45 protein-coding genes and 2 pseudogenes are annotated in these 48,444 nt (G+C 63.2%); 21 read left to right on the top strand and 26 right to left on the bottom strand.

Annotation, left to right across the window (positions count from 1 at the left end; genetic code table 11):
* Positions 1 to 11: 11 nt before the first annotated feature.
* Genes EU811_RS01190 through EU811_RS01180 form a run of 3 tightly spaced genes read right to left on the bottom strand, consistent with a single transcriptional unit; the run spans position 12 to position 2,013 of the window.
* Positions 12 to 458 carry a hypothetical protein gene (locus tag EU811_RS01190; RefSeq protein ID WP_142936695.1) on the bottom strand — a complete coding sequence of 149 codons (447 nt, stop codon included), beginning with the start codon at positions 456 to 458 and terminating at the stop codon, positions 12 to 14.
* On the bottom strand, positions 455 to 1,354 hold the full coding sequence (locus EU811_RS01185) for a TIGR01777 family oxidoreductase (RefSeq protein WP_142936694.1): 900 nt from the start codon (positions 1,352 to 1,354) through the stop codon (positions 455 to 457). Before EU811_RS01185 ends, EU811_RS01190 begins: the two co-directional genes overlap by 4 nt.
* Entirely contained in the window at positions 1,351 to 2,013 is a 663-nt protein-coding gene (locus EU811_RS01180; RefSeq protein ID WP_142936693.1) for a TetR/AcrR family transcriptional regulator, read from the bottom strand. Before EU811_RS01180 ends, EU811_RS01185 begins: the two co-directional genes overlap by 4 nt.
* 270 nt (positions 2,014 to 2,283) lie before the next feature.
* Here EU811_RS01180 and EU811_RS01175 point away from each other — a divergent pair, with 270 nt between their 5' ends.
* The gene (locus tag EU811_RS01175; protein ID WP_142936692.1) at positions 2,284 to 2,994 is read left to right on the top strand and encodes a queuosine precursor transporter; all 711 of its coding nucleotides are present in this window, start codon (positions 2,284 to 2,286) and stop codon (positions 2,992 to 2,994) included.
* 69 nt (positions 2,995 to 3,063) lie between these two features.
* Here the strand turns inward: EU811_RS01175 and EU811_RS01170 are convergent, their stop codons facing one another.
* The 9 genes from EU811_RS01170 to EU811_RS01130 all read right to left on the bottom strand — a co-directional run bounded on the left by EU811_RS01170 (position 3,064) and on the right by EU811_RS01130 (position 11,827).
* Positions 3,064 to 3,993: a type IV toxin-antitoxin system AbiEi family antitoxin domain-containing protein gene (locus tag EU811_RS01170; protein ID WP_142936691.1), complete on the bottom strand. Its 930-nt coding sequence runs from the start codon at positions 3,991 to 3,993 to the stop codon at positions 3,064 to 3,066.
* A gap of 83 nt (positions 3,994 to 4,076) precedes the next feature.
* Positions 4,077 to 5,387: a tRNA guanosine(34) transglycosylase Tgt gene (gene tgt, locus EU811_RS01165; protein ID WP_142936690.1), complete on the bottom strand. Its 1,311-nt coding sequence runs from the start codon at positions 5,385 to 5,387 to the stop codon at positions 4,077 to 4,079.
* A 47-nt stretch (positions 5,388 to 5,434) separates the two neighbouring features.
* Positions 5,435 to 6,145, bottom strand: coding sequence for an SRPBCC domain-containing protein (locus tag EU811_RS01160; protein ID WP_142936689.1), 711 nt, complete (start codon positions 6,143 to 6,145; stop codon positions 5,435 to 5,437).
* 60 nt (positions 6,146 to 6,205) lie between these two features.
* The gene (locus EU811_RS01155; RefSeq protein WP_142936688.1) at positions 6,206 to 7,243 is read right to left on the bottom strand and encodes a DUF6707 family protein; all 1,038 of its coding nucleotides are present in this window, start codon (positions 7,241 to 7,243) and stop codon (positions 6,206 to 6,208) included.
* Between the two features lie 73 nt (positions 7,244 to 7,316).
* Positions 7,317 to 7,856, bottom strand: coding sequence for an NUDIX hydrolase family protein (locus EU811_RS01150; RefSeq protein WP_105692788.1), 540 nt, complete (start codon positions 7,854 to 7,856; stop codon positions 7,317 to 7,319).
* Between the two features lie 77 nt (positions 7,857 to 7,933).
* Complete coding sequence (locus tag EU811_RS01145) at positions 7,934 to 8,542, bottom strand: RraA family protein (protein WP_142936687.1); 609 nt, start codon at positions 8,540 to 8,542, stop codon at positions 7,934 to 7,936.
* Positions 8,539 to 8,946 (bottom strand): RidA family protein, encoded by a 408-nt coding sequence (locus EU811_RS01140; protein WP_142936686.1) that lies wholly within the window; start codon positions 8,944 to 8,946, stop codon positions 8,539 to 8,541. The genes EU811_RS01145 and EU811_RS01140 overlap by 4 nt, the downstream gene beginning before the upstream one ends.
* The gene (locus tag EU811_RS01135) at positions 8,943 to 10,310 is read right to left on the bottom strand and encodes an MFS transporter (RefSeq protein ID WP_162520262.1); all 1,368 of its coding nucleotides are present in this window, start codon (positions 10,308 to 10,310) and stop codon (positions 8,943 to 8,945) included. Before EU811_RS01135 ends, EU811_RS01140 begins: the two co-directional genes overlap by 4 nt.
* A 305-nt stretch (positions 10,311 to 10,615) precedes the next feature.
* Positions 10,616 to 11,827, bottom strand: a complete 1,212-nt coding sequence (locus tag EU811_RS01130) for a PucR family transcriptional regulator (RefSeq protein WP_142936685.1) — start codon at positions 11,825 to 11,827, stop codon at positions 10,616 to 10,618.
* A gap of 136 nt (positions 11,828 to 11,963) precedes the next feature.
* On the opposite strand from EU811_RS01130, the gene EU811_RS01125 reads away from it, so the two are divergent.
* The 5 genes from EU811_RS01125 to EU811_RS01105 are packed head-to-tail and all read left to right on the top strand — an operon-like array spanning position 11,964 to position 19,303.
* Positions 11,964 to 13,295 (top strand): MFS transporter, encoded by a 1,332-nt coding sequence (locus EU811_RS01125; RefSeq protein WP_142936684.1) that lies wholly within the window; start codon positions 11,964 to 11,966, stop codon positions 13,293 to 13,295.
* A complete protein-coding gene (locus tag EU811_RS01120; RefSeq protein ID WP_142936683.1) occupies positions 13,292 to 14,914 on the top strand; it encodes a thiamine pyrophosphate-dependent enzyme in 1,623 nt (540 codons plus the stop codon). The genes EU811_RS01125 and EU811_RS01120 overlap by 4 nt, the downstream gene beginning before the upstream one ends.
* A 14-nt stretch (positions 14,915 to 14,928) precedes the next feature.
* On the top strand, positions 14,929 to 16,326 hold the full coding sequence (locus tag EU811_RS01115; protein WP_142936682.1) for a gamma-aminobutyraldehyde dehydrogenase: 1,398 nt from the start codon (positions 14,929 to 14,931) through the stop codon (positions 16,324 to 16,326).
* An 8-nt stretch (positions 16,327 to 16,334) separates the two neighbouring features.
* The gene (locus EU811_RS01110; RefSeq protein WP_142936681.1) at positions 16,335 to 18,038 is read left to right on the top strand and encodes an amidohydrolase; all 1,704 of its coding nucleotides are present in this window, start codon (positions 16,335 to 16,337) and stop codon (positions 18,036 to 18,038) included.
* Positions 18,039 to 18,046: 8 nt separating this feature from the next.
* Positions 18,047 to 19,303 (top strand): M20 family metallo-hydrolase, encoded by a 1,257-nt coding sequence (locus EU811_RS01105; RefSeq protein WP_142936680.1) that lies wholly within the window; start codon positions 18,047 to 18,049, stop codon positions 19,301 to 19,303.
* Here EU811_RS01105 and EU811_RS01100 read toward each other — a convergent pair.
* Positions 19,300 to 19,998: a hypothetical protein gene (locus EU811_RS01100; protein ID WP_142936679.1), complete on the bottom strand. Its 699-nt coding sequence runs from the start codon at positions 19,996 to 19,998 to the stop codon at positions 19,300 to 19,302. The two genes, EU811_RS01105 and EU811_RS01100, sit on opposite strands and share 4 nt — an antisense overlap.
* A 43-nt stretch (positions 19,999 to 20,041) precedes the next feature.
* Between EU811_RS01100 and EU811_RS01095 the strand changes: the two genes are divergently transcribed.
* Positions 20,042 to 20,635 (top strand): YdeI/OmpD-associated family protein, encoded by a 594-nt coding sequence (locus tag EU811_RS01095; RefSeq protein ID WP_142936678.1) that lies wholly within the window; start codon positions 20,042 to 20,044, stop codon positions 20,633 to 20,635.
* A 13-nt stretch (positions 20,636 to 20,648) separates the two neighbouring features.
* Here EU811_RS01095 and EU811_RS01090 read toward each other — a convergent pair whose 3' ends face one another.
* The 4 genes from EU811_RS01090 to EU811_RS01075 form a co-directional block, all read right to left on the bottom strand.
* Positions 20,649 to 21,815, bottom strand: a complete 1,167-nt coding sequence (locus tag EU811_RS01090; protein ID WP_187697056.1) for an ABC transporter ATP-binding protein — start codon at positions 21,813 to 21,815, stop codon at positions 20,649 to 20,651.
* Entirely contained in the window at positions 21,812 to 23,413 is a 1,602-nt protein-coding gene (locus EU811_RS01085; RefSeq protein WP_187697055.1) for an ABC transporter permease, read from the bottom strand. The genes EU811_RS01090 and EU811_RS01085 overlap by 4 nt, the downstream gene beginning before the upstream one ends.
* Positions 23,414 to 23,417: 4 nt before the next feature.
* Positions 23,418 to 24,467 carry an iron ABC transporter substrate-binding protein gene (locus EU811_RS01080; RefSeq protein WP_142936677.1) on the bottom strand — a complete coding sequence of 350 codons (1,050 nt, stop codon included), beginning with the start codon at positions 24,465 to 24,467 and terminating at the stop codon, positions 23,418 to 23,420.
* A 175-nt stretch (positions 24,468 to 24,642) separates the two neighbouring features.
* Positions 24,643 to 25,827: a glycoside hydrolase family 76 protein gene (locus tag EU811_RS01075; RefSeq protein WP_142936676.1), complete on the bottom strand. Its 1,185-nt coding sequence runs from the start codon at positions 25,825 to 25,827 to the stop codon at positions 24,643 to 24,645.
* A gap of 90 nt (positions 25,828 to 25,917) precedes the next feature.
* On the opposite strand from EU811_RS01075, the gene EU811_RS01070 reads away from it, so the two are divergent.
* Both EU811_RS01070 and EU811_RS01065 read left to right on the top strand, forming a co-directional pair.
* Positions 25,918 to 26,715, top strand: a complete 798-nt coding sequence (locus tag EU811_RS01070) for an SDR family NAD(P)-dependent oxidoreductase (protein ID WP_142936675.1) — start codon at positions 25,918 to 25,920, stop codon at positions 26,713 to 26,715.
* Complete coding sequence (locus EU811_RS01065) at positions 26,712 to 27,977, top strand: acyl-CoA dehydrogenase family protein (RefSeq protein WP_446698030.1); 1,266 nt, start codon at positions 26,712 to 26,714, stop codon at positions 27,975 to 27,977. Before EU811_RS01070 ends, EU811_RS01065 begins: the two co-directional genes overlap by 4 nt.
* An 11-nt stretch (positions 27,978 to 27,988) precedes the next feature.
* On the opposite strand, the gene EU811_RS01060 is transcribed toward EU811_RS01065, so the two are convergent.
* The 3 genes from EU811_RS01060 to EU811_RS01050 form a co-directional block, all read right to left on the bottom strand.
* The gene (locus EU811_RS01060; protein ID WP_142936674.1) at positions 27,989 to 28,816 is read right to left on the bottom strand and encodes a DUF1684 domain-containing protein; all 828 of its coding nucleotides are present in this window, start codon (positions 28,814 to 28,816) and stop codon (positions 27,989 to 27,991) included.
* 242 nt (positions 28,817 to 29,058) lie between these two features.
* Positions 29,059 to 30,357 (bottom strand): Ig-like domain-containing protein, encoded by a 1,299-nt coding sequence (locus tag EU811_RS23465; protein WP_160147612.1) that lies wholly within the window; start codon positions 30,355 to 30,357, stop codon positions 29,059 to 29,061.
* Between the two features lie 106 nt (positions 30,358 to 30,463).
* On the bottom strand, positions 30,464 to 31,102 hold the full coding sequence (locus EU811_RS01050; protein WP_238703250.1) for a hypothetical protein: 639 nt from the start codon (positions 31,100 to 31,102) through the stop codon (positions 30,464 to 30,466).
* A gap of 269 nt (positions 31,103 to 31,371) precedes the next feature.
* Here EU811_RS01050 and EU811_RS01045 point away from each other — a divergent pair, with 269 nt between their 5' ends.
* The 5 genes from EU811_RS01045 (at position 31,372) to EU811_RS24020 (ending at position 37,804) form a co-directional block, all read left to right on the top strand.
* Complete coding sequence (locus EU811_RS01045) at positions 31,372 to 32,997, top strand: sigma-70 family RNA polymerase sigma factor (RefSeq protein ID WP_238703249.1); 1,626 nt, start codon at positions 31,372 to 31,374, stop codon at positions 32,995 to 32,997.
* Positions 32,998 to 33,170: 173 nt separating this feature from the next.
* Entirely contained in the window at positions 33,171 to 34,100 is a 930-nt protein-coding gene (locus tag EU811_RS01040; RefSeq protein WP_142936671.1) for an ATP-grasp domain-containing protein, read from the top strand.
* Positions 34,101 to 34,160: 60 nt separating this feature from the next.
* A complete protein-coding gene (locus EU811_RS01035) occupies positions 34,161 to 34,481 on the top strand; it encodes a hypothetical protein (RefSeq protein WP_142936670.1) in 321 nt (106 codons plus the stop codon).
* A gap of 114 nt (positions 34,482 to 34,595) precedes the next feature.
* Positions 34,596 to 37,394, top strand: a complete 2,799-nt coding sequence (ppc, locus tag EU811_RS01030) for a phosphoenolpyruvate carboxylase (protein ID WP_142936669.1) — start codon at positions 34,596 to 34,598, stop codon at positions 37,392 to 37,394.
* A 104-nt stretch (positions 37,395 to 37,498) separates the two neighbouring features.
* Positions 37,499 to 37,804, top strand: coding sequence for a hypothetical protein (locus EU811_RS24020; RefSeq protein ID WP_142936668.1), 306 nt, complete (start codon positions 37,499 to 37,501; stop codon positions 37,802 to 37,804).
* 241 nt (positions 37,805 to 38,045) lie between these two features.
* On the opposite strand, the pseudogene EU811_RS24015 reads toward EU811_RS24020, so the two are convergent.
* A pseudogene (locus EU811_RS24015) lies at positions 38,046 to 38,354 on the bottom strand (DedA family protein); the annotation flags it as partial.
* 153 nt (positions 38,355 to 38,507) lie between these two features.
* On the opposite strand from EU811_RS24015, the gene EU811_RS01015 reads away from it, so the two are divergent.
* A complete protein-coding gene (locus tag EU811_RS01015) occupies positions 38,508 to 39,062 on the top strand; it encodes an O-acetyl-ADP-ribose deacetylase (protein WP_202979298.1) in 555 nt (184 codons plus the stop codon).
* An 83-nt stretch (positions 39,063 to 39,145) separates the two neighbouring features.
* On the opposite strand, the pseudogene EU811_RS01010 reads toward EU811_RS01015, so the two are convergent.
* Positions 39,146 to 40,366: pseudogene (locus tag EU811_RS01010) on the bottom strand (amino acid permease); the annotation flags it as partial.
* 173 nt (positions 40,367 to 40,539) lie between these two features.
* On the opposite strand from EU811_RS01010, the gene EU811_RS01005 reads away from it, so the two are divergent.
* A complete protein-coding gene (locus EU811_RS01005) occupies positions 40,540 to 41,034 on the top strand; it encodes an Lrp/AsnC family transcriptional regulator (protein ID WP_238703248.1) in 495 nt (164 codons plus the stop codon).
* Positions 41,035 to 41,046: 12 nt separating this feature from the next.
* Here EU811_RS01005 and EU811_RS01000 read toward each other — a convergent pair whose 3' ends face one another.
* On the bottom strand, positions 41,047 to 41,976 hold the full coding sequence (locus EU811_RS01000) for an RluA family pseudouridine synthase (protein WP_142936697.1): 930 nt from the start codon (positions 41,974 to 41,976) through the stop codon (positions 41,047 to 41,049).
* 145 nt (positions 41,977 to 42,121) lie between these two features.
* On the opposite strand from EU811_RS01000, the gene EU811_RS00995 reads away from it, so the two are divergent.
* Positions 42,122 to 42,763 carry a winged helix-turn-helix domain-containing protein gene (locus EU811_RS00995; protein ID WP_142936666.1) on the top strand — a complete coding sequence of 214 codons (642 nt, stop codon included), beginning with the start codon at positions 42,122 to 42,124 and terminating at the stop codon, positions 42,761 to 42,763.
* Entirely contained in the window at positions 42,756 to 43,448 is a 693-nt protein-coding gene (locus EU811_RS00990) for an SRPBCC family protein (RefSeq protein WP_142936665.1), read from the top strand. Before EU811_RS00995 ends, EU811_RS00990 begins: the two co-directional genes overlap by 8 nt.
* Here EU811_RS00990 and EU811_RS00985 read toward each other — a convergent pair.
* Entirely contained in the window at positions 43,445 to 44,032 is a 588-nt protein-coding gene (locus tag EU811_RS00985; RefSeq protein ID WP_238703247.1) for a TetR-like C-terminal domain-containing protein, read from the bottom strand. The genes EU811_RS00990 and EU811_RS00985 overlap by 4 nt on opposite strands.
* 86 nt (positions 44,033 to 44,118) lie before the next feature.
* On the opposite strand from EU811_RS00985, the gene EU811_RS00980 reads away from it, so the two are divergent.
* Positions 44,119 to 44,622, top strand: a complete 504-nt coding sequence (locus EU811_RS00980) for a DUF4188 domain-containing protein (RefSeq protein WP_142936664.1) — start codon at positions 44,119 to 44,121, stop codon at positions 44,620 to 44,622.
* Here the strand turns inward: EU811_RS00980 and yczR are convergent.
* Complete coding sequence (yczR, locus tag EU811_RS00975; RefSeq protein WP_142936663.1) at positions 44,619 to 46,082, bottom strand: MocR-like transcription factor YczR; 1,464 nt, start codon at positions 46,080 to 46,082, stop codon at positions 44,619 to 44,621. The two genes, EU811_RS00980 and yczR, sit on opposite strands and share 4 nt — an antisense overlap.
* A 61-nt stretch (positions 46,083 to 46,143) precedes the next feature.
* Between yczR and yczE the strand changes: the two genes are divergently transcribed.
* A complete protein-coding gene (yczE, locus tag EU811_RS00970; RefSeq protein WP_142936662.1) occupies positions 46,144 to 46,773 on the top strand; it encodes a membrane protein YczE in 630 nt (209 codons plus the stop codon).
* A 17-nt stretch (positions 46,774 to 46,790) separates the two neighbouring features.
* Here the strand turns inward: yczE and EU811_RS00965 are convergent, their stop codons facing one another.
* Positions 46,791 to 48,023, bottom strand: a complete 1,233-nt coding sequence (locus tag EU811_RS00965; protein ID WP_142936661.1) for a glycoside hydrolase family 26 protein — start codon at positions 48,021 to 48,023, stop codon at positions 46,791 to 46,793.
* Positions 48,024 to 48,157: 134 nt separating this feature from the next.
* Here EU811_RS00965 and EU811_RS00955 point away from each other — a divergent pair.
* On the top strand, positions 48,158 to 48,444 hold a 287-nt coding region (locus EU811_RS00955), incomplete at its 3' end, for an STAS domain-containing protein (protein ID WP_238703251.1).

Genomic DNA, 48,444 nt, shown 5'->3' with positions numbered 1-48,444 from the left:
GGAGCAGTTCATTATGTGAGCGAGCGTTGGTGGTTGGTGCGGACGAGTTTCCACACGGATAGTCGGGCGATTCCTGAAGCGAAGGCAATGCTCAGCGGAAAGGCCCATGCTGTGGCGCTCCAGAAACCACCGAACGGGACGCAAATAATTGCCCCGGCTGCGAAGAATGCTGCGACGTGGAGCCATTGGTTGCGGACAGGCCGGAGGGCCAGACCCAAAGGCCACGCCACGGCTACGCCAACTGCACCGATGGGGATAAACCCGATGATCATTGCGGCGAGCGTAATGGACAGCGTGTAGCTGGCGTGACTTGGGGTTGAACTCAAGGACGGGATCGCCCAGAAAAGAAAGAATGCAACGTCGGCCACGAGAATGCCAACTAAAAGTCCCTTCCACCCCAGGACCACGCGGTCCTTGGCATCGTAGGGCCATAATGCCGGAGAGTTAGTCGCGCTCATCTGGACGCCTTGGCGATCTGATTCAGCGCACCAGCCAGGGCGGGGTACTGGAAAGAGAATCCTGCGTCGAGCAACTTGCGGGGCTCCACCCATCTGCTCTTCAGCACCAGCTCCGTTTGCGTGCGGATCAGAACGGCTCCGGCCTCGAGCAGCCACGCTGGAGTGGGAATGCCAAAGGGGACACCCATACTTTGCCGAACAAGTGACATCAGCCCCCGGTTGTCCACGGGGTAGGGCGTTGCCGCGTTCACCGGACCCGTCACTCCGGCATCCGCGTGGATAAATACCACCACACCGAACAAATCCTCCACATGGATCCAGCTGAACTTCTGCGTGCCCGGGCCCATGTGCCCACCAAGGCCAAGCCGGGCCAGGTTCCGGAGGGGGCTCATGACCCCGCCAGCCCCCAACACGATCGCAATGCGTAGCGGAACCTTCCGCGTAGCCGGCACAACGGCAGCCGCTAACTCGTTCTCCCAAGCGCGGGCCACATCCACGGAGAACCCGCTGCCCACTTCGCCCGAAACCTCTGATTGTGGGTGATCTTCCGCATGCCTATAGATGGTTCCCGTACTTGAGTTGATCCACGTCCGGGGCGGTTCGGCGCAAGCAGCCACAGCCCGGCCCAACGCACGAGTGGTCAGAACCCGGGAGTCCAGAATCTCCCGCCGGTGCTTCTCGTCGTAACGGCAATTCACAGACCGTCCAGCGAGGTTCACCAGCAGTTCGGCGCCGTCCAGCGCTTTGGTGATGGCGCCGTCGTCGTCCCATTGTGCGTCAGCCGAAGCGTCACGCCCCACCGTCCTGACCTGCCAGCCTTCTTCAAGAAACCGACGCCTGAAGTAACTGCCAATGAAGCCGGAAGCACCTGCGATCACCACCGTCCGCGGCATCATGAGTCTTCCTTGACGCTGCGTACGAGCCCCAAAACGTCGTCGAACACTTTGCTCACGCCGGGAATCTTCGCCAGCGACAGGCCGCGAGCCACCAGCGGGGCAGCGCCGTCGATCAGTTTGCGTGTGCGGCGTTGGCCTTCGGACCGGTCATAAACCCAGAACAGCGCCACGCCCATGTACGCCAACCACAGCAGTTCGGGCAGATCGCCGCGCAGTTTCTTGGCGACGGCGGGGGAGGAACCGTCGACGGCGGAACGGAAGATTGCGAGTGAGGCCTCGCGGGCGGCGGTGGACGCCTCGCCAAACGGGTTGACGGGCGACGACGGCCGGATCGCCGTCGCGATGAAGTCGGAACCGAACTGGTGGTACGGAGACATGACGTCGACGCCGGTGTGCAGCACGGCTTTCAAGCGCCCTGAGAGATCCTGGACGCCCTCAAGCGCCTGCGCCGCAACGACGGCGTGCTCATCCTGGACTTGGATGTACAGCTCCTGGACCAGCTCGTCCTTGGAAGCGAAGTAGTAGTAGGCGTTGCCCACCGAGACTCCGGCCTTCTGTGCAATGGCGCGCATTGTGGTCTTCTCGAAGCCGATCTCACGGAACATCTTCAGCGCCACATCGGCCACCAGTTGCCGGGTCTGTTCACTCTTTGCTGCCATCAGCTGCTCCTTGCATGAAGTTTTGAACGTGTTCAAGAATAAGTATGTCACGAGTTCTGAACGTGTTCAAAAGTTTATGTGATCGAGCGTTTGGTTTAGGCCCGCGGGATGTGAGAGAAGGTGGCCCGAAAGGGGGTGGGATGTGAGAGAAGGTGCGTGGTGGGAGAATGGAACCGGTGCCGGGCCGAATGCCCCACCAACCACAGTGCTAATACAGCGGGGCACCCTCAATAAGGGGGCCTGCGCGAACCACTACGAAATGGATGACCCATGCCCTCGCCCTCAGGCTCCAGTACCTTGAGCAAGCCCGCGCCGCACTTTGCGTCGATCGGCTCCCCGTATTTCGGCATCATGCTGGCCATCATGGCCGTGGTGCTGATCCTGTCCAACATCGGCGCCTCCAAGGGCGTTGTGCTCGGGCCGATCATCACCGACGGCGGGTTCTTCCTCTTCCCCCTCGCCTACATCCTGGGTGACGTGATGAGCGAGGTCTACGGCTTCAAAGTTGCCCGCAAGGCGATCATTACCTCCTTTGCGTTGTCGGTCTTCGCCTCGCTCTGCTACTGGATCATCATCGTGCTGCCCGGCTTCAACGACGAGTACGGAACCGCCAAGCAGGCTGCCATTGAGGGCGCCCTTGGTCCCGTGCCGCAGATCGTGCTCGCTTCCCTGCTCGCATTCCTGGCAGGACAGACCATCAACTCGTGGATCCTGGTGAAGATGAAGGCCCGCACCGGCGAAAAGAGCCTCTGGGCGCGCTTGATGGGCTCGTCCGTGGTGGGCGAATTCGTGGACACCCTGATTTTCTGCAGCATCGCAGCGTCCGTCATTGGCATCACTGACGCGGGTTCGTTCCTGAACTACGTCCTGGTTGGCTTCGTGTACAAGACCGCCGTGGAGTTCCTGTTCGTCCCGGTCACTGTGCTGGTGGTTGGTTGGATCAAGAAGCGCGAACCGAGCTACGGGGCAGCCGCAGCCTAGGCTTGTGCTGAGTTCGCCGGAAACGTGTGAGTTCGCTGCTCCGGCGTTCTCGCGCTGCTCTGGCCACCCTCATCTCCTGAGCGCTTTCAGAACACGCGCTTTGAACTCCTGCTCCTGAAACAGGTCCTTCCATTCCACCCGGATGAAGAACCAGCCGTCCTCTACCAAAGCCTTCTCCCGGCGTCGTTCCTCAAAGATCACCCGGTCAGTGCGGGCGTACTTGAAGTACTTGACCTCCCCGTCGAATTCAAGGGCCACCTTCTCTTTCTTCCATGCGAAGTCCATCCGGTGCCGACCAACCCGACTTTGCACTTCCACTTGCGCCGTGGGCATGGGCAATTTGAGGCGGGCGAGTAGTTCCCGGCACAGAGTTTCGCCAGGAGATTCGGAACTGGGGTCAGCATTGGCCAGGCATCTCTGCAAGGTACGGCAGCCTCGTCGTCCGGAGAAAGTACTTGAGTGGGCTTGCATGAGCTGCTTGTCCGCTCCGAGCCGCAGCCCGTGATCCATGATGATCAACGCTTGCCGGTAATTCAGAGTCTTGGCACAGTCCAGAACAGTCCGCTCAAGGTCGGTGACCCGGAGGAACTCCACAGTGGTGATCTGGGAAGGCGGCAACCGTAGTTTGTGCCCGCGAACATCTTTGCCGAGGCGCTCACTGGATGGGTTGGTGGGAAGTGTGACGTGGATGGTTTGATCCACGTTCCACAGAAAAAGTCCGTGCAGCCTCGCCGCCGACGTGTGGCTATAAACATAGCCGTCGGTGGACGTGGTGAGGGTTCCGTGTGCATGTGCGTGGATCAGTAGCTTGCCGCGGACGTCATCCGGCTGATTTGCCCATGCCGCGCGGCGTATATAACAGCCGTGGCGCACTCGGATGAGGTCACCCTGGCGGACCAGCGTGCCGATTGCCCGTGAACTGAGTCCCAGTTCATTGAGCTGCCTGGTGCGCCAAAGGGCTCCAAGTTGGGGGAGGGTAGCAGTCGGTTTCTGACTCATCACCCCAGCCTTAGGCAGGCTGGACGCCGAAAGTAGCCCCCGCAGTCGTTATGTGGACAACGGCTCCGGCGATCTCGGCGCGACTAGGAGTAGTACCGGCCCAGGGTCTCCGCCTTGAACTCGAAGAACTCCCCGGATTCGATGGCCAGGCGGGCGTCGTCCACCATCTTCACCACGAAGCGCTCGTTGTGAATGGAGATCAGCGTTGCCGAGAGCATTTCCTTGGCCTTGAACAGGTGATGGATGTAGGCGCGCGAGTAGTTCACGCACGTGTAGCAGTCGCAGCCATCCTGCAGTGGTCCGAAATCGGCCTTGTACTTAGCCCCGGACAGGTTGAACCGGCCAAAGGGCGTGTAGAACGCGGAGTTCCTGGCCACACGGGTGGGGGAGACACAGTCAAAAGTGTCGGCGCCGTTCTCGATTGCCGTGAAGATATCGTCCGGCTCGGAGATGCCCAGCAGGTGCCGTGGCTTGTTCTCCGGCAATTCCTCATTGCACCAGCGCACAATAGTGCCCAGGTTCTCCTTCTCCAGCGCACCGCCGATCCCGTACCCGTCAAAGGGCATGGCGCCGAGGTCCTGGCATGCCTTGCGGCGCAGGTCCTCATACTGGGCTCCCTGGATCACCCCGAACAGGGCCTGGTACGGCTTGCCCTCGCGGGAGGCGGTTAGGGAAGCATGCTCCTCCAGGCACCGCAGCGCCCACAACCGGGTCCGTTCCAGCGACTCCTCTTGGTAGGCCCGCGAATTCTGCAGCGTGGTCAGCTCGTCGAAGGCGAACATGATGTCCGCGCCGATCTGGTGCTGTACCTGCATGGAAATCTCAGGGGAGAAGCGGTGCCGGTCCCCGTTGAGGTGCGACTTGAACCAGACGCCGTCGTCGTCAATGTGTGCCAGCCGTTCCTTGCCCGGAGCCACAGCGTCATCAGGCCCGGAGCTGTCCACATTCTTCATATCGATGACCTTCTTGAACCCCGAGCCCAGGCTCATCACCTGGAATCCGCCGGAGTCGGTGAAGGTCGGCCCGGACCAGTTCATGAAGGCACCCAGTCCGCCCGCGGCGTCCAGGATTTCCGCTCCCGGCTGCAGGTACAGGTGGTACGCGTTGGCCAGCACGGCCTGCGCGCCAAGGTCCGCAACGGACTCGGGCAGTACGGCTTTGACCGTGGCTTTGGTTCCGACGGCGATGAACGCGGGCGTCTGAATGGTTCCGTGCGGCGTGGTGATGGTTCCGGTGCGGCCCAGGAAAGAACCGCCGTTGGCGGCTATCTGGGCGTCCGACGGCGAGCACGTCTCGGTCAGGCGCTGGCCCACCGAAAAGGAGAACTCGGATTGCCTGTGGGACAAACCGGGCAGCGTAGGGGAAGATGCAGGGGCAGATGAGGAAGCTGGCACGCTTCCAAGTGTGCCAGCTTTACCGTGAGTAACCCGCCGGACAAACCCTAGGACCCGTACTTCTCAGCTTTCCAGTTGTCCCACGAGGACCGGATGTCCGCCAAAGTGTGGGCCCCCAAATCGTAAGTGGAGGCAATCACCATGGAGCCGCCGTCGGGCCTTTTCTCCGGAATGGGCAGTTGCTCGGCCACGATCAGCAGCCCGTCCCCGTGCTCGGCGTAGCTGTGAACGGTGAGGCCCACTTGGTGCCGGCTCTTGAACCACACCTTGCCGGAGATCTTCTCCCCGGTGGCAAGCGTGAGCGAGTATTCCTCCCCAACGGGTGGAAGATCACCGAGCCCCAATTTTTCGATCGCAGGCCCGCCTTTGCCGGGCAGGGACAGGAAGTGCGTCCTGCGGTGCCCGTGGGGGTGCCGTTCCAAGGCGAAACGCAGCTGGTGCAGGAATGTGAGCCAGCCCTGGGTGATGTCCTCGTCCCAGTCCGCCCATTCCGAATTGTGGTCCAAGGCGGCCCGGGTGACCTTCACTTCGGTGCCTCCGGAGACCGGGTGGAGCTCAAAAATGTCACCGCCGTTGACGGTCAGGCTTGTGTGATCGGGCCCCTCCACCACATCGGTGTTGAAGTAAATTTGTTTGATTTCGTCGGTGAGATCGTCAGCTTCCCAGCCGTGCCATTGAGCCACCAGCGACGGTTCGCGCAGCATTGTCCAAACCTGCTGCGCGTCGGCATTAACCACAACGCTCAGATTGTTCGTCATGGACCCGAATCTACCGTCGTTGGCGCCTACATAACAGGTCTTGACAGCCCCCAATGACGGTTAGGCGCGGACCGATTCCAGTTCGTTGCCGATCCGCCGGGCCAGCTCTTCCTCGCCGATGGTCATGGAGCCCCCGTGGGCGCGCAGGAACATCAGCGCTTCAAGCCGGAGGAACCGCCATTCGCGCTCGGCCTCACGATTCCCATTGTCGACCGCACGGAAGATTTCCTTGTCATACAGGTTGGGTTCGTTGAGTGAGCGCTGGCGCACGCGGGCGTTGATCCGGGCCTTGAAGGGGTCTTCTTCCTGGGACTCAGGCGCACGCAGCAGTTTCTCGTACACAGCGGCGCGCTCGGATTGGCCGGCTTCGCGGCAGATGAAACTGGACAGCGCCAGCGCCCGTTCGATCGAGGCCCAGCGGTCCAGGTTGCCGTCAAAGGGCAGCACGTTCAGCAGATCGGCCACGGCCAACGCGTGGTCCGGATCGCGCAGCACGATGCACAGGTCGAAGGCAAGATCACTGAGGTCCCGGAGGCAGCTCCCGGATTTGGTGTTGATGCCCTTCGCCAGCCGTTCCGCCAGGACCTGCACGCCGTTCTTGCCCTTGTGGTTGGCGGCCGCGGCACGGACCACGGCTTCGGGTGTGCCGTCGGGCTCCGGAATGAGCGCAAGCTCCTCGGCGGTGGGGCCGGTGTACGTTGGTGGGGTCTCCGGGCGGGGAAGCACGACGACGGCGGCTCCGGCTTGCGCTTGGGCGTCGCCTTCCGCGGGGGTGCTGGTGCGGGAGTCGCCGGACTCGGAAGCGGTGGTGGCGTTCAGGGCTGCGTCGGCGGAGGAGTCCGAGGCGCTTGAGTCCGCGCCGGAGTCGGCCGGAACACCGTCGCCCACAGGAACACTGGACCCTGTAGCGATCCGCACCGTGCCGCCGTCCACCATTGTTACCAGCAGCAGCGCTGCTACGCCGTAATCGTCGTTTTGCACCTCAACGGCGGCGATTTCCTCGGCCGGGCCATCCCCGGGCGGGAACACAAAATCGCCGGGCTGCAGGTCCCCAGCCTGCTTTTCTCTGTACTGCTGTGTGGCTGGGCTGTGAGTCATCGGAAATCCTTTGGTTCTCGTGGGGTCCGCCGTCCAGTCTACAAAGACCAGCCGGCGCAAGGGCCGGGACCCGCTAGAGAACGATGCCCGAGAAAGCCAGTGCCTGCCGCACGAGGTTCCCGCGACCGCCGTCGAATTCCTGCTGGACGTTATCGCTCAGCACCTCTTGGGGCGTCATCCACGTCAGTTCCAGGGCGTCCTGGCGCGGTTCACATTCACCGGTGACGGGGATGACGTAGGCCAGCGAGACGGCGTGTTGGCGATCATCGGTGAAGCCTGTCTGTGACGGGGCAGGGAAGTACTCGGCCACCGTGAAAGGAACGGGGCTGATGGGCAGCTGCGGGAAGGCCAAGGGGCCGAGGTCCTTTTCCATGTGCCGCAGCAGTGCTGCGCGGATGGTTTCGCGGTACAGAACGCGGCCGGAGACGAGGTAGCGGACCATGTTTCCGTCGGCGTCGCCCTGCAGGAGTGTGCCCACCTCATTGACATAGCCGAGCGGATCCAGCCTGACCGGAACGGCCTCCACATAGACCATGGGGAGTCGGCCGCGGGCTTCGAAGAGGTCTTCGTCAGAAAGCCAGCCTGGATACGGGTCGGGTGTACGTACGCTCATGGTTAAGTTCTACCGCATCACCCGCCGAACTTCCTTGGCGGCGCTGCCGTGGCTGCGTGGTTACGCTCTCGGCAGTATTAGAGGGCCAGGATCGACTCGAGCGGTTCCCCGGATGCTATGCGGGCAAGGATGGCGGGCTCCGCGGCGTCCGATTGCAGCGCTCTTTCCAGGACATCCCGGGCAGTTTCCGGTGAAAGAACAATCAGTCCGTTGTCGTCTCCGAGCACCAGGTCGCCGGGGTTGACCTCTGTCCCTCCGCAGCGCACAGGGACATTGACGGCGGAACCTGTGCCATGGAGCCGTTTGGTAGTGAGGCACGATGTCCCGCGGGCAAACACCGGCAGACCTGTCTGCCGCAGTTCCAGAACGTCAGTGGCCATGCCATCAACCACGACGGCGGCAGCACCTTGTGCGAGTGCCGCGGCTGCCGTGACGGCCCCCACGGGCGCATGATGGTGGTCTCCGAGCATGTCCACCACCAGGACGTCGCCCGGCCGGAGTGCCAGGAGTGCGTGGTTCATGGCGATGGCATCGTGGTCCGCGATTCGGACTGTGACGGCAGGTCCGGCTATTTTCACGTTTGCATGCAGGGACTGGATAGCGGGGGAGACGAATCCGTCCTCGAGGAAGTGGCCGATGGTCGGGTAGCTGACGTCGGTCAGGTCCTTCAGGAGTGTTGGACTCACGGGGTTACCTCCGCTTTCTGCGCAAGGACAGCTACGCATTCGATTTCCAAGGACACGCCCCACAGGCTCACGCACACGGTGGTCCGGGCCGGTTTGGCGGTGCCGAAGTACTCCGCGTACACGCGGTTGTACTCCTCAAGTTGGTCCTGGCTGGTCAAGTAGGTGTTGACCTTGACCACGTGCTCCAGGCTGGATCCTGCGGCTTCCAAGACGCCGTCTAGGTTCTGGATGGTTTGCCGGACTTGTTCTTCGAAGGTCTCCGGCTGATCATCCAGTCCAGTGATGGCCGGTATCTGGCCGGAGGTGAACACAAAACCGTTCGCAATGACCGCCGGGGAAAAAGGCCCGACGGCGGGCGCCTGGCCGGGGATACCGGCCAGGCGCCCGATGGTGGTGCCGGTCACCGCGCTGCCGCGGCTTCCGTGGAGCCAGCGGACGCCGGTGCCTCATCGACGGCGTCGATGTTGCCGTACCGGGTCTCGGTCAGTAGGAAGAGTGCAACCAAGGACAGTCCGGCCGCGGCCATGATGTACCAGGCGATCGAGGAGCTCTGCCCCGTCATGCCCAACAACCAGGTAGTGACGAACGGGGTGGCGGCGCTGCCTAGGAGGCCGGATAGCATGTAGGCCACCGACAGGCCGGAGTAGCGGACCTTGGACCCGAAGAGCTCGGCCAGGAAGGTGGCGATGGGTCCGTAGTTGGCGCAGAACGCGGTCATCATGGCCAGGTAGGCCACGAACAGCAGTGCCACCGACTTGGTGTCCATGAGCCAGAACATCGGGAACGCGAGGGCGGCCTCGGCAGCAACACCGGCGAAGATGATGGGCTTGCGCCCGAACTTGTCCGATAGCTTTCCGAAGAACGGGATGAGGAACAGCCCCAGGACGCAGGAAGCCAGGACCACCCAGAGCATCAGGCTCTCGGAGTGGCCGAGTTCCTTCTTGCCGTAGGAGACGCCGGAGGCTACCAGCAGGGTGAACGTGCTGCCCGTGGACAGGGTTGCGACGCCGCCGAGGACAACCTGCTTCCAATACTTGGCCATCAGCGCAGCGAACGGCATTTTCGCCTTGGCGCCGGCGGTCTTGACTGCCTGGAACGACGGAGTTTCCTCGATGTGCAGGCGGATGTAGATGCCCACAGTGACAAGGAGGACTGAGGCCAGGAACGGGATGCGCCAGCCCCATGAATAGAGGGCTTCGGTGCTGACCGTGGAGGCAACAATCAGGAAGGCTACGTTCGCAATCAGGGTGCCGGCGGGAACCCCCACCTGTACCAGTGAACCGTAGAAGCCGCGCCGGGTAGGGGGCGCGTGTTCAACTGTCATGAGCACGGCACCGCCCCATTCGCCGCCGAGGGCCAGGCCTTGGATGACACGGAGGAAGAGCAACAGAAGTGGCGCCATGATGCCGATGCTGTTGTAGTCGGGCAGCAGGCCGATGGCGAAGGTAGCCGCTCCCATGGTCAGGAGGGAAACCAGCAGCATTGACTTGCGGCCCAATCGGTCACCGAAGTGGCCGAAGATGATGGCGCCCACCATGCGGGCAATGTAGGCGGAAGCGAACGTACCGAAGGCCAGCATGGTGCCGACGATCGGATCAAAGCTGGGGAAGAAGATCTTGTTGAAGACAAGGGCCGACGCCGTCCCGAAGACGAAAAGGTCGTACCACTCGACGGTGGTGCCAATAACGCTGGCGAGGGCAATCTTGCGCATCTTTGCCAGGTCAAGCCTGGACGATGATGCGGAGGCAGTATCTACCGTATGGGCCATCTGATTCTCCGGATGCGGTGCGGGGACGAATGTCCGGTGCAAGGTAGCTACAACTATGGTGTGTGCCCGATCACACCATCAATGGCATAACTCCCATCAAAACTGGCCCGGGAATGTGAAAACACACACCGAAGCCACGGGGCACGGAATTCCCGACGACGGGCCTCCTGGTGGGGCCTGCCTGCCTGCCGCCGTGGCTTGGTGACCTCATTTTGGCCCCAGCCGGGTCGAGATCAACCCTTTCCGGTCACTTTTCACCTTCGCCGCCGGAAAACAGGGTCAGGTAGCAACGCGGCAGCGGCCGGTCATGCCCAGGCCACTACCAGCCGGGCCGTCTTTGCGGGAACAGCGAGATCGATTCCCGTCAGTTCCTGGAATCGATTGAGCCTGTTAAGAATGGTGTTGCGGTGGCAAAACAATTGCTCGGAGGTAACTGTGACATTGCCGGTGGCCAGATAGTTCCGGACCGTCTCCAGCAGGCGTTCGCGCTCGCCGCCCCGGCACTCCGCCAAAGCCTCTTCGAGTTCGGCGGCAAGGTCGAGGCCGGCGTCCTGCAGGTTCTGCTGGGCCAGCCGGGCCCAGGCCGAATCGGCCGACAGCGGGCCGGCGTCGCGGGGGCGAAGCAGCGCCGCCAGGCTTTCAGCGGTGCGGGCCGCTCCGGGAAGTGCGCGCAGTCCAAGGACCTCAGGCACGTAGCCGCAGGGGACGTTCACGACGCCGGGTGGCAGCTGCTGGCTGTCGGGTTCCGGGCTGCGCGTCTCGCCCCGGGGTTCCGGACCGCGGGTCCGGGTGGCAGGCAGAGCCCAGAAGACATACGTGTTGCCGCCCGACTCATGGAGGAACAGCCGCTGCCGGGAGTGCTGTCCTGATCCGAACTGGGACGTTGCTGCCCGCAGCCGTGCACCAGGTTCACCGCTGGCCGCTACCAAGGCGAAGCGTGATTCAGGATTGATGCCCAAAGCCGAAGCCACTTGCGCGGAGGTTTCCTGCGAGGGGGTGCTCTGGTTGAAGAGGCGGGCAATGAACTCGCGCTGAATGCTTGATTCTTCCTGGGCCATCCTGACGCGCTCGGTCAGGTAGCTCGTGTGCGTCCGGGTGGCGAATTCGTCCACCACACTCCATACCTGGTCCACCCGTGTGGCCAGCAACGCGGCGTCCTCGGTGTGGGCGATCTCCAGCAGCTCGGCCCAGAGAATGCTGAAGTCCAACCGGACGGCAGAGGTGAGGGACTCCGGCGGAATGCCGGCCCTTGCGCGCTTGGATCCAAGGTCGGAAGCGAAGTCGAGCAGGCCATCACGGCTGTCCGTCCTGCCATTCCTCAAGCCGCTGATTAGCCGCCGGAATGTCTCCCGTGCGGTCTCCTGGATTTCCAGGACCGTCACCTGGCTTTCGCCGTACTCGGGGATCTCGCGGACCCTCGTGGTGAAGGCTTGGGCCAGGGTGTCCAGCCGGCCTTCAAGCTGATCCACCAGTTCAGTCCAACGAACGGCGTGCCCGGATGTCTCTGAATTGTGCATTCACACATTCTAGCGCCATGTTTCCGTGATGGATTGCTAGTCATTTTGGGAAAAACTACTGGCACTATGGATTGAGTCACACAAATTTGCCCGGGCATCCCCAACGTCCGGTCCCGTTCGCACTCATGGAGCAACAATGGCAAGCACGGTCAGCGGAGCCACGGACACCAGTCCCAAGGCAGTACGCGTCGTCGATGAAAGCGTCACCAAGAAGGTGGCCCTCGCGGCCCTGGTGGGTACTGCGCTGGAATGGTACGACTTCTTCCTGTTCACCACAGCTGCTGCGCTGGTGTTCAACGCACAGTTCTTCGTTTCCCAAGACCCTTTTGTCGCAGCCATGGGATCCTTCGCTACCTTGGCCGTCGGCTTCGTGGCCCGCCCCATCGGTGGTTTCATCTTCGGCGCCCTGGGTGACAAGGTGGGTCGCAAGAAGATCCTCATGGTCACCATCGTGGGTATCGGCATTGTCACCGGCCTCATCGGTCTGCTTCCGAACTACATGACCATCGGCCTGGCGGCGCCTATTCTCCTGGTGGCCCTGCGCATCGTTCAGGGCCTCGCAGTCGGCGGTGAGTGGAGCGGGGCGGTGATCATCGCCGTCGAAAACGCTCCTGTGGAGAAGCGTGCACGCTACGCGGCCCTGCCGCAGATCGGTTCCCCGATCGGTACCATCCTTTCTTCCGGTGGCTTCTTCGGCATGTTGTTCCTGGTGGGTCAGAGCAACTTTGACGCGTGGGGCTGGCGCATCCCGTTCATCGCCGCGATCCCGCTGCTGGCAATCTCACTCTGGATCCGCAGCCGCCTGAGCGAATCACCCGAATTCGAAGCCCTCATGGAGTCCGGTGAGACCGAACATGCTCCCATCCGTGGAGTTCTGAAGAACAGCTGGCGCCAGATCCTGGTGGGCATGTGCTCGGCGCTGCTCGGCATCGGTGGCTTCTACCTCATCACCAGCTTTGTGGTCTTCTACGGCACCAAGGTGCTCAAGCTGCCCTCCGAACTCCTGCTCTTGGGCACCCTGTTGGCTGCAGCACTTGAGATCGGCGCCCTCATCTGGGCCGGGCGGCTCGGCGAAAAGTTCGGCGCCAGTAAGGTCATCCTGTGGGGCGGTGTTGCCTCGGCCGCTATCGCAGTTCCCGTTTTCCTGGCCATCGACTCCCGCAACCCCGTCCTGGTGGTCCTAGGCATGATGATCGGCGTTGCTGTCCTCTCCATCCCATACGCCGTCTCCGGCACCGCGCTGACTGCCCTGTTCGCCACGAAGGTCCGCTACACCGGCGTCGCCATCACTTCCAACACTGCGGGCGTTATCTCCGGCTTCGTGCCGCTGATCGCCACCGCGCTGGTGGCCGCCAACAACTCCTTCTGGCCCGGCGCCATCATCCTGCTGGTCGTGTCCGCACTGACGGCACTTTCCGGCCTGTTCCTCCCCGCCCTTTCCATCGAAGAAGAAGGAATGAAGCATTGAGCACAACCACTGCCGGCCACTTGATTGTTGGCCAACTGGAACGGGCAGGCGTCAAGCGCGTCTACACCGTGCCGGGTGAGAGCTTCCTCGACGTCCTGGATGGCCTGCACGGTTCGCCGATCCAGAACGTGGTGGCCCGCCAGGAAGGCGGCGCCGGATTCATGGCACTGGCCGAAGGCCGGCTCACTGAGCTTCCCGGCATCGCCATGGTGACCCGTGGCCCGGGCGCAGCCAATGCCTTCATCGCCATACACACCGCCTACCAGGATGCCACTCCGCTGATCCTGTTCGTCGGCCTGATCCCGGTGGCCGACCGTGGCCGCGAGTCGTTCCAGGAGTTCGACATCAACGCCTGGTTCGGCAGCACAGCCAAGAAAGTAGTGACGCTCGACGACGCAGCTTCCGCCGCCCGCGTGGTGGACGACGCCATCTTCACCGCCCTCAGCGGACGCCCCGGACCCGTGGTGATCGGCCTGCCGGAGGACGTGCTGGTGCATGTGGTGGAGAACGCCACCGTCGAACCCCGCAGGATTGCCCGTCCAGAGCCGGCCCCCGCGGAGCTGGCTGAGCTGACCCAGAAGCTGGAGAAGGCACGCAAGCCGCTGGCCGTCGTCGGCGGTGAAGGCTGGACCCAGGAGTCCGGCGAGCAGCTGGCCGCCTGGGCGAGCCGACACAGCGTCCCGGTGGTTGCCGATTTCAGGGCTTACGACGCCGTTCCCCACCGCAGTGACGCCTACGCCGGCTACTTGGGCTACGGCCGCAGCGACGCCAACGCCCAGCGCCTGGACGACGCCGATCTGCTCGTTTTTGTGGGCTGTGTCCGCGGCGACGTCCTCTCCGATGGCTACAAACGCGGACTCGACGCCGAGACCGTCGTGGTCAACGCCGACGCAAACCTCCTGGGCCACTTCGGCCGGGTGGACCAGCACATCATCGCGGACGTCGCCGCGTTCGCCACCGCGTTGGCTGGCACTCATGCGGCTGGCGAACGCCAGGAAGGCTGGTTCGCCAGCGCCCGCGCCGAGCAGCTCACCTTCTCCACGCCCCGGCCCGACGGCGGTATCGGTGTGGACCTGGGCGTCGCCATGGAGGTCCTCACAAAGGAAATGGCCGACGACGCCGTCCTCACCTTCGGTGCGGGAAACCACGCCCTGTGGCCCGCCCGGTACCTGGGCCACAACTCGGCCAACTCCTTGGCCGCTCCGCGCAACGGGGCCATGGGCATGGGCATTCCCGCAGCCGTGGCAGCCTCGCTGGCATATCCCGGCCGTCAGGTCATTTCCGTGGCCGGCGACGGCTGCTTCATGATGAACGGCCAGGAAATCGCCACGGCCATGGGCTACGGCGCCGCGTTCATCGTCTTGGTGGTGGACAACGGCATCTTCGCCACCATCCGCGAACATCAGGAAGCGCATTACCCGGACCGGCCCTCAGGTACGCACATGACCAACCCGGACTTCGCCGCACTCGCCCGTTCCTACGGCGGCTACGGCGAGCGGGTGGAGCGAACGGAAGACTTCGCGGCCGCGTTCCGCCGCGCCGTCGACTCCGGCCTCCCGGCCCTGTTGCACTTGCCGCAGGACCCCACCACGCGTTCCCCCAAGACCTCAACCAACTGACCGGAGCCCTTACCGTGATCCAGCTTCAGAACATCATCAACGGCGAGTCCGTGGACGCCGCGGCCAGCCTGCCGTTCTTCGACCCCGCCACGGGCCAGCAGATCGGCACCGCGCCGGACAGTGACGCTGCCGCCGTCGACGCCGCCTTCCAGGCCGCTGCCGCAGCTTTCAAGAGCTACAAGCGCACGACGCCGGGAACGCGCCAGTCGCTGCTGTTGCAGCTGGCCGACCTCATCGAGGCGAACGTTGACCGTCTGCTCGAGGCTGAGGTGGCCTGCACCGGAAAGCCTGCCGCACTCACCAAAGAGCTTGAAATCCTGCGCGGCGCGGACCAACTGCGCTTCTTCGCCGGGGCATGCCGGGTGGTTTCCGGTACGGCCCAGACCGAATACGTGGAGGGTTTTTCTTCCACCATCAGGCGCGAACCCATTGGTGTGGTGGCCCAGATTACGCCGTGGAACTACCCGTTCATGATGGCCATCTGGAAGATTGGTCCGGCCCTGGCTGCGGGCAACACCTTGGTCCTCAAGCCTGCCGACACCACCCCCTGGTCCACCCTGGTCCTGGGTGAGCTGGCACAGCAGGTTTACCCGGCAGGCGTAGTGAACATCGTGTGCGGCGGCCGCGAGGCCGGTGCCGCGATGGTGGAGCATGACATCCCGGAGATGGTCTCCATTACGGGCTCCACCCGGGCCGGTGCGCAGGTCATGTCCGCGGCGTCCAAAACCCTCAAGGATGTCCACCTGGAGCTGGGCGGCAAGGCGCCCGCTGTGGTGTTTGCCGACGTCGATATCCAGCGGACCGCCAGCGAAATCGCCCTGGCTGCCTTCTTCAACGCCGGGCAGGACTGTACTGCGGTGACCCGCGTCCTGGTCCACCAGGATATTCATACGGAGTTCGCGGCTGCCCTGGCTGACGCTGCTGCTGCTTTGAAAGTGGGATCGGACCTCGGTCCACTCAATAGTGCCGCGCAGTTGGATCGGGTGGAGGGCTTCATGTCCCGCCTGCCTGCCAACGCCCGCGTCCTCGCCGGCGGCAAGCGCACCGGGACAGGCTTCCACTTTGAGCCGACGGTGATCGACGGCGTCTTCCAGACAGACGAGGTAGTGTGCGACGAAATCTTCGGCCCCGTGCTGACCGTTCAGCCGTTCGCCACCGAGGAGGAAGCGATCGAACTCGCCAACGGCACCAAGTACGCCCTGGCATCCAGCGTGTGGTCCGAGAACCACGGCGTGGTCACTCGTGTGTCCATGGAGCTGGACTTCGGAGCCGTCTGGATCAACTGCCACCAGGTGATCCCGGCCGAAGCACCGCACGGCGGATTCAAGCATTCGGGTACGGGCAAGGACCTCTCTGTCTATGGACTTGAGGACTACACGCGCATCAAGTCCGTCACCACCTCCCACCGCTAGAACCTGACATGAAACTAGACCTCCTCCTGCGGAACGCAGACATCATCACCATGGATCCGGACCACCCGGTGGCCAGTTCGCTGGGCATCTGGCAGGGGCGCATCGTGGGCCTGGACGACGACCTTGATGGTTTGGACGCCGTTGAGGTCCTGGACCTTGGCGGTGCCACCGTCACTCCAGGCTTCATCGATGCCCACTGCCACACCACGTGGTTCGGGCTGGGCCTTGCGGAGCTGGACGTGTCCGGTGCCCGCGGCCTGGAGGAGCTGTATGAGCTTCTCCGCGGTGCTGTTACTCACTCGGGGATCGACGGCGTGGGCTGGCTTTTCGCTACCGGCTTCAGCCAGACCCAGCACGGCGGGGCCTTCCCGGACATCGCCGAGCTGGACCGCATCACGGGGGAGCGGCCGCTGTTCATGCGGCACAACTCCGGGCATATGGCCGTGGTCAACACCGCCGCGCTGCGGCTGGCAGGTGCCGAGTCGCCGTCGTTCCCGGATCCCGACGGCGGAGCGATCGTCCGCGACGCGGCGGGACATCCCACGGGGCTGGTCCAAGAGACGGCCCAGGAACTGATCCAGCAGCTGATCCTGCCGTATTCGTTGGAGGACATCGAGGCCGCCCTTGAGAGGGCCACGCTGTTCTACGCCTCCGAGGGCATCACGAGTTTCACTGAGGCCGGGGTGGGCGGCGGGTGGATCGGGCACAGCCCGGCCGAGCTTGCCGCCTACCAGAGCGCCTCCGCCCACGGCCGGTTGCATGCCCGTGCCCAGGTCATGCCGGTGCTGGATGTGCTGCACGGGTTGGGCGGGCATGCATCTGACAGTCCCGGTGCGGCCCCGGCCGGGCTGGATCTTGGCATCACCAGCGGATTCGGGAATGACTACTTGTCCCTGGGCCCGGCAAAGGTTTTCCTGGATGGCTCACTTCTGGGCGAAACCGCAGCCGTGAGCCACGAGTTCTGCAGCCACGGCCACAAGGACAACCGCGGCAACGTTGGCTACTTCCAAGCGGACCCCGCCCAGCTGCGGGAACGCATCGAAGCCGCCTACGCCGCCGGGTGGTCCATCGCAGCCCACGCCATCGGTGACAGGGCCGTGGACCTCGCGGTGGACATCATCACGGATTGCCAGGCTCAGTATGGGCAGCGCCGCTTGCCCAACAGGATCGAGCACGCCTCCATGACGCGCCCTGAGCAGCTGGCAAGGCTCGCGGACGCAGGAATTGCCGTGACACCCCAGGCAAGCTTCTTCCGCGAAGGCGGTGACGGGATGACCGCGTCCCTCGGGCCGGACCGCTTGCCGTGGGCCTACCGGGCAGCCAGTTTCCTGGAAGCCGGAGTGGTGCTCGCGGGAAGCTCGGACCGGCCGGTCGCCGACGGAAACGTGCTCCGCGGCATGCAGGCGTTCGTGGACCGCCGGACCGGGTCCGGGGCCGTCTTCGGGAACCCGGCCGAACGCCTCACTCCGCAGCAGGCCCTCGCCGCTTACACCAGCGGAGCCGCCGCAGCCACAGGGTCCCTGGGCAAGAAGGGCACCCTTTCAGCTGGCAAATTGGCCGACTTCACCGTCCTTTCTGCCTCACCTTTGACGGCACTGGACATCAGCGAACTTCACGTCCTGGCCACCGCCGTCGGAGGCCGATTTACCTATCAATCAACCGGCTTCAACGCTGAACTTTCCCGTGAAAGTTCGTTCGCGGCCCACTCATAGGGGAGACCATGACAACCACCACAAGTTTCACCGCCCAGGACACCGCTTTCGTGCAGGACTTCCGGACCATGAGCGCCTTCGGTGCCACGGCGAACGGCGGCGTGGACCGCCAAGCCGCAACCATTCCCGACGGCGAACAGCGCCGCTGGCTCGCCGGTCTCTTGGAGGAGCACGGCTTCACGGTGAAGTTCGACCACACCGGCAACCAGTGGGGCCTCTACGAAGCCGTGCCAGGTGCGCCGTTCGTGGTGGTGGGCTCGCACATGGATTCACAGCCGACGGCGGGACGTTACGACGGCGCTTATGGCGTCCTCGCCGCGGCCCACGCCGCGTTCCGCCTTGCAGCCCGTTGGGAAGCCGGCGCCGAGGCACCCAAGTTCAACCTCGCCGTCGTCAACTGGTTCAACGAGGAAGGCAGCCGCTTCAAGCCGTCCATGATGGGCTCCTCCGTCTACACCGGCAAGCTGGATCTCGAGGACGCACTCAATACCCAGGACGCCGCCGGAGTCACCGTGCGTGATGCCTTGGACGCGATCGGCTGCCGCGGGACGTTTGAGGGGCCGGAGGCTGCATATTGCGCCGAGATCCACATCGAACAGGGCCGCAGCATGGAGCGCGAGGGCATCACCATCGGCCTGGTCAGCTCCAACTGGGCAGCGAACAAGTACGAGTTCGTGGTCCACGGCGAGCAAGCACACACCGGTTCCACGGTGATTGCCGACCGCAAAGACGCCCTTCTTGGGGCGTCCATGCTGGTGGTTGCCGCACGTGAACTCGCCGACCGCTTTCCCGCAGTGCTGCACACCTCGGTGGGTCAGCTCAACGTCTACCCAAATTCGCCCGTGGTGGTGCCGTCCCGCGTGAACCTGCTGCTGGACCTGCGCAGCGCCGACGAAGCCGTCCTGGCCGAGGCCGACGCCCTGCTGCACGCCCGAATCTCGAAGATCGAACGGCTTGCCAACGTGTCCGTTGAGAAGCACCACTCACACTCCTGGGCCGTCACCCCGTACCAGCCCGAAGGCGTGGAACTCGCGGCCAAGGTTGCCGCGGACCTCGGGTTGTCCAACAAGGAAGTCATGACCCTCGCCGGGCATGACTCCACGAATATGAAGGACCTGGTTCCCACGGTGATGCTCTTCGTGCCCAGCGTGGATGGCATCTCCCACAATGAGCACGAATACACCACGGATGAGGACATCGTGGCCGGGCTCACCATGCTTACCGAGGTGGTCGGCCGCCTGTGTGACGGGGCGCTGGAGGACTAAACAGCCACCACCACGATCGACGCCGGGGCCGCGCCACTCACGGCGTCCGGGTTGGCGACGTACAGGACGTCCTCATCGATCCTGGCCTCAATGTCTGCATCTTTGAGGCGGGACAACAGTGGTTCCAGATCGCCGTCGTACTCAAACGCGAGGTCCCCGTTAGTGGCATCCGCGCCATGAATGATGCGAAGGATTCCGCCGTTCTTGGTGGTGAACGTGGCTGATTCGTCGTCCTCAGTGCGCGGCCGGGCGCCGGTGTTCCGCAAGGCGGTGGCGGCAAGGCCCACCAAAGGGCTGACCCAGGTAGCCACCACTGTCAGCCCTGGGTCGGCCTCGTCCGAGGCGGCCCACGTGCCATCCGCTGCCCGTTGCGCAGGGAAGGCGAAGAACTCAAAGCCGTCATCGGATGAGATCTGCACGGTGGTTTCCTCATGACCTTCGTGGATTTCCGCTTGAGTGCCGGCTTCCTCGGTGCGGCGCGCGAACTCCTCCAGGTTCCCTACCTCCACCCCGAAAACCGTGGAGCCGTCCAAGGGGTGTGCGTGGACTACTGAGCCCACCGCCAGGCGACCCGAACCGGCGTCGAACTCCCGCCAGTCGCCGTCGTCCACCGTCTTCACCAAACCGAGGGCCATCAGCAGCGTGGCCCACTGTTCGGGGCGCGAGGTGTAGTGGGTGGGGCGGGCTCGCAACATTGGTCCTCCTGGGTGGGTCCTCATCAAAGCCTATGCTGAATCCATGCCCAATGAACTTGAGGAACTCCTTGTCAAAGACGGCGCCGCGTGGCGTGCCTGGCTTTCCGCGAATGCCACAGACAGCCCCGGCGTGTGGCTGATCCTGCACAAGAAGGGCGGCAACGTCACGGAGTTGGACTATGACGCCGCGTTGGACGAGGCCCTGTGCTTTGGGTGGATCGACGGTCAGGTGAAGAGGCGCGACGACCAAAGCTACTTCCAGCGGATGACGCCCCGCGGCCGCAAGAGCATCTGGTCAGTGCGGAATGTGGGGCACATTGCCCGTCTGGAGTCCGAGGGCAGGATGACCGACGCCGGACGTGCCGTGGTTGAGGCCGCGAAATCTGACGGACGGTGGGAAGCTGCATACGCGGGCCCGGCGGATTCGGTGGTTCCGGACGATCTCGCGGCAGCGATCGCCGCAGTCCCGGAGGCGCAGGCTATGTTCGATGTCCTGACGTCACAGAACCGCTTCGCCCTGATCCACCGCACCAACGGAGTCAAACGGGCAGAGACCCGGGCGCGCAAAATCGCTGGTTTCGTGGAGATGCTGGCCCGCCATGAAACCCCGTACCCCCAGAAAAAGCGGCCGACGTAATCCAGCGGGCCGGTCAGGCCTCGGAAGGAAACGCCACCCCTTCGCCCACCACGCGCAGGCACAATTCAGTGCCGGGTTTGGTGATCGAAGCGTTCCAGTGCCTGATGGTGATGATCTCGCCGCCGCCCGGATAGCGGTGGCTGTTGCCCGAGGCGCCGCCGTCGGGGGCCGTGTACTCACCCAGCTTGATGCGAACAGTGGTTTCCGGCCCGAAGTAATCGGTGTCCACCACCACTCCGCGGATGGGCCCATCGGGTGCGATGCGGATTTGCTCGGGCCTGAGCATGAGTTGGACTTTCCCTTGGGCTGGGGGTCGACGGACCGGGATTCCACCCAGCGAGCACGTGGCCAGGGAGCCCTCCATCCAGGCATCAAGAATCACGGCATCGCCAAGGAATTCAGCCGTGGCGCGATCCGCCGGCCGGGTGTAAACCACAAAAGGGTTACCGATCTGGGCCAGCTTGCCGCCGCGCATGATGGCCACCTGGTCAGCGAAGGAGAGTGCTTCAGCTTGATCGTGGGTCACCAGGATGGTGGTCACCCCGGCAGCACTGAGCACCTTGGCTACGGCCCTGCGGGTGGCTACCCGAAGTCCGGCATCGAGCGCTGAAAACGGTTCGTCAAGGAGCATGAGTTCAGGTTCCCTGGCCAACGCCCGGGCCAAGGCGACCCGCTGCTGCTGACCGCCGGATAACTGGTGCGGCCGGCGCTTAGCCATGGACGCATCCAAGGACACCATCTCAAGCAGTTCCGAAACCCGCGACCTCACGGCGCCGCGACCGCCGTCGAGCTTTCCTGAATCCAAGCCGAACGCGACGTTCTGACCCACCGTCAAGTGTGGAAAGAGCGCGCCGTCCTGGGCGACGTACCCTACCTGCCGTTTGTGCGCAGGCACCCAGTCGCCTTCTCCGGCCACCCGGGAACCGTTCAGGCTGATGGAACCGGTGTCCGGATGCTCAAAGCCCGCGATCAACCGCAACAGTGTGGTCTTGCCTGAACCGGAAGGACCCACGATCGCAGTGGTCCCGCCTTTGGCCACAGAGAGGTTTACGCCCTTCAGCACCGCCTGGGAGCCGAAGTTCTTGGTGACCTCCCGAATATCCAGATGCGCATTCGTAGTGGGAGCCACCGAGGGGGCCACGCGGGGCGCCGGAAGCCTGGAAGGAGATTGTTCGGTCACTGTCCGGCTACTTTCTTGGACTGTTGGAAGAGAAGGTATGTCATGGGGGCTGACAGCAGGATCATCAGCAACGCGTAGGGTGCGGCGCCGGCGTAGTCGATCTCGCTGCTCTTGCTCCAAAATTCCGTGGCCAGGGTGCGCGTACCGTTGGGTGAGAGTAGCAGGGTGGCTGTCAGCTCGTTGACTATGGCCAGGAAGACCAACGCAGCCCCGCCGGCAGCTGCCGGCGCGGTGAGCCGCAACGTCACTTTGAAGAAGGATGCCAAAGGCGTTTTGCCCAAGGACTGCGCGGCCTCATCGAGTTCTTTGGGGGCCTGTGCCAAGCCGGCACGGATGTTCACCAAAGCCCTCGGAAGGAACAGCAGCACGTACGCCGCAATCAGAACCCCCGCAGTCTGGTAAACCCCGGGGACCACGCGGATGCTGACGGTGACGAAGGCCAGGCCCACCACGATTCCCGGCAGCGAACTGGTGACGTAGTTGGACAGTTCCAGCATCTTGGAGAACCAGCTCGGGTGCCGGACGGCCAGGTAAGCCATGGGGAATGCCACCACTGTGGTGACCAGTGCACCCGCTGCCCCATAGATGAGGGTTTGCGAGAGTGCCGGGATGAACTCATCAGCCGCCCACACGTCAGAACCGCCCGCCATCACCCACTTCAGCACAAACCAGAGCGGCAGCCCGAAGGCCAGGACCGTGAGGGCCAGCAGAGCGAGCTGGGCAGGCACTTGATAGCCACCCAGGGGCAAGCGGATAGCCTTTGCCTGCGCGCCGGAGCCGATCCGGGCATAGCGGGCAGTGCCCCGGCTCTTTACTTCGGCCAGCAGCAGGAGCAAGCACAGGAACACCAGAACGCTGGCCAGCATGTTCCCTGCGGTCCCGTTGAAGGTGGACTGGAATTGGACCATGATCGCCGTGGTGAACGTATCAAAACGGATCATCGCGAAAGCACCGTACTCAGCCAACAAATGCAGGGCCACCAGCAAGGCGCCGCCCGTCATGGCGATGCGCAGCTGCGGTAGGACAACGCGGAGGAACACGGCCCAGGAACCCAGGCCCAACGATGCCGCGGACTGCTCAATGGCGGGGTCCAAACGGCCAAGCGTCGCCGCTGCGGGGATGTACACCAACGGGAAATAGGACAACGTGGCAATCAGCACCCCGGACCAGAGCCCCTCCAAGGAAGGGACAGCGGACACCCAGGAGTAGCTGTTGACGAACGCAGGTATAGCCAAAGGGGCGGCCAATAGCACCGCCCACCAGCGGTGTCCGCGGAGCCTGGTTCGCTCCACCAGCCACGCCCCGCCCACGCCGAGCACCAAGCATAGGGGCACGGTAAAGATCATCAATAAAACCGTGTTCAGCAGCAGCTCGCCCACGCGGGGACGCACGATCAGATCGACGGCGGTGTCCCAGCCGGTCGCTGCTGTCATGTACAGGACATAGCCCAGCGGAAGCAGCGAAAACAGCGCTATCAGCACCGCCAGCAAGGACACCGTGGAAACGCCGAAAGGCGGGCGGGGGCGCTTGCCCCGGCCCGCCGTCGTCGTGCTTCCCTCTGAACGTGGAACGTCGGGAGCCGATAGATCAGTGGTCACAGAATTACAGGAGTCCTGCCTTGGTCATCAGATCGGTGACCTTGGTGGAGTTCAGCTTGGCGGGATCCACCGTGGGTGCCTGCAGGTCCTTGATGGGAACAAGCTTTTCATTGGCATCAACCTCTGAGGCGATGGCGTACTCAAAGGAGGTTCCGGTCTTGAGGATCTCCTGGCCGGCCTTGCCTGTGATGAACTTCAGGAACGCCTGGGCGTCGGCTGCCTTCTTGGAAGACTTGAGGACGCCGCCACCGGATACGGACACGAACGCGCCCGGGTCCTGGTTCTTGAAGTAGTACGGCGTGACGTTCTTGGAGTTCTCGCCGGTCTTGGCCTGGTCGCCGTAATAGTAGTAGTGGTAGATCAGCGCCGCGTCTACTTCGCCGGCGTTGACGGCCTTCATGGCGGTGCTGTTGCCCTTGTAAGCCTTGAAGTTTTCCTTCATGCCCTTGAGCCATTCTTCGGTTGCGGCCTCGCCCTTGAGTTCAAGGAGTGCCGAGACGATGGCCTGGAAGTCAGCGCCCGACGGCGATGCCGCCCACTTGCCCTTCCATTCGGGCTTTGCCAGATCCAGCATGGACGTGGGCAACTGGTCTTCGCTGATCTTGTTCTTGTCATATACCAGGACGGTGGAGCGGGCTGCGATCCCGGTCCACTTGCCGGTGGACGGGCGGAACTCGGCCGGAACCTGGTCGATGGTGGCTTTGTCGACGTCCGCGAACAGACCCGCATTTTCCACCTGCGCCATTGCAGGGGAGTTTTCGGTGAGGAAGACGTCCGCCGGTGAGGCCGCGCCTTCCTGAACAATCTGGTTGGACATCTCGGTGTCAGAGCCCTGGCGCAGGGTGACCTTGATGCCGGTCTCCTTGGTGAAGGCGTCGATCCATTCCTTGGTCAGGCTCTCGTGCTGAGCGTTGTAGACCGTGATGCCATCGCCGGCGGCCGCGGATTCGGAGGAATCCGGTGCGGTGGTGGCGTTGGAGCCGCAGGCGGAAAGGCCAAGAGCGGCGGTGGCGAGAAGTGCGATTCCGGCCAGAGCGTTTTTGGGGAGCTTCATGGAGGGCTTCTTTCTGGGAACAAGCACGGCAGTGCTAGGACAATGCCTTGGGTCCGTGCTGGCGGGTAGGTTGGGGAGCCCGCTGTGAAAAGCGTAGGTTAGCCATACCTTTGCTATGAAGCCGAAACGGCATTAAGTGACGAGGATCACCTGAATTACGGAAGTGTTGCGTGTCCTAATTGCCGGGACTGCTCGCGTTGCTTGTAATGCTCGCCGCCGCCTCAAGCGCCATCCACCCTTGCAGCTGCGTGGAAAGTTCGACGGCGGCGCCCACCGGATATGTTTCGCTCGCCGGCCGCTGGGGCTCGAAGGAGAACACGATCGCAGGTGTGCCCTTGCCGGCACTGCCCGTACTTACACGGCGGCCCGCCCAGAAGGCCTCTGCCGTGCCGTAAACCAAAGACGCCGCCTTTTCGCGGGTAGTGGCTGAAAGCCTGACGTCCCGCGCGGCCAGCGCCAGGTAGCGGAGCAGTATGCCGGTGAAAAGGCCGCCATCGCCCGTGCCGTCGCCGCGGATCACTCGCGTGCCGGGCAGTGTGAGCTCACGTTCCACGGCGTCCACCAACAGTGCCGCCCTGCGCAGATTCTCTTCGCCGCCCAGTTCCAGCAGCGCACCCAACACCGGGCCCTGGTTGTAGGTGTAAATGGCCCCATCAACCACCACCTCGCCGTTACTGATCCGCAGCCCATCCTGATATAGACCCCGTTCCGGGTGAAGGAGCTTGCTGTTTAGCCAGTTCACCAAGTGCTGAGCACGCTCGGTATGGCCGGTCCGGGCGTAGTACAGGGACACCGGAGCTGTGGCCGGAGTGTTCTTGAAGTCCCGCTTGGTGCTCCAGAAGGTGCCACCTCCAAGGTGGTCCGTGGAGGCCGAATCGAACTGCAAGGTCAAGCACTTTTGAACATAGGCGTTCCTCCGGCGGCCAGGCTTCTTGGTCTCCTCGGCCAGCTTCTCCAAACGCAGCGTGGCCAGGGCCAGCCACGCCATGTCGTCGTAGTAGTCGTTCACGAATCTCAGGAGATTCCGCAAGCGGATGGTGGTGACCAGCCGCGAGGCGAGCCGTCCTGCGCTCGGGCGGGAGTCGCCGTCGAACTTTGTTTTGCCCGCCAGCTCGCGGCGGCCCGCATCCACCAAGCAGTCAACGTAGTGCGCTTGCCACCAGTAATGCCAAGGGCCGGAGAGGCTCCTGAGGGTGTCGCTGGGCAGGGTCACCGCACCGATGTGGGTGCCGGGCAGGAAAAGGAGGCGCCTGCCAAAGCTTCGGGTCACGGACCGCGCAGCCTGATTGGCACGCCTGGCCCATTCGGTGGCGTCGGCGGAGGGTGCTGGAATCCCGGCTGGCTGGATCTGGCTGGACATGTCATTAGCCTAGCGGGGCCGATAGTGTGCACCGGGCCACAATTCCAGTTAACATGCATTAACGGATTTAGTCTGCATCAAGGAGGATGAATGGACATCAAGGGCACTGTGGCGCTGGTAACCGGCGGGGCATCAGGTCTGGGGGCTGCCACCGCCAAACGACTGTTCGACGCCGGGGCCTCGGTGGTGTTGGTGGATCTGCCACAGTCAGCCGGCGAGTCCTACGCGGCCGAGCTCAACGCCTCGGCGACGGGTGCAGGGGAGCGGGCGGTCTTTGCTCCCGCAGACGTCACCAACGAATCCCAAGTCCAGGCCGCCGTCGACGCCGCTGTTGCTTTGGGGCCGCTCCGGATCGTGGTCAACTGCGCAGGCATAGCCACACCCGGAAAAGTCCTTGGCCGTGATGGCGTGCTGCCGCTGGAAACCTTCAACAAGGTCATCCAGATCAACCTCGTGGGCACCTTTAACGTGATTCGTTTGGCCGCCGCAGCCATGGTGGAAACGGAGCCCGTTTCCACGGAACTGGGTGGGCCCGAGCGCGGCGTCATCATCAACACCGCGTCCGTCGCCGCCTTCGAAGGCCAGATCGGCCAGCCCGCCTACGCCGCATCCAAGGGCGCCGTAGCAGCCATGACGCTGCCCCTGGCACGAGAATTCGCCCGTTCACTGATCCGGGTGGCCACCATTGCGCCCGGAATCTTTGAAACACCCATGATGGCCGGACTTCCCCAATCGGCCCAGGAATCCCTTGGACAGCAGGTTCCGCATCCCGCCCGTCTGGGCCGTGCCGCGGAATACGCAAACCTGGCCGCCCACATCGTGGAGAACGCCATGCTCAACGGGGAAACCATCCGGCTCGACGGCGCCATCCGCATGGGCCTCAAATGATGGGCGACTACAGCGGCGCTCCGGGGTTAGTTGGGTCCGCTCGGCCCTCCGTAGCCGACCTTCCCACTGCTGACTTCTTCGACTTCGAATCGCTGCTCAGTGTCCAGGAACAGCGTAAACTCAACGAACTCCGTGCATTCCTGGCCTCCGAGATCGCCCCCTACGCCGGGCAATGGTGGGAGAAAGCGGAGTTCCCGGAACACATCCTCCCCAAACTCGCGGCCCTCCGGCTCAGCGCCCCCGCCCAGCGAGGATACACACACCTGTTTGCCGGGCTTGTGATCGCTGAGATGACCCGCGTCGACACCTCCATCGCCACCTTCTTCATGGTCCATCACGATCTCTTCGTCGAATCGCTCTACGACTTCGGCAGTGATCATCAACAGGACCGCTACCTCGATGACGCCTCCAACCTTCGCACCACCGGCGCCTTCGCGCTCACAGAGCCGAACCACGGGTCCGACGTCGCCGGTGGGATGGAGACCACCGCCCGCCGTGTTGAACGACCAGACTCCGACGGCGGCGATTACTGGGTGATCAACGGCGCCAAACGCTGGATTGGCAACGGGACGTTCTGCGACTACATGCTGGTGTGGGCCAAGGACGAAACAGACGGAGCAGTGCGTGCCTTCATCGTCGACGCGACTCTGCCCGGCATCACCCGTAGCCGCATCGAAAACAAGATTGCCCTGCGGACGGTGCAGAACGCCGACATCGTCTTTGAGGACGTCGAGGTAGCTGAAACCGATCGCTTCGCCGGCATCAGCAGCTTCGCGGACACCAACCACCTCCTCCGAGGGTCCCGGATCATGGTGGCCTGGCAAGCAGTAGGCCAACAATTGGCAGCCTTCGACGTCGCCCGGCAGTACGCCGTTGAACGCTTCCAATTCGGCAAACCGTTGGCCAAGTTCCAGCTCATCCAACAACACCTGGTGGATATGCTCGGCAACGCGGTTGCCAGTATGGGAATGATGGTTCGCATAGCGCAGCTGCAGGAGGACATCTTCACGGACGCCCAAGGGGTGCGCCACGGAGGGGCCGACATGGCGCAGGTGGCGCTCGCAAAGGCCTATTGCAGTGCCAGGATGCGGGAAACCGTGGCCACGGGCCGGTCCATCCTGGGCGGGAACGGAATCGTCACCGACTACCGCATAGCCAAGATCTTCGCTGATGCCGAGGCAATCTACACCTATGAAGGCTCCTACGAAATCAACTCCCTGATCGTTGGCCGTGCAGTGACAGGGGTTTCAGCCATCACCTAGAACTGCCGGTCTCATTCCTGAGGGAGCTTCTCTCCGGCTTCTACCCGCACGTCAAGAGAGTTGCCCCGCACAGGCATGGGGCAGGTGCCATACGGAGTGAAAGCACTGGGGTAGTTGATGGCACGGTTGAAATCAATGACCACGGACCCGTCGGGGCGAGGCCGGGGAATGAAAACCTTCCGCCATTCGTCCGTGGTCTCCCCGTTGGTCTCATCGTGGAAGGTGACGTTGAGCGCACCCAGCTTCTCCTCTTCAGCGTGCAGCCGGATTTCGTGAGGAACGCCCGGTACCCGGAAAACGACCTCGCCCACTGACCGGTGGACGCCATCCACCAAGGGGTTGGCTGTGCCAATGGGCACGTCCACGGGCTCAGCGTAAGCTTCGAACCGGCCCTGGATAACCCACTCAGGGTTGTACTCGTAGGTGGGAACACCTACGAAACCGGTCAGCACGGGGGAGCTGTTGTCGCGGGTGCGGATAGCGTACTTGCCCGCACGCATGGCGAGTTCCACCACAACCTGCTTACCGTCGTCGCCGCCAAACTGGACGCACATGAGCGACTCTTCGTCCTGCAGCGTCGCCGTAATGGTCCCCTCTACGGGCTGTCCCGTTTCCACCAAGGTGAGTCCATCCGAAGCGCTCGCCGTGAGGAATGCTGTGGTGCCGTCGGTGGACCAGAGGCCCGGGACAAGTTCCACCTCGGAGGGCTGGAACTCAAGCCACTGGAAGGACGTGAGGGTCAGCCATCCGTGCGCGGTGGCAAGGGCTGAATGTCGACCTGCACGGAACCGCTCCCAACGGGCGAGCTGGGGATCGGTTGCGGTGGTGGGCGAGCTCATGGTTCTCCTCGGCTGGGGTTCGCGTCCGTTCGCGGCGGTTGCCACTTGCCTCAACTATGCGCCGGGCGTGGGCATTCCCGGAATTCGGCCCAGCTGGGTCAGAACTCCACTACCTTGGATCGGCTCGCGCTGGCCCCAAACCCATGCCAGCGCGAGCCGGGATTGCTGGACGGCGTGATGGACCATGCACCCCAGGCCCACCGTCGCCATCTTGCCCCGAAGGGCGTTTCCCGATCGCCCGTCTAGTGCGAGCGCCGCCTATGCTTACGGGCACCGGCAAAGGCGAGGAGAGATCCCACGGCCAGAAGCGCCGCAGCCAGGACGACGAACGCCTGGCCCTGCGCCCCCGTGGTGGCCAACTGTGCCGCAGTTGCGGGCTGTGTTGGATTGTTGGCGGGCTGTGCTGGGTTGCCGGGGGCCGGTGGGGTCGTCTGCCCCGGTGTAGTGGATTCTGTTGGAAGAACCACTATTACTGGGCTGCTGGTGCTGGTGCTGGTGCTGGTGCTCGGTGAGGGTGTGGGGGTCACCGTGGCGGTGCTGGGTGTGGGTGTGGGGGTTGGCGTAGCTGTGGGGGTTGGCGTAGCCGTCCCTTGCCCGGTTCCGCTGGCACTGCTTCGGCGTGTTTGGGCCCCTACCGGGTTTTCCTCGCCTGAGATGGTCACTGTCCCGTTGTTTTGGTAAACGTCCAGGGAAGCATCAGACACCTCGGTCACAACGAAGAGCTCCACGTGTTCGCCTTTGGGGAGGCCGGTCCAGCTGACCGTCAGCGACTGAGGGGTGCATTCAATACTCGCGGGGTACTGCTCATTGTCGAAGGGTTCAACGATGTTGCCCGCTTCGCCCCTTACCTTGCCCACGCGGGGTGTTACGCGGCTGCAGTCGATCACCATGCCGGCTGAGGGGATATCGGTGACTACAACATCGTTGGTTGCTGACACCATGGGCGGCATGTAAAGGACTGACTGAAGTTCTGATTGGGAAGAGTCCGCCCACCACATCGACTTGCCGGCAGTCGTCGGAGCGTCCGGGAGGCAGTTCTCAGTGCACGGTTCAATCTGCACCGGGACGCGAATCACGCTGTCACCGAACACGAAGCTAAGTTCCTTGGTTTCGCCCGTTGCCGGAGCCACGGAGTACTGAGTGGCAAAAGAGCAGGTACCGCCCACATTGAGTGGATGCAGGGCGACGAAGTCGGTGAGCGTGAAGACCACACGGCCGGCGTCGTTGGCCGCAGCTGTTGCTACGGTCTGGCCATCAGGAGTGTTCAGGTCAAAAGTTGCAGCGCCAAACCACCGCAGTTCGGGGGGAAGCTGCAAAGTGAAAGTGTCCCCGGGCTGTGAGTTATCCGGGACGGACCAGGTGCAGGAGAGATCCACTTGGTCCCATTGCCCGGTGACTGTGGAACCGGTACTGAGGGTGATCTCCGCTCCCGGGATCTCCTCAGCACTCGCTGGCAGGGCCGAGAGCCCCAGGATGGCCATGACAGCGGCCAGAAAGGCAGCCACCAGTGAGGCGGTTCTTGGATGGATCTGCTTGTTCATTAGTGGGAGGGTCCTTTGAGTCCTTGGGATGTATTCCGTCACAAGGTGAGTGTTCGCCGGGAGTGGTTCGTTACGCTGCAGAACGGATTTCGGCCAAATCCGGCTTTCAGGACGAGTCCCGCGCGGCAGTTGAGGTGGTGGCAGCCGTGGCCTCCGCCCGGGAAAGCGGGTAGAACTTCATGCGGGCAGGGTAGAGGCTGCCGTCGTCGAGAGCTTCCAGAACTGCCTTGCACGCCATCAGCCGGGAAAGGTTGCTTTCGCTGACGGAAAAGAGGACGTGAATGGCGGAATTTTGATACATTGCCGTCGCTCCAGTTCCTTGCAGTGCGGCCTTCACTGCGTCCCCCAGCCGGGCCAACAATGTCCAACCATGCGTGCGGCTATCGCGGGGCCGGGGCAGCGCGATGATGGCCAGTGCGTGGGAACCCGGCCCCTCCGCACCGAACGCGGATACATCGTGGACCCTTCGTTGGAAGTGGGCCTGGGTGGCCAGCCCCGTGTAAACGTCGGTGCAGGAGATGGTGGGGGCTGTTTCTGCTACCTCCGCCCAGCCCTCCGCGATTGAGAGGAGGGCATCGACGTCCAGGGCCTGATCCGCGGCAGTGAACAGGGCGCGGAAGTCGTTCAGGGTCTCTCTGATGCTGACACCGTTCCTGGCGCGCGCAGCTCCCAGTAATTTCGCCGCGGGGGCGGGAATTACTGCCCCGCTTGCCAGGGGAATGACGACTGTCCGGACTTCCGGCACGTACCAATCCGCTCGGAACCGCCAACCCCTTTGGTAACTGGCAGTCCGCCATCTGCGCAGCAAGTGGTGCTGTGAAAACGTGCGTTCGGCAGGTGATTTTGTCCGGAACGATGTCATATCCCAACAGTGCGCAGAAGAGCCGATTCGTGACGAAGGGAGTGCCTCGAACATGGTTGCTAAAGACTTTTTACAAACTGGCGTCACGACTCGGGCGGTATCCACACTCCATAGATATGGGCAGGGTTCTCTACGGTTTGGGGGTGCCATAAATGGCACGCACGTCACATGCGAGCAACAAAACCAGCGTCGACGACGGACAACTCATTGATTTGGTCCGCAATGGAGACATGTCTGCCTTCGACGGACTCTACGAGCGCCATGTGTCCGTTGCCTCCAGCGTCGCCAGACGCAACGTGGACAACCAAAGTGACGCCGAGGACGTAGTGGCTGAGGCATTCCAGGCGGTCCTGCAAAGCCTCATCTCGGGGAAAGGGCCGGACACCTTCTTTAGGGCGTACTTGCTCTCCACGGTTGCCCGATTGTCCCACCAACGTAATCGGAAAGCCGGCAAGGTCCTGCCCAGTAGTGACCATGCCGTCCTGGACCAAACCTTGGTGGACTCGGACGCAGCAATCAGCGCCTTTGAATCGCACACAGTGGCCAAAGCATTCCGGGCCCTGCCTGAACGGTGGCAGGCTGTGCTGTGGTACTTGGACGTCGAACGCATGAAACCCGCAGCTGTGGCACCGGTTCTGGGTCTCTCAGCCAATGCCGTTTCTGCACTCGCTCTTCGCGCCCGTGAGGGCCTGAGGAGGCAGTACCTGCAGTACCACATAGCGGAGCAGGCTGACACTAAATGCGCTGAGTACGCCTCGAAGCTAGGCAACTACATCCGTGGTGGGGTCTCCCATGCCACCGGGCGCAGGATCCGTGAGCATCTTAACGGCTGCCCATCGTGCACCGCGGCCCTTGCGGAGCTGAAAGACGTTCAGGGGAGCATGAGGGCTGTCCTGCTGCCCTTGGTGACAGGGATCCCGGCCGCGCTGTGGGCGGGCAAAGGGGCGGGGCTCGGAGTTGTGGGTGGCATGGTGCCCGCCAACGCGGCCGTGGCGGTCCCCGCCCTAGCCCAACCGGTGCTCATGGCTGTCATCGCAGCAGCTGCCGTAGGACTTGTGCTGGGGGCTGTGGGCATAGTTGACCACCTGACTCCGGACGCCTATATGGAGAAGCGGGCCGTGGAATCCGTTGTGGCTCCGTCAGAAAAGGCTCCGGTGATTCCAGCCCCTTCCCCAACGAACGCGCCGACTCCCATTTCTACAACACCGGCCGTTTCTTCAACACCGGCGCCGCCGCAGGCGCCGCCACCGGGTGACGTGCCATCCGTTGAAGGGCCGGCGGCAAACGAGAATCCTGTTGTGGAGAACCCCGTGCCGCAGACTCCGGCCGAACCACCGATCGCGCCGCCCCCTGCTCCACTCCCGGTCACCACACAGTCTGCCTCGCCTTTGGCTGTTCCGTCGTTGACTGCTCCAGCGGTTGTGGATGGCTCGGCGCGCGAGGCCGGGGAGGAAGATTCCGAGCGCAAGGTCCTGGAAATTGACTTCCGGGTCTCCGGAGGAAGTTCCTTGGGGAGCGCGACGGCGGTGTTCGCCGTGGGGAAGCATTCGTTGGTGGTGGAAGACTCAATTCGTGCCCCGGATGGCTGGATCTGCTCGTTCGAGAGCCGGAGTGTGGTGAGTTGTTCCACTAACTCGGTGCAGCGCGCTGATCTTCGGTTTCAGATCGGAGCCGGCCTCAAGCGTGGCAAGGACGACGTCAAAAGAGGCGAAAGAGTTCTTACCTACACGCTGAGCGGACCGGGGTTGGCTTCCAAAAGGTTCTCTGCCGTGTACTGATTCCAATATCGCAGTGCGGGTTGCGTCATGATCCTTCGCCCCGGTGCACTCATCCATCGGCAAGGCCCGGTAGCGGGTGGCGTGCTCTATCCATAAAGGTGAGAAATGAAGACAGAAACCCACAGCCGTGTGGTGGATCCTTCCGTGCCCTACCTTGGTGTGGGAACGCTCTGATGTCGCGTGTCCTGGTGACAGGCATTGCCAACTCGGCTGGCTCGTCCTTGGTCCGGCAGCTCAAGGCAAAGGGCCATTGGGTGCTGGGGGTGGACGAGATTCCTGCCCGTTGCGGGGCGGCCGATGGTGTGGCGGTCGTTTCACCTTCGAATACCCGCGGTTACCTTTGGGAGTTGCGGGGCCTGGTGGCGGGCTATGGGATCGAAATCCTCATTCCCACCATGAGTGCCGAGCTGGTCGTCTTTTCTGAAGCCCGCGACGATTTCGCGCCGGGAGTTCGTGTGGTGATCGCCGATCCTGCGCCGGTGAGGAGGGCTCACGACAAATACCTCACCATGACCTGCCTTGCGGGTGCGGGTGTGAGCGTTCCCCGATTCGGCCTGCCCAGCGCACTCGGGTCTGTGCATGATGCCATGGATATATTGGGCGGCCCGCTGGTGGTGAAACCTCGCATTTCACGCAACGGACGCGGCATCCGGTTGCTGGGGCGAACGTCCGACTCCGGTGCGCGGGCTGCCCGTATTTGGGCAAGCCTGGACGATTCCTGGATGGTCCAACGGTTTGCACCGGGTACCGAGTACGCTGCGCAAGGCTTTCGCCACGGACAACTCACCGGGCCGGATGATGTCCTGGTTGTGTTGGAGAGAACGCTCAGAGAGGCAGCCAAGGAGGATGGTTCGCCCACAGTTCGTGTCCGGAAGGTTCAAGCGCCCTCGGACTCTGACGTTGCGGTGGTGGCGGGTTCAGCTGCTGCCGCCCTTGGGCTGACCGGACCATTCAGCGTGGATATCAAGCGCCTGCAGGACGGCAAGCCGGCAGTATTGGAAGTGGAGGCGCGTTTTGGCGTGTTCAGTGCCCTTGCGCCTGGGGTGTTGGATACGGTTTTGGAGCTGTGCAAGCAGGACCACCCTTTGGAAGAGTTCGCGTGAGGCCTGGTCTCCGTGAGGCCCGGTCTGTGTTCCCTTTCGCCCGGGGCGTACCCTCATTGCATGGGGATTGAGACAGTGGTTCCGGCCGTGGTCAGCCTGGCACTCATTGTGGGATCGTTCTGGGCCGGCACGCGGCTGGTGCAGAGGGGCGTTCCGTCAAAAGGAGCAACCGGCACCCTGGGCAGTGTGTTGTCCATGATTGAACCGGCCACGGGTGCACCTACCCGGATGGAAGCGGCAGCAGCCATAGAAGAGATGAGGCAGCGCCGGCACGAGTCTCTGTCCGCGGGCCCGGGTTCGGAGGGCCGGGATGTTTTCGGTGGAAAAGTAGTCTTGCCCAGGCCTGTCCAGAAGCCGGCAGAAGGCGACGTTAAAATCTGAGACGCATTCCTTTTGTTGAGTTAGGTGCGGGTAAGATCCCGTAGGAACAAGTAATCCGGCTCACAGTATCCAGCGCAGTGTACGGGCCAACCAGATCCCCGAAGGTAAGTATCTATGGTTCACACTGCCCATCAAGACACCGATCTCGCTGCTGAACTGCGGGCCGACGTACGCCGCGTTTCCACGCTTCTCGGCGAGTCCCTGGTAAGACAACATGGTCCGGAGCTGCTCCAACTCGTGGAGCAGGTGCGGCTGCTGACCAAGGAGTCCAAGGAAGCAGCCCGAGGCGGCGCGGACGCTACCGGCCCATGGAGCGCGCACGACGTCGTCGCCCAGGTCCGCGAGTTGCTTGCCTCCCTGCCGCTTGACCAGGCTACTGACTTGGTCCGCGCCTTTGCGTTCTATTTCCACCTCAGCAACGCTGCCGAGCAGGTCCACCGCGTCCGGGGATTGCGCACCCGGCAGGAAAAGGACGGTTGGCTGGCAAAAGCGGTCTCAGAGATCGCCGGCCAAGCTGGTCCCCAGGTTTTGCAGGACGTGATCAATGAACTGGACGTCCGCCCCATCTTCACGGCACACCCCACCGAGGCCTCACGCCGCTCCGTACTGGACAAGGTCCGCAAGCTCTCGGACGTTCTGGCCGAGCCCACCACGGAGGGGACCTCAGCGCGGCGCCGTCAGGACCGCCAACTCGCCGAGATCATTGATCAAATGTGGCAGACCGACGAGCTGCGGCAAGTGCGTCCCACTCCTGTGGATGAGGCCCGGAATGCCATCTATTACCTGAACAGCATCCTTACCGACGCCATGCCGGAGATGTTGACGGACCTTTCAGAGCTTTTGGCTGAGCACGGGGTCTCCCTGCCGGCCGCTGCCGCACCCCTGAAGTTTGGTTCGTGGATCGGTGGTGACCGCGACGGCAACCCGAACGTTACCGCCGCCGTCACCCGGGAGATCCTGCAGCTGCAGAACCAGAATGCTGTCCGCATCAGCATTGCCTTGATCGACGAACTCATCTCGGTACTTTCCAACTCGACCGCTCTTTTTGGGGCCGACCAGGAACTGCTGGACTCGATCGCGACTGATCTGAAGAACCTCCCCGGCCTGGATAAGCGCATCCTTGAACTGAATGCCCAAGAGCCGTACAGGCTCAAACTGACCTGCATCAAGGCCAAGCTCATCAACACCGGCCGACGTATTTCAGCGTCGACGTATCACGAGCCGGGCCGCGACTACGCAACCACTCCCGAGCTGCTTGCGGAGTTTGGGTTGCTTGAGGCCTCGCTGCGCAACCACTCCGCCGGTTTGGTTGCAGATGGCGCCCTGGCCCGGGTCCGCCGGGCAATCGCCGCTTTTGGTCTGCACTTGGCAACCTTGGACATCCGTGAGCACGCCGATTACCACCACGATGCTGTTGGCCAGCTGGTGGACCGGCTCGGCACGCAGAAGCCCTACAGCGAGTTGACGCGTGAGGAACGATTCACTTACTTGGGTGCGGAGCTGGCTTCGCGCCGTCCTCTTTCCGGACACCCGATCAAGCTTGAGGGCACTGCGGACGGTACCTACGACGTTTTCCGGAGTATCCGCCAAGCCCTGCACACCTACGGCCCGGACGTCGTGGAAACCTACATCATTTCCATGACCCGCGGTGCCGATGATGTTCTTGCTGCAGCGGTCCTGGCGCGCGAAGCCGGCTTGATTGACCTCTTCGGCGCCAAGCCGCACGCCAAGATCGGCTTTGCCCCGCTGCTGGAAACAGTGGAAGAGCTCCGTGCTTCGGCTGAGATCGTGGACCAGTTGCTGTCCGATCCCTCCTACCGGGAACTTGTCCGCCTTCGCGGCGATGTCCAGGAGATCATGCTGGGCTACTCGGATTCCAATAAGGAATCCGGTGTGATGACCAGCCAGTGGGAGATCCACAAGACCCAGCGTAAGCTGCGCGATGTAGCAGCCAAGCATGGTGTTCGTGTCCGCTTGTTCCATGGCCGTGGTGGTTCGGTAGGCCGCGGTGGCGGGCCCACCTACGATGCCATCATGGCCCAGCCGAACGGCGTGCTTGAGGGTGAGATCAAGTTCACCGAGCAGGGTGAGGTCATCTCGGATAAGTACTCCTTGCCCGAACTGGCACGCGAAAACCTTGAGCTGTCCTTGGCAGCGGTCATGCAGGGCTCGGCCTTGCACCGGACTCCGCGCACTTCCGAGGACGAGCGCGAGCGCTACGCAAACGTCATGGAAATCATCTCCGACGCAGCGTTCGACCGCTACCGCGCGCTGATTGATGATCCTGATCTTCCGGCTTACTTCCTCGCTTCCACCCCTGTGGAGCAACTGGGTTCGTTGAATATTGGATCACGCCCGTCCAAGCGCCCGGACTCCGGAGCCGGACTCGGCGGTCTTCGGGCCATCCCGTGGGTTTTCGGCTGGACCCAGTCCCGGCAGATCGTTCCGGGTTGGTTCGGTGTGGGCTCAGGCCTAAAGGCTGCCCGCGAGGCAGGCAACACCGATCAGCTCCTTGAAATGATGGATCGCTGGCACTTCTTCCGCTCGGTGATCTCCAATGTGGAAATGACCCTGGCCAAGACAGATATGGAGATTGCCGGTCATTACGTGTCCTCCTTGGTCCCGGAGGAGCTGCACCGTCTGTTCCACATGATCCGTGATGAGTACGAACTCACGGTGGCAGAAATCGAGAGGCTGACCGGTGAGATCGAGCTCCTCGACGCCCAGCCCACGTTGAAGCGTTCACTCGAAATCCGCGACCAGTACCTGGACCCGATCAGCTACCTTCAGGTGGAACTCCTTCGGCGCGTTCGCGAGGAACAGGTGTCCGGAGCCGAGATTGACGAGCGGCTTCAGCGGGCCATGCTCATCACCGTCAACGGTGTGGCTGCCGGCCTGCGCAACACCGGCTAGCACCCTCTCTCACATCCCGCGGGTTTTTCTGGATCGCTCTCTCATCTGGTGAGAGAGCGATCCGTCCAAGGGCGCGGGATGTGAGAGAAGGTTAGGGTAGTGGGATGCCGTCGTTCCAGACCAAGTTGAAGATCACTGGCCTCAAACCGGGCAACGCACCTGAATCGGTGATGGCCGCAGCGGTGGAAGCGCTGGAAACCCGCCACCACGTGGAGTCGAACCAGCTGGACATCGTCGGCGGAGTGCCCCAGCTCAGCCTCCGTTTCACAGTTGACGATCGCGATTACTTGGGCGAGAACGACGAAGCCCGGACGTCGGCAGCCATGATGCGTGACGCCGTCGAGCGTGTTGCTTTGACCGGCAGCCTTTACGTGCTGCGTCGCAGCCGCGGACGCTGGGCCCCGGTCTAAAGGACCTACTCGGGCTGTGGCACGTCGCCGGGTTTGTCGGCGTCGAACGGTTCGTCCACGGGGAACGGCTGCCGCGCCGCCGCGTGACGATCAATCCCACCACCACGCCGATCACCAAGCCCAGTCCCACACCAATGAGTGAGCTGGCCCAAAACGGGAGTTTGGTGGTGGATCCGGTGAAGTAACCCAGCCCCACCTGCCACACGGCCCACAGCACTGCGCCAAGGCCTGCGCACAGACTGAACCCGCGTACCGAGACGTTGGCGATTCCCGCCGCGGATGAGGTGGCGAGCCTGCCTCCCGGGATGAAGCGTGCGCCGATGATGGCGCCATACGTTGAGGAGCGGCCGGCTTTGGCGATGGCCTCGTGGATGCCGCGGTGGACGCGGCGGCCCCACGCCCACCTATCCAGGACATGACTGATGCGCCGTTTGAACAGCATGAACACCGCCATGTCGCCCAACCAGGACGCGAACGCGGCAAGGAAAAGGACCAGCCAGAAGTTCGCGTGGCCATCGGCTGCCAGCGCCCCGCCGGTGATGACCACCATTTCGGAGGGGATGGGCGGGAAGATGGCGTCGCCCAGCACAATGGGGACGATCCACAGGTAAATGGCGGATCCCCATGTTTCCGGGGCGGTGATGTCCATGGGCACAAGGTACCGCACTTGCCCTGTCTGCCGCTCCGGAGTGAGACTGTGGCCATGCGAATCGACATACTGCACGGCGATCTCACCACCCGCGCTGTTGATGCGATCGTCAACGCCGCCAACTCCTCTTTGCTCGGGGGAGGAGGAGTGGACGGCGCTATCCACAGGGCCGCTGGCGGGGAATTGCTTGAGGCGTGCCGCGAGTTGAGGCGGACGCAACTGCGGGACGGACTGCCGGTGGGTTCCGCCGTCGCGACTTCCGCATTCAGGCTCCCGGCGCGCTGGGTCATCCACACTGTGGGCCCTAACCGGCACGCGGGACAGAGGGATCCGGCGCTGCTCGCCTCCTGCTTCCACGAAAGCCTGGCAGTGGCGTCCGGACTGGGTGCCCGGTCTGTGGCCTTCCCTGCGATCAGCGCCGGAATTTACGGGTGGGACCCCGCTCAGGTTGCGGAGGTAGCGTTCGACGCCGTGAGATCGTTTTCGTCGTCGTCTTCCGCCGGCGCGGCGTCGGACAGTCCGCTTGAGGTGGTGGAGTTTGTGCTGTTTTCGGAGGATACGACGGCGGTCTTCCGGAGTGTGTTTGCTTCCTCGCCGGAGGATTCCTGACCAGGCGATTCCTGACGTTTGCGGCGCTGCACCACGTAGTAGAGGACCGTGACGAGTGCCAGGGATGGCAGGCCGAAGATCAAGGTCATATTGAACGCCGAGGTGCCGAGTGTACTGATGGCGATGGCAATCATGAGGACCGCGCCGAGGATGGTGCCCACCGGGTAGAACCGGGTCTTGTAGGCGAGTTCAGTGCCGCTGCGCTTCATGCTGCGGCGGAAGAACCAATGGGTCACGAAGATCATGAACCAGGTGAACATGGCCCCGAACATGGAGATGGCCATCATGAAGGTGAAGGCAGTCTCGGGGAACATGGCGTAGACGACAGTGGCGATCGCGATTCCTGCCGTGGATAGGACCAAGGCATTCACGGGGGCGCCGTTGGAGAGGAGTTTCCCAAATACGGCCGGTGCGTCACCGCTGCGGGACAGGCTGAAGATCATTCGCGTGGAAATGTAGAGCTGGCTGTTCATGGCTGAGAGCGCAGCGATGATCACCACGAAGGTCAAAAGGCTGTCCGCGAAGGGAATGCCCAGATTCTGCATGACTGTGACGAAAGGGCTGCCCCCGGCAAGGATCTGGCTCACGGGGGCGATTGCCAGGATCAGTGCCAGTGTGACGATGTAGAACAGCAACAGCCGGGCGATAGTGGTCCGGAAAGCCTTCTTCACGGCGGTTGCCGGGTCTTTGGCTTCACCAGCGGCGATGGCAATCATCTCGATGCTGAGGTAGCTGAAGATGGACACGATCACCGCGAACCAGGTGCCGGAGAATCCGTTGGGGAAGAAGCCGCCTTCGGCTGTGTAGTTCTGGAAGCCAGTGCCGTCCGTGCGGGCGCCGAAGACGATGTACGCGCCGAGCACAATGAACGCGATGATTGCGAAGACCTTGATGCTGGAGAACCAGTACTCCAGAGTTCCGAACACCTTCACGTTCATGGTGTTCACGCCGATGAGAACCGCCGAGAAGAAGATCACCCATAGCAGTGACGGCACGTCAGGGAACCACAGTTTCATGTATTCGCCCACCGCGGTCACCTCAGTTCCCACGGCTAGCACGATGCAGGACCAGTACATGTACTTCACCAGGAAACCGGCCAGCGGGCTGACGTAGTGTTCGGCAAAAGCTCCGAAGGATCCTGAGGTTGGGTGTGCCACTGTCATCTCGGACAAGCTGCCCATGAGGAGGAGTGCGATCAGGCCTCCGATGGCGTAGCTGATGATGACGCTGGGCCCAGCCAAGCCGATGGCAAATTTGCTCCCCAGGAACAGACCGGTACCGATCGCTCCGCCCAGCGCGATCATGGTCATTTGCCGTGAGGTGAGCTGCCTTTTGAGCCCGCCCTCACGTTCTTGGATCTTATCGAAACCGCCCATAACGACCTCCTCGTCGATTCTGCAAATCGCTTCAAGATAGAATCCAGCTCAAAGCTGTGCCAAGGATTTCGAAGGATCAGGAAAATATTGGAGGTGGGTTCGTGCCAGATTCACCCACGACCCGTGCCCGGGGGTCGCTGCCGAACCGGGTTCGGCTGGACGACACAGACCGTTTGATCCTCCAGGAGCTCATGGCGGACGCAAGGATCCCCAACAACGTCCTCGCCGCCAAAGCGGGAATAGCGCCTTCCACGTGCTTGGGCCGGGTCAGGGCGCTGCGTGATGCTGGAATCATCCGCGGCTTCCACGCCTCGGTGGATCTTGAAGCCCTGGGCCTGCTGGTTTACGCGTTGATCTCGGTGCGGGTGAACTCCCAAGCGCGCAACAAAATGCTTGCCATCGGTCAGCGCCTGCGATCATTGCCCAACGTCCAGAGCGTGTTTCTGTTGGCCGGCGACCAAGACTTCCTCATGCACGTAGCCTGCGGAACTCCCACGGAACTTCGGGACTTCATCGCAGTTCACCTGGCATCGGATCCGGCTATTGCCAACACCCAGACGAACCTGGTGTTCGATCACCTGACCCCGGGGGACTGACGTTTCGGGGAATCAGCCGTGGGCTTCGCTGAGCTCCAGTTGGCTGCGGTATTCCACGGGTTGTTTGGTGATCGGGTCAACAAACCGGATCCCACGGGCCAGGAGTTGGAGCGGCTTGCTGTAGTCGTCCGGCGCTTTGTCCAGCAGATCCGGATAGAAGGCATCGTTGACAATGCCCAGCCCGAGCGACGCCATGTGCACTCGCAGTTGGTGGGTCTTCCCGGTGTGAGGCTCCAAACGGTACAGCGCGCGCTGGTGAGTTCCGGCGTCGAACGTTTTTGTCTGTTCAATGCGCGTTTCAGCGTTCGGTTCACCGGGGATGACCTCGGCGAGCAGATAGCTGCGTGACTTGGTCATGCGGTTGCGTACCACTGCTGGGAACTCGACGGCGGGATAGCCTGCGGCGGGCGTCGCGGCGGACACGCACTCGTATTCCTTCTGGACCTGGCGCTTCTCGAAGAGGACCTGGTACTTGCCGCGCGTCTCCGGGTTGGTGGAGAGCAGCAACAGGCCGGCGGTCATCCGGTCCAGGCGGTGCATGGGGATGAGATCGGGGAGGTCCAAGAGGTTCCGGAGCCGGACCAGCGCGGATTCCTGGATGTAGGTGCCGCCCGGTGTGGTGGGGAGGAAATGCGGCTTGTCCACCACCAGGATGTGTTCGTCCTGGTGGAGGATGCTGATTTCCACGGGCAGCCGCGTCTCCGGGGGGAGCGTGCGGTAGTACCAGATGAAGGTGTGGTCCTCCAGTTTGGTGCTGCGATCAAGGGGAATTCCGCCCTCGCCTACGATCTCGCCGGCGTCGAACCGGTCCTCGATGCCTTGGGGGTCGATGTGTCCCCAGCGATGCATCATGTAGTCCATGGCGGTGGTCCATGGCCCCTCGTCCGGCAGGCGGAGGCGGGTGGCGTTCACGCCGTCGCGCACGGGGAGGGGGGATTGCATCACCTGGCAATTCTACCGGCGTTGCGAGGCCCGCTCTGCGCCCTTAGACGCGTGCGAATCGCGCAGAGCGGGCCTCACAACGCATCCAGTTCCGACGATAAAAAAGTTCTTGACAATAAAAGTTGTCGGTAAGCATACTTGAAGCATGTTGGACATCGAAGTGATCGAGGACCCGGCCGCGGCGGAAGCCTCGCTGGACCCCATCCGCACCCGTATTCTGCGGGAGCTCGTGGAACCTGCGTCCGCCACGCAACTGGCCGCAAAGGTGGGGCTGCCCCGGCAGAAGGTGAATTACCACCTCAAAGCCCTGGAACGCCACGGGCTGGTGGAGCTGGTGGAGGAGCGGCGCAAAGGCAACGTCACCGAGAGGGTGCTGCGTGCCACGGCTGCGTCCTACCTGATCTCGCCCGTCGCCCTCGCTTCTGTGGCACCGGACCCCCGGCGCTTCTCTGACCGGTTTTCGGCCTTCTGGCTGCTGGCACTGGCCTCCCGCACCGTGCAGGAGATGGGCAAGCTCATAGCCGGTGCTGCACTGGCCAAGAAGAAGCTGGCCAGCTTCGCGATCGATGGCGAGATCACTTTCCGCTCCGCCACCGAACGTGCAGCGTTCGCCGAGGAACTCGGCGTGGCGGTGACTCGCCTCGTGGATAAGTATCACGACGGCGGTGCTGCCGCAGAGGCGGGCGGTGCACGCAAGCACCGCCTCGTCGTCGTGCTTCACCCGGCACTTAAAACAACCCAAGCCTCCCCGGAGCAATCAGCAGAAAAGGATCAAAGCAATGACTGACAACCGGAAATTCGAAATCGAAGCGGACGTCGAACTGCCGGGCACTCCCGAGCGGGTATGGCAGGCGGTCACTAAGGACACGCCGGCTTGGATGTTCCCCACGGATCAGTGGCCCGACGTCAAGACCACCGAGGAATACCCCACCCACTTGGTGTCCAGGATGGACGGTCCTGACGGATGGTTCAACCAGCTGGAACACGTCCTTGAACCGCTGGAAGGCGGACGCGCCAAGCTGCACTACGTTCACAGCGGGATCTTCGCCGACAACTGGGACGAGCAGTATGACGGCGCCAGCAAGCACACCGAGTTCTACCTGCACACCCTGGGTCAGTACCTGCGGTATTTCGACGGCAAGCCGGTGGTCTTCACGGACATTCAGGCGCCGCCGTCTTCGCAGACGCCGGATGGTTTCGTGCAGCTGAAGAGGGCCCTTGGCGTAGACGGCGCGGCCTCCGGTACTGCAGTGGATGTGGACGTCGACGGCGTAGGCCGGCTGAGCGGGGAAGTGGACTTTTCCAACGAGAACTTCCTGGGCCTCAGGACTGCCGACACCATGTACCGCTTCTTCGGCAGGAACGCTTTCGGCGCTCCGGTAGGCATGACGGTGCACGAGTTCAGCGGCTCCGGCGATTCGGAACTCACGGCCAAGACCTGGGGCGCGTTCCTGGAGAAGGTGTACGCCTAAGAGTCCGGTGAGGCCGCCCAGGCCCGAGCTACAGAATCCAAGGCGGCCTCATAAATGGAGGCCCAGTCGGTGGCGGGATCGTTCATCTGGGCCAGCTCCAAGCTGACGAGTCCGTGGACCTGCCCCCAGATGGCCATGGCCACGAGTGTGGGTTCGTCTGAGCGGAGTGCGCCCGCCGACTGTGCGGCGACTACCGCCTCCACCAAGGGGAGCATCGACTCGGAGGTGACTTCCGGCGTCGGGCTGCAATCTACGTAGGCGGCCAGCGTCCCGCCGAACATCAAGCGGTAGAGGGCCGGGTGGTCCAGCGCCCAGGCGCGGTATGCGCGGCCCAATCCCAGCAGCCCGTGCTTGGCGGCCTCGCGTTGGGAATCGCCAAAGGACCGGAAGCCGTCGTCGACGGCGGCCGTCAACAGTTGCGCTTTCCCGCCGAAGAGCGAGTAGATCGCCGTGGTGGACGTTTCGGCGGCAGCGGCAACATCGCGGAGGGTGACGCGGGCCGGTCCCTCGCGGTCTACCAGTTCAGCCGTAACCGCCAGGAGCCGATCCTGTACGTGTTGATCATGAATTACGGGTCTTGCCATACCTCCAAGTGTTCCATAACATTGTTTTATAACAGCGTTACGAAACCGGAATCGGAACCGAGCCGTTCCCCAACTGAAGGATTCTCATGGCACAGGACTTCTTCCCCGGCCGCTTCACCGCGGATATCGGGCGCGATACAGTAACCGTCTTCCTCATCGGAATGCGGGCCAACAGGTGGTGGAAGATGGGTCGCATCGCTCAGGTAACGTCGGCCATGCCCGCCATGATGCAACACCTCGCCGCTCATCCTGAGGCGGGGCTCCTGGGGAGCGAGCAGTGGTTTGGGCGGACCACGGTGATGCTCAGCTATTGGGAAAGCCCGGAGCACCTGAGGCGCTTTGCCGCTGACAAGGACTCGCCACATCTGGGGCCGTGGCGGAAGTTCATGAAGGAGATCGCCGGGAGCGGGGACATCGGCGTGTGGCACGAGACGTATCAGGTGCCGGCGTCGGGCATTGAAGTGGTGTACAACGGCATGCCGATGTTCGGGTTGGCCAAAGCCACCACGCATGTTCAGGTGGGCCCCGGCACCAACACGGCGAAGCAACGCATGGGCGCGGCCGCTCGATCCGCGGGCCCGGCAGCCTAGGCGACTGCGACGGCGGCTGGCCGCTCTGTCTTGAGGGTTCGGCGGAGATGCGGCGAGGCGTCCAGCTTGTCCTGGGCGGCGCGGAGCGCACCGACGGCGAACTCCAACTGTGCGGCGGGCAAGGTGAACGGAACGCGCAGGAAGTGCTCAAAGGCGCCACCCACCCCAAAGCGGGGGCCGGCCGCCAAGCGAACGCCGAAGTCGGGAGCCAGCACAGTCAACGCGGTGCTGCACGGCGTGGGAAGGCGGCACCAGACTGTGAGCCCACCCCGAGGTCGCTCCACCTCCCATGCTGGCAAGTGCTCGGCAAGCAACCCCAGCAGCGATTCGCGCTGATTCCTTAGTTCCTCGAGCCGGGCATCAAGCGGTTCGCTGAAAGCCCGAACCAAGCGGGCAGCCGCCAGTTGTTCCACTACCGGGCCGCCCAGATCCATCACGGTCCTGGTGGAGATGAAACGGGCAATCAGTGACTCGTCTGCCCGGATCCACCCGGTCCTCAGCCCCGCCCAATGCGACTTGCTGAGCGATCCGATCGAAACCACCGCGGGACTGAAAGAGGACATCGGCGCGGTGCGGACGGCGTCGAGATTCAATCCGCGCAGCGTTTCGTCCACCACCAGCACGGTCCCGGAAGCCGCGGCCGCCCGCGCCAAGCGCCGGCGCTGCAGGTCCGACATGATGCGCCCGGTGGGGTTATGGAAGTCCGGCACCAGATAGGCCATTGCGGGGCGTTGCTGGTTCATGGTGGCCACCATCGCATCGATATCCCAGGCTGGAGAGGTACTCGCCTCAAGTGCAGGCAGTGCAACGGGAAGGGGCTTACAGCCGGCGGCGCGGATCGCATCCAAAGCGTTGGGATACGTGGGGTGTTCCACGAGGACCCGGTCCTGCTTACCGGCCAGGGCGCGCAGGACGATGTTGAGTGCATGCTGTGCGCCGGAGGTAACAAGGATCTGGCCGGGGGTTGTTGGCACCCCCTCTGAGGTGTACTTTTCTGCGATGGCTTCCCGGAGGGCCGGAATTCCCACGGCCTCGTACCCGAACCCCGGCAGAAGGGCGGGCAGCTCGGTCAGTGCGTCGGCGAAGGCGCGGTGGACTACCTCCCCGGCGGCCGGAAGCGACGCATACGCCAGGTCCAACAGTCCTTCCGGGACTGCGAGCCCGGGGGCGCTCACTGGCGCGGTGCGGTGGGGGATGCACGTCCGCCCACGGCTGCCCTGACCCGCCGTGAGGAACCCCTGTTCGCGCAGGCTCGCATACGCGGCGGTGACCGTGGTGCGGCTGAGGCCGAGTGTTTGGGCGAGCGCCCGCTCGCTGGGCAGGGCGACGTCAAGTGGGATGCGGCCGTCCATCACCAGCAAACGCACGACGTCGGCCAGCTCGCGGTAGGCGGGCAGGGCGCCGGAATTCCAGGAGCCGAGGAGGCGAACGAGCGCGGTGGGGTTCAATGAGCCGGACATAAGACCAGTATTTCAAACTGGCTATGGAATGCAAGGCCAGTTTTATCGGAGGATGGAACCCATGATGACCCGAAGAATCACCCAACTCCTGATCGGCCTCGCGATGTACGGCATCTCCTTGGCCATGTTCATCCGGGCCGGCCTTGGCTTGGACCCTTGGGATGTCTTCCACCAAGGCGTGTCCGAAAAGACTGGCTTCAGTTTTGGTGTTGTGGTCATCGCGGTCAGCTTCCTGGTCCTTCTCCTGTGGATCCCGCTCCGGCAGATGCCAGGGATCGGAACCATCGCCAACGCCGTCCTGGTGGGACTCTTCGCCGATCTTGGACTGCGGCTCATCCCGGAGTTCACCCACCTGGGCGGGCAGATCGCCATGCTCGCCGGTGCCGTGATCCTCAATGGCATTGCTTCCGCTTGCTACATCGGCGCTCGACTTGGACCCGGCGCCCGCGATGGGCTGATGACCGGACTTGTGCGCCGCACCGGGTGGTCCGTGCGCCTGGTCCGCACAGGCATCGAAGTGGTTGTCCTTGCTGTGGGCTTCCTGCTGGGCGGTTCCGTCGGTGTTGGTACGGTGGTCTACGCCCTGGCAATCGGCCCTATTGTGCAGGTGCTGCTGCCGAAGTTCATGGTTCCGGAGCGGGCAAAGGCAACGGCCCCCACGGAAGCCGTGGAGGCCGCGCCTGCCGCGTAGGGCTTGTCGCTCAGTCACTAACGGCACGCCTCCAGGTCCTCGCCGTACCGCAACCAGTCCGGCAGGTCCTGTGCCAGCGCATCGCGGATGGCGGGCGATCCCGCACTGCGCCAGTCGACGTCGTCGTTAATTTCGATCTCGTACTTCTTCCACTCGAACCAGTTGATCATCTTCAGCTGGGGGTATTTCTGGTGGGTTTCGGCGGAGAAGACCTGACGCCACCACGCCTGTTTGACGTCCAACTCGGATGCACCGCCACGCGCTGGTGTGAAGATGGCGGCCGTCTCCGGAACGCCCACCGGCTTGCCGTGGTCCACCCCGTACACCTGGTAGAAATCCGGGACGGAGCTGTCGTCGCCGGCGGTGCCGCTGTAAGTGCCGGTCAGCATGGCCAGGAACTTGCCTGGCTCGGAGATGTCGTTGTTCCCCCAGGGACGCTGGTTGCCCCAGTGGTATAGCGAAACTCCAACCCAATCCACCGCGTCGTCCCCTGGATAGTAGGGCGAGTAGGTGTCGTCGGCCATGGTGAGAACGCCGTCATGGTTCGTGTCCAGGGCAGCGAAGTCCGGGGTGCCTGGTCGCGCCGCGAACTGGCCACCCGTGAACGGATAGCCGCCACCATAGTTCGGCGCCCACATCATGGACGTGCCCGGAGCCTGCGAGTGCACCGCCGCCGCCACTTTGCGGAAAACCTCCACGTAGCGGATGGGCTGCTGGCCCCACGAGTACCAGGAGCCGTTCATCTCATGCGCAAAACGCACGACGACGGTGGTCCCCTGATCGTTGATGGCACGTAAGTCGGTGGCCAGTTTGGCGATCACCTCGTCGCTCATCGTCTCTAATCCGCCGTGCGGTTCGAGGGTCAGGAGCAACGCACCGCCGGATTCCCGGACCTGGGTGACGGCGTTGGTGGTGTGCGACCACGTTTCGTCGTCGTAGGGGATATCCGAGAACTGCACCACCACCGCGGGATCGTGGCCAAGGTTTGCGCGGTGTTCGGCCAGGGTCTCGGAGTCCCAATCCAGGTTGACGCCAAGGAGCACGCCATCTTGGGGGATCAGCGTGGATGCGTCTCCGGCCCGGCAAAGGGACAGAGCCTGGACTACCGGGACCACTTCCTGGGAAGCAAAACTCAAACCGGTGGCAGCCAGGGCAGTCACCACCAAGGGGATGAGCAGGCTGGCCCGCCGTCGATTTCGGTTCGGATGCCCGGTGAAAGCTGGAGGAGCCTGCGCCATGGTCAGCCCCATCCAAGGGAACGGCGCCGGCGCCCGAAGAGGGTGCGCCAACTGAACCGCGGCGTAAGCCCGCGCGGCCGCATAAGGGCCGCGCCGCCGTCGACCGCTTCCTGGCGGTTTGCGTAGATGCGGGCCACGTGACCCAGATGGGCCTGAAGGCGGGTTTCCGTCAGGGCGCTGGAGTCCCCGAAGAGGCGCAGATCGCCGCCGCGGACGGCCCCATTCTGGTCCTTCTGGATATCGCCGCGGTGACTTCGGTGGGAGCATCCGGCGTCGTAGGGCTCCTTGAGGTACTGCACCTGCTGCGCTCACGCGGCGGCGATCTGCGCCTCTTCGGGGACTCCAGCGCCCTGACGGAAACCCGCCTTCAGGCCCATCTGGGTCACGTGGCCCGCATCTACGCAAACCGCCAGGAAGCGGTCGACGGCGGCGC

The sequence above is a fragment of the Arthrobacter sp. TS-15 genome (assembly GCF_006964045.1).
Taxonomy (GTDB): domain Bacteria; phylum Actinomycetota; class Actinomycetes; order Actinomycetales; family Micrococcaceae; genus Arthrobacter.
Note: the sequence above shows the minus strand (reverse complement) of the source record. Positions and strands in the feature narration are given on the sequence as shown.

What these genes read in the sequence shown, in the direction of transcription:
- EU811_RS01190 (WP_142936695.1), bottom strand. Translation starts at nt 458, where the DNA reads ATGAGCGCGACTAACTCTCCGGCATTATGGCCCTACGATGCCAAGGAC.
- EU811_RS01185 (WP_142936694.1), bottom strand. Translation starts at nt 1,354, where the DNA reads ATGATGCCGCGGACGGTGGTGATCGCAGGTGCTTCCGGCTTCATTGGC.
- EU811_RS01180 (WP_142936693.1), bottom strand. Translation starts at nt 2,013, where the DNA reads ATGGCAGCAAAGAGTGAACAGACCCGGCAACTGGTGGCCGATGTGGCG.
- EU811_RS01175 (WP_142936692.1), top strand. Translation starts at nt 2,284, where the DNA reads ATGCCCTCGCCCTCAGGCTCCAGTACCTTGAGCAAGCCCGCGCCGCAC.
- EU811_RS01170 (WP_142936691.1), bottom strand. Translation starts at nt 3,993, where the DNA reads ATGAGTCAGAAACCGACTGCTACCCTCCCCCAACTTGGAGCCCTTTGG.
- EU811_RS01160 (WP_142936689.1), bottom strand. Translation starts at nt 6,145, where the DNA reads ATGACGAACAATCTGAGCGTTGTGGTTAATGCCGACGCGCAGCAGGTT.
- EU811_RS01155 (WP_142936688.1), bottom strand. Translation starts at nt 7,243, where the DNA reads ATGACTCACAGCCCAGCCACACAGCAGTACAGAGAAAAGCAGGCTGGG.
- EU811_RS01150 (WP_105692788.1), bottom strand. Translation starts at nt 7,856, where the DNA reads ATGAGCGTACGTACACCCGACCCGTATCCAGGCTGGCTTTCTGACGAA.
- EU811_RS01135 (WP_162520262.1), bottom strand. Translation starts at nt 10,310, where the DNA reads ATGGCCCATACGGTAGATACTGCCTCCGCATCATCGTCCAGGCTTGAC.
- EU811_RS01130 (WP_142936685.1), bottom strand. Translation starts at nt 11,827, where the DNA reads ATGCACAATTCAGAGACATCCGGGCACGCCGTTCGTTGGACTGAACTG.
- EU811_RS01125 (WP_142936684.1), top strand. Translation starts at nt 11,964, where the DNA reads ATGGCAAGCACGGTCAGCGGAGCCACGGACACCAGTCCCAAGGCAGTA.
- EU811_RS01110 (WP_142936681.1), top strand. Translation starts at nt 16,335, where the DNA reads ATGAAACTAGACCTCCTCCTGCGGAACGCAGACATCATCACCATGGAT.
- EU811_RS01105 (WP_142936680.1), top strand. Translation starts at nt 18,047, where the DNA reads ATGACAACCACCACAAGTTTCACCGCCCAGGACACCGCTTTCGTGCAG.
- EU811_RS01100 (WP_142936679.1), bottom strand. Translation starts at nt 19,998, where the DNA reads ATGTTGCGAGCCCGCCCCACCCACTACACCTCGCGCCCCGAACAGTGG.
- EU811_RS01095 (WP_142936678.1), top strand. Translation starts at nt 20,042, where the DNA reads ATGCCCAATGAACTTGAGGAACTCCTTGTCAAAGACGGCGCCGCGTGG.
- EU811_RS01080 (WP_142936677.1), bottom strand. Translation starts at nt 24,467, where the DNA reads ATGAAGCTCCCCAAAAACGCTCTGGCCGGAATCGCACTTCTCGCCACC.
- EU811_RS01075 (WP_142936676.1), bottom strand. Translation starts at nt 25,827, where the DNA reads ATGTCCAGCCAGATCCAGCCAGCCGGGATTCCAGCACCCTCCGCCGAC.
- EU811_RS01070 (WP_142936675.1), top strand. Translation starts at nt 25,918, where the DNA reads ATGGACATCAAGGGCACTGTGGCGCTGGTAACCGGCGGGGCATCAGGT.
- EU811_RS01065 (WP_446698030.1), top strand. Translation starts at nt 26,712, where the DNA reads ATGATGGGCGACTACAGCGGCGCTCCGGGGTTAGTTGGGTCCGCTCGG.
- EU811_RS01060 (WP_142936674.1), bottom strand. Translation starts at nt 28,816, where the DNA reads ATGAGCTCGCCCACCACCGCAACCGATCCCCAGCTCGCCCGTTGGGAG.
- EU811_RS23465 (WP_160147612.1), bottom strand. Translation starts at nt 30,357, where the DNA reads ATGAACAAGCAGATCCATCCAAGAACCGCCTCACTGGTGGCTGCCTTT.
- EU811_RS01045 (WP_238703249.1), top strand. Translation starts at nt 31,372, where the DNA reads ATGGCACGCACGTCACATGCGAGCAACAAAACCAGCGTCGACGACGGA.
- EU811_RS01040 (WP_142936671.1), top strand. Translation starts at nt 33,171, where the DNA reads ATGTCGCGTGTCCTGGTGACAGGCATTGCCAACTCGGCTGGCTCGTCC.
- EU811_RS01035 (WP_142936670.1), top strand. Translation starts at nt 34,161, where the DNA reads ATGGGGATTGAGACAGTGGTTCCGGCCGTGGTCAGCCTGGCACTCATT.
- ppc (WP_142936669.1), top strand. Translation starts at nt 34,596, where the DNA reads ATGGTTCACACTGCCCATCAAGACACCGATCTCGCTGCTGAACTGCGG.
- EU811_RS24020 (WP_142936668.1), top strand. Translation starts at nt 37,499, where the DNA reads ATGCCGTCGTTCCAGACCAAGTTGAAGATCACTGGCCTCAAACCGGGC.
- EU811_RS01015 (WP_202979298.1), top strand. Translation starts at nt 38,508, where the DNA reads ATGCGAATCGACATACTGCACGGCGATCTCACCACCCGCGCTGTTGAT.
- EU811_RS01000 (WP_142936697.1), bottom strand. Translation starts at nt 41,976, where the DNA reads ATGCAATCCCCCCTCCCCGTGCGCGACGGCGTGAACGCCACCCGCCTC.
- EU811_RS00995 (WP_142936666.1), top strand. Translation starts at nt 42,122, where the DNA reads ATGTTGGACATCGAAGTGATCGAGGACCCGGCCGCGGCGGAAGCCTCG.
- EU811_RS00990 (WP_142936665.1), top strand. Translation starts at nt 42,756, where the DNA reads ATGACTGACAACCGGAAATTCGAAATCGAAGCGGACGTCGAACTGCCG.
- EU811_RS00985 (WP_238703247.1), bottom strand. Translation starts at nt 44,032, where the DNA reads ATGGCAAGACCCGTAATTCATGATCAACACGTACAGGATCGGCTCCTG.
- EU811_RS00980 (WP_142936664.1), top strand. Translation starts at nt 44,119, where the DNA reads ATGGCACAGGACTTCTTCCCCGGCCGCTTCACCGCGGATATCGGGCGC.
- yczR (WP_142936663.1), bottom strand. Translation starts at nt 46,082, where the DNA reads ATGTCCGGCTCATTGAACCCCACCGCGCTCGTTCGCCTCCTCGGCTCC.
- yczE (WP_142936662.1), top strand. Translation starts at nt 46,144, where the DNA reads ATGATGACCCGAAGAATCACCCAACTCCTGATCGGCCTCGCGATGTAC.
- EU811_RS00965 (WP_142936661.1), bottom strand. Translation starts at nt 48,023, where the DNA reads ATGGGGCTGACCATGGCGCAGGCTCCTCCAGCTTTCACCGGGCATCCG.